This window comes from Veillonella faecalis, from assembly GCF_024677885.1.
Taxonomy (GTDB): Bacteria; Bacillota; Negativicutes; order Veillonellales; family Veillonellaceae; genus Veillonella; species Veillonella nakazawae.
The window spans coordinates 1-57,671 of record NZ_JALBWL010000004.1; the positions used below are offsets into that span (position 1 = coordinate 1).

50 protein-coding genes, 4 tRNA genes and 3 pseudogenes (1 of these 57 running past the window's edge) are annotated in these 57,671 nt (G+C 37.2%); 49 read left to right on the top strand and 8 right to left on the bottom strand.

Annotated features, from left to right (window positions below):
* Positions 1 to 243 precede the first annotated feature (243 nt).
* The 10 genes and pseudogenes from MOQ65_RS08010 to MOQ65_RS09665 form a co-directional block, all read left to right on the top strand.
* Positions 244 to 867, top strand: coding sequence for a hypothetical protein (locus MOQ65_RS08010; protein WP_257847235.1), 624 nt, complete (start codon positions 244 to 246; stop codon positions 865 to 867).
* 9 nt (positions 868 to 876) lie between these two features.
* Positions 877 to 2,769, top strand: coding sequence for a dynamin family protein (locus tag MOQ65_RS08015; protein WP_105081460.1), 1,893 nt, complete (start codon positions 877 to 879; stop codon positions 2,767 to 2,769).
* A gap of 31 nt (positions 2,770 to 2,800) precedes the next feature.
* Positions 2,801 to 4,510 (top strand): dynamin family protein, encoded by a 1,710-nt coding sequence (locus tag MOQ65_RS08020; protein ID WP_257847236.1) that lies wholly within the window; start codon positions 2,801 to 2,803, stop codon positions 4,508 to 4,510.
* Positions 4,511 to 4,588: 78 nt separating this feature from the next.
* On the top strand, positions 4,589 to 5,749 hold the full coding sequence (locus tag MOQ65_RS08025; protein WP_257847237.1) for a DUF805 domain-containing protein: 1,161 nt from the start codon (positions 4,589 to 4,591) through the stop codon (positions 5,747 to 5,749).
* 41 nt (positions 5,750 to 5,790) lie between these two features.
* Complete coding sequence (locus MOQ65_RS08030; RefSeq protein ID WP_257847238.1) at positions 5,791 to 6,489, top strand: hypothetical protein; 699 nt, start codon at positions 5,791 to 5,793, stop codon at positions 6,487 to 6,489.
* A gap of 281 nt (positions 6,490 to 6,770) precedes the next feature.
* A complete protein-coding gene (locus MOQ65_RS08035) occupies positions 6,771 to 7,556 on the top strand; it encodes a basic amino acid ABC transporter substrate-binding protein (RefSeq protein ID WP_257847239.1) in 786 nt (261 codons plus the stop codon).
* Between the two features lie 87 nt (positions 7,557 to 7,643).
* Entirely contained in the window at positions 7,644 to 8,657 is a 1,014-nt protein-coding gene (gene mmuM / locus MOQ65_RS08040) for a homocysteine S-methyltransferase (protein WP_308221113.1), read from the top strand.
* Between the two features lie 740 nt (positions 8,658 to 9,397).
* A complete protein-coding gene (locus MOQ65_RS09655) occupies positions 9,398 to 9,550 on the top strand; it encodes an IS3 family transposase (protein WP_373027852.1) in 153 nt (50 codons plus the stop codon).
* Between the two features lie 92 nt (positions 9,551 to 9,642).
* Positions 9,643 to 9,768: pseudogene (locus MOQ65_RS09690) on the top strand (hypothetical protein); the annotation flags it as partial.
* A gap of 39 nt (positions 9,769 to 9,807) precedes the next feature.
* Positions 9,808 to 10,105 (top strand): annotated as a pseudogene (locus MOQ65_RS09665) (transposase); the annotation flags it as partial.
* Positions 10,106 to 10,472: 367 nt separating this feature from the next.
* Here the strand turns inward: MOQ65_RS09665 and MOQ65_RS08045 are convergent.
* Positions 10,473 to 11,099 (bottom strand): hypothetical protein, encoded by a 627-nt coding sequence (locus MOQ65_RS08045; protein ID WP_257847241.1) that lies wholly within the window; start codon positions 11,097 to 11,099, stop codon positions 10,473 to 10,475.
* A 659-nt stretch (positions 11,100 to 11,758) separates the two neighbouring features.
* On the opposite strand from MOQ65_RS08045, the gene MOQ65_RS09670 reads away from it, so the two are divergent.
* The gene (locus MOQ65_RS09670; protein WP_373027853.1) at positions 11,759 to 11,905 is read left to right on the top strand and encodes an IS3 family transposase; all 147 of its coding nucleotides are present in this window, start codon (positions 11,759 to 11,761) and stop codon (positions 11,903 to 11,905) included.
* Positions 11,906 to 11,946: 41 nt separating this feature from the next.
* Here MOQ65_RS09670 and MOQ65_RS08050 read toward each other — a convergent pair.
* The 4 genes and pseudogenes from MOQ65_RS08050 to MOQ65_RS08065 form a co-directional block, all read right to left on the bottom strand.
* Positions 11,947 to 13,049: pseudogene (locus MOQ65_RS08050) on the bottom strand (IS1249 family transposase).
* Positions 13,050 to 13,400: 351 nt separating this feature from the next.
* Positions 13,401 to 13,491, bottom strand: a tRNA-Ser gene (locus MOQ65_RS08055).
* 147 nt (positions 13,492 to 13,638) lie between these two features.
* Positions 13,639 to 14,874 carry an FprA family A-type flavoprotein gene (locus tag MOQ65_RS08060; RefSeq protein ID WP_105094716.1) on the bottom strand — a complete coding sequence of 412 codons (1,236 nt, stop codon included), beginning with the start codon at positions 14,872 to 14,874 and terminating at the stop codon, positions 13,639 to 13,641.
* 163 nt (positions 14,875 to 15,037) lie between these two features.
* Entirely contained in the window at positions 15,038 to 18,778 is a 3,741-nt protein-coding gene (locus MOQ65_RS08065) for a phosphoribosylformylglycinamidine synthase (protein ID WP_257847242.1), read from the bottom strand.
* A 268-nt stretch (positions 18,779 to 19,046) separates the two neighbouring features.
* Here MOQ65_RS08065 and MOQ65_RS08070 point away from each other — a divergent pair, with 268 nt between their 5' ends.
* From MOQ65_RS08070 to MOQ65_RS08155, 18 genes are all read left to right on the top strand, one after another.
* Entirely contained in the window at positions 19,047 to 19,952 is a 906-nt protein-coding gene (locus MOQ65_RS08070) for a LysR family transcriptional regulator (RefSeq protein ID WP_024064082.1), read from the top strand.
* 247 nt (positions 19,953 to 20,199) lie between these two features.
* Positions 20,200 to 20,775, top strand: coding sequence for a xanthine phosphoribosyltransferase (locus MOQ65_RS08075; RefSeq protein ID WP_105085269.1), 576 nt, complete (start codon positions 20,200 to 20,202; stop codon positions 20,773 to 20,775).
* A 26-nt stretch (positions 20,776 to 20,801) separates the two neighbouring features.
* The gene (locus tag MOQ65_RS08080; protein WP_257847243.1) at positions 20,802 to 21,248 is read left to right on the top strand and encodes a hypothetical protein; all 447 of its coding nucleotides are present in this window, start codon (positions 20,802 to 20,804) and stop codon (positions 21,246 to 21,248) included.
* A gap of 11 nt (positions 21,249 to 21,259) precedes the next feature.
* Positions 21,260 to 21,700 (top strand): hypothetical protein, encoded by a 441-nt coding sequence (locus MOQ65_RS08085; protein ID WP_105094718.1) that lies wholly within the window; start codon positions 21,260 to 21,262, stop codon positions 21,698 to 21,700.
* 433 nt (positions 21,701 to 22,133) lie between these two features.
* Complete coding sequence (gene purE / locus MOQ65_RS08090) at positions 22,134 to 22,625, top strand: 5-(carboxyamino)imidazole ribonucleotide mutase (protein WP_105081468.1); 492 nt, start codon at positions 22,134 to 22,136, stop codon at positions 22,623 to 22,625.
* 66 nt (positions 22,626 to 22,691) lie between these two features.
* A complete protein-coding gene (gene purC, locus MOQ65_RS08095) occupies positions 22,692 to 23,420 on the top strand; it encodes a phosphoribosylaminoimidazolesuccinocarboxamide synthase (RefSeq protein ID WP_105085273.1) in 729 nt (242 codons plus the stop codon).
* A gap of 9 nt (positions 23,421 to 23,429) precedes the next feature.
* Complete coding sequence (purF, locus tag MOQ65_RS08100; RefSeq protein WP_213467672.1) at positions 23,430 to 24,848, top strand: amidophosphoribosyltransferase; 1,419 nt, start codon at positions 23,430 to 23,432, stop codon at positions 24,846 to 24,848.
* The gene (gene purM / locus MOQ65_RS08105; protein ID WP_213467673.1) at positions 24,835 to 25,896 is read left to right on the top strand and encodes a phosphoribosylformylglycinamidine cyclo-ligase; all 1,062 of its coding nucleotides are present in this window, start codon (positions 24,835 to 24,837) and stop codon (positions 25,894 to 25,896) included. The genes purF and purM overlap by 14 nt, the downstream gene beginning before the upstream one ends.
* On the top strand, positions 25,889 to 26,506 hold the full coding sequence (gene purN, locus MOQ65_RS08110) for a phosphoribosylglycinamide formyltransferase (protein WP_213467674.1): 618 nt from the start codon (positions 25,889 to 25,891) through the stop codon (positions 26,504 to 26,506). The genes purM and purN overlap by 8 nt, the downstream gene beginning before the upstream one ends.
* Positions 26,507 to 26,530: 24 nt before the next feature.
* Complete coding sequence (gene purH, locus MOQ65_RS08115) at positions 26,531 to 28,060, top strand: bifunctional phosphoribosylaminoimidazolecarboxamide formyltransferase/IMP cyclohydrolase (protein ID WP_213467675.1); 1,530 nt, start codon at positions 26,531 to 26,533, stop codon at positions 28,058 to 28,060.
* 131 nt (positions 28,061 to 28,191) lie between these two features.
* Complete coding sequence (purD, locus tag MOQ65_RS08120) at positions 28,192 to 29,454, top strand: phosphoribosylamine--glycine ligase (protein ID WP_213467676.1); 1,263 nt, start codon at positions 28,192 to 28,194, stop codon at positions 29,452 to 29,454.
* Positions 29,455 to 29,774: 320 nt separating this feature from the next.
* The gene (locus MOQ65_RS08125; protein ID WP_308221112.1) at positions 29,775 to 30,917 is read left to right on the top strand and encodes an isochorismate synthase; all 1,143 of its coding nucleotides are present in this window, start codon (positions 29,775 to 29,777) and stop codon (positions 30,915 to 30,917) included.
* A gap of 39 nt (positions 30,918 to 30,956) precedes the next feature.
* Complete coding sequence (menD, locus tag MOQ65_RS08130; protein WP_257847245.1) at positions 30,957 to 32,708, top strand: 2-succinyl-5-enolpyruvyl-6-hydroxy-3-cyclohexene-1-carboxylic-acid synthase; 1,752 nt, start codon at positions 30,957 to 30,959, stop codon at positions 32,706 to 32,708.
* Positions 32,705 to 33,565 (top strand): 2-succinyl-6-hydroxy-2,4-cyclohexadiene-1-carboxylate synthase, encoded by an 861-nt coding sequence (menH, locus tag MOQ65_RS08135; protein WP_257847246.1) that lies wholly within the window; start codon positions 32,705 to 32,707, stop codon positions 33,563 to 33,565. The genes menD and menH overlap by 4 nt, the downstream gene beginning before the upstream one ends.
* Positions 33,566 to 33,569: 4 nt before the next feature.
* Entirely contained in the window at positions 33,570 to 34,412 is an 843-nt protein-coding gene (gene menB, locus MOQ65_RS08140) for a 1,4-dihydroxy-2-naphthoyl-CoA synthase (RefSeq protein WP_005387880.1), read from the top strand.
* Positions 34,413 to 34,574: 162 nt separating this feature from the next.
* Positions 34,575 to 35,960, top strand: coding sequence for an o-succinylbenzoate--CoA ligase (menE, locus tag MOQ65_RS08145; protein ID WP_257847247.1), 1,386 nt, complete (start codon positions 34,575 to 34,577; stop codon positions 35,958 to 35,960).
* 7 nt (positions 35,961 to 35,967) lie between these two features.
* Positions 35,968 to 37,119 carry an o-succinylbenzoate synthase gene (menC, locus tag MOQ65_RS08150; protein ID WP_257847248.1) on the top strand — a complete coding sequence of 384 codons (1,152 nt, stop codon included), beginning with the start codon at positions 35,968 to 35,970 and terminating at the stop codon, positions 37,117 to 37,119.
* Complete coding sequence (locus MOQ65_RS08155) at positions 37,116 to 37,493, top strand: PaaI family thioesterase (protein ID WP_257847249.1); 378 nt, start codon at positions 37,116 to 37,118, stop codon at positions 37,491 to 37,493. Before menC ends, MOQ65_RS08155 begins: the two co-directional genes overlap by 4 nt.
* A 128-nt stretch (positions 37,494 to 37,621) precedes the next feature.
* Here MOQ65_RS08155 and MOQ65_RS08160 read toward each other — a convergent pair whose 3' ends face one another.
* On the bottom strand, positions 37,622 to 38,239 hold the full coding sequence (locus tag MOQ65_RS08160) for a hypothetical protein (RefSeq protein ID WP_024064969.1): 618 nt from the start codon (positions 38,237 to 38,239) through the stop codon (positions 37,622 to 37,624).
* Between the two features lie 258 nt (positions 38,240 to 38,497).
* Here MOQ65_RS08160 and MOQ65_RS08165 point away from each other — a divergent pair, with 258 nt between their 5' ends.
* From MOQ65_RS08165 to MOQ65_RS08190, 6 genes are all read left to right on the top strand, one after another.
* A complete protein-coding gene (locus MOQ65_RS08165) occupies positions 38,498 to 39,712 on the top strand; it encodes an inverse autotransporter beta domain-containing protein (RefSeq protein ID WP_257847250.1) in 1,215 nt (404 codons plus the stop codon).
* Between the two features lie 309 nt (positions 39,713 to 40,021).
* Positions 40,022 to 40,097 (top strand) — tRNA-Asp (locus tag MOQ65_RS08170).
* Between the two features lie 22 nt (positions 40,098 to 40,119).
* Positions 40,120 to 40,195, top strand: a tRNA-Phe gene (locus MOQ65_RS08175).
* A gap of 12 nt (positions 40,196 to 40,207) precedes the next feature.
* Positions 40,208 to 40,293 (top strand) — tRNA-Leu (locus MOQ65_RS08180).
* A 78-nt stretch (positions 40,294 to 40,371) separates the two neighbouring features.
* Positions 40,372 to 41,820, top strand: a complete 1,449-nt coding sequence (locus tag MOQ65_RS08185) for a hypothetical protein (protein WP_257847251.1) — start codon at positions 40,372 to 40,374, stop codon at positions 41,818 to 41,820.
* A 132-nt stretch (positions 41,821 to 41,952) separates the two neighbouring features.
* On the top strand, positions 41,953 to 42,474 hold the full coding sequence (locus tag MOQ65_RS08190; protein ID WP_024064431.1) for a DUF4178 domain-containing protein: 522 nt from the start codon (positions 41,953 to 41,955) through the stop codon (positions 42,472 to 42,474).
* Positions 42,475 to 42,527: 53 nt separating this feature from the next.
* Here MOQ65_RS08190 and pgtP read toward each other — a convergent pair whose 3' ends face one another.
* Positions 42,528 to 43,901 (bottom strand): phosphoglycerate transporter PgtP, encoded by a 1,374-nt coding sequence (pgtP, locus tag MOQ65_RS08195; RefSeq protein ID WP_156719608.1) that lies wholly within the window; start codon positions 43,899 to 43,901, stop codon positions 42,528 to 42,530.
* A gap of 306 nt (positions 43,902 to 44,207) precedes the next feature.
* On the opposite strand from pgtP, the gene MOQ65_RS08200 reads away from it, so the two are divergent.
* From MOQ65_RS08200 to MOQ65_RS08230, 7 genes are all read left to right on the top strand, one after another.
* Complete coding sequence (locus tag MOQ65_RS08200) at positions 44,208 to 45,098, top strand: phosphate ABC transporter substrate-binding protein (RefSeq protein WP_257847252.1); 891 nt, start codon at positions 44,208 to 44,210, stop codon at positions 45,096 to 45,098.
* A gap of 57 nt (positions 45,099 to 45,155) precedes the next feature.
* On the top strand, positions 45,156 to 46,037 hold the full coding sequence (gene pstC / locus MOQ65_RS08205) for a phosphate ABC transporter permease subunit PstC (RefSeq protein ID WP_257847253.1): 882 nt from the start codon (positions 45,156 to 45,158) through the stop codon (positions 46,035 to 46,037).
* Positions 46,024 to 46,842 carry a PstA family ABC transporter permease gene (locus MOQ65_RS08210; RefSeq protein ID WP_257847254.1) on the top strand — a complete coding sequence of 273 codons (819 nt, stop codon included), beginning with the start codon at positions 46,024 to 46,026 and terminating at the stop codon, positions 46,840 to 46,842. The genes pstC and MOQ65_RS08210 overlap by 14 nt, the downstream gene beginning before the upstream one ends.
* Positions 46,842 to 47,585 (top strand): phosphate ABC transporter ATP-binding protein, encoded by a 744-nt coding sequence (locus MOQ65_RS08215; protein WP_257847255.1) that lies wholly within the window; start codon positions 46,842 to 46,844, stop codon positions 47,583 to 47,585. Before MOQ65_RS08210 ends, MOQ65_RS08215 begins: the two co-directional genes overlap by 1 nt.
* Positions 47,586 to 47,967: 382 nt before the next feature.
* Positions 47,968 to 48,189, top strand: a complete 222-nt coding sequence (relB, locus tag MOQ65_RS08220; RefSeq protein WP_257847256.1) for a type II toxin-antitoxin system RelB family antitoxin — start codon at positions 47,968 to 47,970, stop codon at positions 48,187 to 48,189.
* Positions 48,179 to 48,445, top strand: coding sequence for a type II toxin-antitoxin system RelE family toxin (locus MOQ65_RS08225; RefSeq protein WP_257847257.1), 267 nt, complete (start codon positions 48,179 to 48,181; stop codon positions 48,443 to 48,445). Before relB ends, MOQ65_RS08225 begins: the two co-directional genes overlap by 11 nt.
* 10 nt (positions 48,446 to 48,455) lie before the next feature.
* A complete protein-coding gene (locus MOQ65_RS08230) occupies positions 48,456 to 48,668 on the top strand; it encodes a hypothetical protein (protein WP_009352194.1) in 213 nt (70 codons plus the stop codon).
* A 153-nt stretch (positions 48,669 to 48,821) separates the two neighbouring features.
* On the opposite strand, the gene MOQ65_RS08235 is transcribed toward MOQ65_RS08230, so the two are convergent.
* Positions 48,822 to 49,613 (bottom strand): carbon-nitrogen family hydrolase, encoded by a 792-nt coding sequence (locus MOQ65_RS08235; RefSeq protein WP_257847258.1) that lies wholly within the window; start codon positions 49,611 to 49,613, stop codon positions 48,822 to 48,824.
* A 317-nt stretch (positions 49,614 to 49,930) separates the two neighbouring features.
* Between MOQ65_RS08235 and MOQ65_RS08240 the strand changes: the two genes are divergently transcribed.
* From MOQ65_RS08240 to MOQ65_RS08270, 7 genes are all read left to right on the top strand, one after another.
* On the top strand, positions 49,931 to 50,734 hold the full coding sequence (locus MOQ65_RS08240; RefSeq protein ID WP_024066460.1) for a polysaccharide deacetylase family protein: 804 nt from the start codon (positions 49,931 to 49,933) through the stop codon (positions 50,732 to 50,734).
* An 11-nt stretch (positions 50,735 to 50,745) separates the two neighbouring features.
* Entirely contained in the window at positions 50,746 to 51,684 is a 939-nt protein-coding gene (locus MOQ65_RS08245) for a phosphodiester glycosidase family protein (protein WP_039969603.1), read from the top strand.
* Between the two features lie 8 nt (positions 51,685 to 51,692).
* Positions 51,693 to 52,634, top strand: a complete 942-nt coding sequence (locus MOQ65_RS08250) for a hypothetical protein (protein WP_005387918.1) — start codon at positions 51,693 to 51,695, stop codon at positions 52,632 to 52,634.
* Positions 52,635 to 52,703: 69 nt separating this feature from the next.
* Positions 52,704 to 53,876 (top strand): glycosyltransferase family 9 protein, encoded by a 1,173-nt coding sequence (locus tag MOQ65_RS08255; RefSeq protein ID WP_257847259.1) that lies wholly within the window; start codon positions 52,704 to 52,706, stop codon positions 53,874 to 53,876.
* Positions 53,863 to 54,189 (top strand): hypothetical protein, encoded by a 327-nt coding sequence (locus tag MOQ65_RS08260; protein WP_257847260.1) that lies wholly within the window; start codon positions 53,863 to 53,865, stop codon positions 54,187 to 54,189. Before MOQ65_RS08255 ends, MOQ65_RS08260 begins: the two co-directional genes overlap by 14 nt.
* A 529-nt stretch (positions 54,190 to 54,718) precedes the next feature.
* A complete protein-coding gene (locus MOQ65_RS08265) occupies positions 54,719 to 56,071 on the top strand; it encodes a pyruvate carboxylase subunit B (RefSeq protein ID WP_156719618.1) in 1,353 nt (450 codons plus the stop codon).
* 452 nt (positions 56,072 to 56,523) lie between these two features.
* Positions 56,524 to 57,671, top strand: partial view of a sensor histidine kinase gene (locus tag MOQ65_RS08270; protein WP_060924132.1) — the 5' portion only. 193 nt of this gene lie beyond the right edge of the window; 1,148 of the gene's 1,341 nt are visible here — the first part of the coding sequence; the start codon lies at positions 56,524 to 56,526; its stop codon lies beyond the right edge, outside the window.

Genomic DNA, 57,671 nt, shown 5'->3' on the forward strand with positions numbered 1-57,671 from the left:
GGGCAGCCAGTGGTAATAGAGTGGTTGTCAGATCATTCAATGCCCTCTTTAGAGGGCCACCACTAGAGAAAGACCCTTATAGGGTCAGAGCAAACCACCCGTTCTACGGGTGGTTATGATTTTTACAAAAATGAATATATAATGAAAATATTAATGAAAAATTAATGAAATTTTATAAGATTATATATATAAAAGTGATATGATTAGCTAAATTAGTATAGTGTATTTTTATAGGTGGATAAAATGGGGAATAATCTAAAAGAAGAATTTATTGATGTGATAAAACTTGTCACTAAAGATGTAACTAATGAAGTTATAACAAATACAACTTTAAAATCACTTGAAGCACATATTAAAAAACTTCAAGTAGCAAATGATATTATTAAAAATATTGAAACAAATTTATCAGATGGTCAAGATTTATATAGAAATATCAAGAATGAGACAAATAAAACGACAGTTGAGTTTTATAAGAACTTACATAGTTGGAATGAAGCAATTGAACAGGAAAATGCATTAATTTCTCAATTGATTGCAGAATCAAAAAAATTCAATGAAGTCTCTAATGTTCAACTTTCTAAATATCTTGCATACATAGAGAATTTGGATAAAGAATATAAAACTACGCAAACAATTATTCGTGGTATAGAGGATAGTTATAACAATTTTATTAACAAGCAGGAAACTTCTTTTGAGAAGTTTGTTTCAGAAATGAATGTATTGATTGGTAAAATTCAGGAACAATCAGAGGAGGATCGTAGCGACTACCAGAAGATGTTTAACAATTTATCTATGCGAATAAATATCGCTATAGCATTATTAATGTTACTAAATACATTGTTTGTTTTATTTTTCTTTATGAATTAAGGTGAATATATGTATAGTAACTCTGCCACTAAGTTAGAAACACTATTTTCTCATGTTGAAGATGCTTATAGAGAACGTGCACGACAGCATACTAAGCAATATATTTTAGCATTTGTAAAAAATTTTGAATATCTATTTCAATATACTAATCTTAAATATAAATATGGAGATAGTAAGATTTTCGGGCCAGAAATAAAAAGTATACAAGAAAATTTAGTTAAGATTAAATCTTTGGCCGAAGAATTAGATAATAAGTTTATGCTATTTGTTATGGGCAGCGGTAAAAATGGTAAGTCTACTCTCATTAATGCCCTTGCAGGTAAACAAGTAGCTAAGGAAAGTATAAGTCCAGAAACTTGGAAAATAGATGTTTTTACTAATTATGAAAAATCAGAATCAATTAAGTTGAAGTTTAAAGATGGTTCAGAAAAAATATATTCAAAAGAAGAAGCCTTAGAATATTTGCAAAATGAAGATTTAAAGGTTCGAGAATCTAAAAAAATAATAAGAGCTAAGCGTGATGAAGCTAGAGATAGTGGTTTGAGCATCGAGGCATTAGAAGAGAAACTTCAAGAACTTCAAAAGTATTATTTATATAGATCTGATGTAATAGAAATGGTTACACCTATTAAGAATAGTAAACTCCTAGAATCTTATAATCTAGTTGATACACCTGGATTAAATCAAGAAATTGATGGCATGGTTATTTCTAATGCAAAAGAATATTATAGTAAAGCTGATGGTATTATATGGGTATTGCCAGGTGATCGGATAGCTGGTGCTGGAGATAAAAAAGAGATCGAACGTGTATTAAAGGAGTATGGTAATCCACAAAATATTATTGCTGTAATTAATAGACTAGATAATATTATTGCTAATGGACAAACTGTTGATGGTGTTATTGCTGATGCAAAAAGGTTTTATGGTGATATTTTTAATGAATTTATTCCAATATCTGCACGACAAGCTCGACATGCTCAAGAAGTTTTAAAGAATAAACCATTATCTGATGAAGCTTATAAAAATGCTATTAGTGAATATGAGGCTAGTAGATTTGATTATTTATTAAATCATTTAAATCGAACTTTATTTTCTGATGCGTTAGCATTACAAATCAATGCAAAGATTAAAAATACCGGACTGGTATATTCAGACATCGAATCTAAAATACATGATATATATGAAACTTTATCAGAGGTTAATGATAAAAGATTAACTTTGCAAAAAGAACTTGAAGAAGATACGATGAATAGATTTATGAGGTGGGTTGATAAATTTACGGAATTTGCTAAAAAAGAAGTAAGTCGTGTTCGTATGACTTCTGATTTATATAATGATGAATTATGGAGAATGGAACCTAGGAAATTTAATAGTTTTGTAAAGGAACATATTGTTAAACCTGATGAAGTTTTAGTGGGAATTCAAAGAATTGTAAATGAGCTTTGTTTGGATTTCTCGGAGTTCCTAAACTATAAAAATTCCATTAGTTTATTTGTCGAATTTAAACATTTATATCCAGTAGAATCTAATATTAATTTTGCTGTTGAGTATAATGAATGGGATGATTTCTCAAATATAGCATCTAATTATACGGGTGGAGGTATTGTTGATACTTTCATCAGGGGCGTAGATCGAATGTTTAATGAAGAAAAAAGTAAGCGTATTACAGATCAATTTTATCAACAGTTAGAAAAGATTATTAAAAATATTATTAGTGAATTAGGCGATAAAATTGATGGATATATTACAAGTATAGAATGTAATATGGAAAACTCATTTTCAGAAATGTATGGATCGTCAGTATATGTAGAGGAATTTAAAGCTATATTAATAGAACTGATGAACTGCAAGCTGGGGGAAATGAGAGATTTATCAGTTCGAGATTTGATTTATAATTCTTAGTAAAAATCTGTGGTAATAATAAGGAGTTATTATGGAACTTTTAGCATCAATAGAATCAGCGATAAATAAAACGACAACATCACCTTTATATACTATACAAAATCCTTTAGCTTTAGAGATTAAATCATCTTTAGATATATTAGCTGATAAGGTGAATACTCCTTTAAGATTAGCAATTATTGGAGAGGTTAAATCTGGTAAATCAACGTTGCTAAACTGTTTTGCTGGTGGTGAAATTTCTCCAACGAATGTAAGTGAAGCAACGGCTTCTATTATGAAAATCTCATACTCATCAAGTGAAAGTGCAGTAATTAATTTTGTTGATGGAACTTGTAAGCCTGGTTCTGTAAGTGAAATATTTGATGAGTTAATTAAGTATCAAAATAATCAAGAGTATTTTAAAAACTGTAAGGATGTTGTCGTTAAGCGTAATATGCCAGGGTTAAAATCTTTGAATATTATTGATACGCCAGGCTTGGGGACTATCACACAACAGAATGAAGAAAGAACCATAGAATATTTCCAAGATGTAGATGTTGTCTTATGGGTATTTAATGGTAATTATTTAGGACAGACTGATGTTAATAATTATGTACGAACTGTATCTAATATGGGAAAACCAATAATCGCTATTATTAATAGAATTGATGAAGTTGATGGTGATCCTCAAGATTTAGTTGATTATCTTGATGATACTATGGGAGTATACTTTAAACGAGTTTTTCCGATAAGTGCAAAAAAAGCATACCATGGAATTGTAAATAATATTTCTGCTGAAATTGATTCATCAGGTTTTAAAACCTTATATGATTATTTACAGAATAATATAGAAAAACAGTCTGAAGTTGTACAAACAGAATCTATATTAAATTCAGTACAAGTATTAGAGAAACAGTTAAATCTTATCCACAGACAAGTATTAGATAATATAAATCTAAAGTTAGAGCTATTTGAACAGCTGGGGGCAAAGATTGATTATGCTTCTTCGTCTTTTAAGAGCGATATTAATAGTTATATTTCTAATTGGGCATATAATGAGTTTTTAGCAAATGCTGAATCTTCATTAAAGAATAAGGTCAATTCTATGGGAATGACATCAACTAATAGTACAGAAAAGGCTGTAAAAGATGAATTAGATAAGATTATTAGCAATGGTGATAATAGAGAAATCAAAGAATTTATAGATAGATTGAACATATATATAAATGAAAGTTGGCAAAGTGCTCTAGAACGTATAGATGAGGAACTTGAGGAGTCAATGTCTCTGTCTATTGAGGATAATTTTAAAACATATACAGAAAAACCCTCTTTATATAGTACAGTGGGTGAATCTTCTGGATTGCAAGATTCTATGATGACTGCTGTGGCGGCAGGGGGAGCTTTATCAGTTTATGCAGCTGTATTAGGTCCAGCTGCTGCACATGTATCTTTGGCAGGAGCATTAGGCGCATTCATGCCTCCATTAATGCTTGCTGGAGCGGCAGTGGGAGCATTAAAAATATTTACTGAAAATAAAAAGAAAAAAGACTCTTTGAACAGTCTCATTAGCTCTAGTATCTTAGCAATGAGAGAGGCTGTTTGTAATAAAATTAAAGATAATGTTTCTCCGTTCATCTCAGATATAAGAGAGAAAACTCTTAATGAAGCAAAAGATAAGTTTATTGGAAATAATTTTGATGGTATGACTACTGATGAAATTTATAAATTAAAGGCTAATGTGGAATTATTTTTAACACAATAATAGTAATATATGTTAGCTGATATTTAGAATGTTTTAAATATGAGGTGCATTATAAAGCACTAATAAGAGAATACATTAATGGAATCATTTGATCAAAATCAACGAATACAAAATAAAATGTATCCATTTGCTATGTATGAAGATAGTATATGGAATACATTTGTAAACAATTTTGCTATAAAATATTTAGAATGGAGTGGTAGGTTAAGTTTAGTAGACTATATTAAAACCTCGGTAGTATTAACAATTATTTTTAGTATAACAAGTGTGGGGCTATTTTTGATTATACCTTCAGTAAATCTATCAAAAGTATTGACTATATTTGTTACACTTTTTATTGGTGTATCAATTGTGCCATCAATTTCTTTACTGTGTCGAAGGCTTAATGATATTGGTTTGAATAAAACTAAATTATTATATTTACTTTTCCCTATTTTTGGAGCCTTATATCTTTTCTTTACTTTACTAAGAAAGAGTGAAGTAAGTATAAGCTATATTGAAATGGGAAAAAAGAACTTTTGGGGATCTAATTGGACCGTATCGACCTATAAGCTAATATATATTTTGAGCTTTTTACTTCTGTTTGTTGTTTGTAATATTGTATATAAGCCTTTAATAAATTCGACTTTATTAGTTAGTAAAGTTGAGACCATAGCATCTAATATCGCTGACGAATACACAAAATATACAACTATAGATTATATAAATCGAAATAAAGAAGATAAAAGCCTGAAGAGTAAGGCCGAACAAGAACGTGCTGAACGGGAACAAATAGAAAAGCAAAAAATTGAACAAAATCAAGAACGTATAAGACTAGAAAGTATAGAGAAGGTAAAACAAAAAAATATTGATCAGGCACAGAATGCTATAGAGAAATTTTATTTATCTATTGATCAGCAAAAATATAATGATGCATTTAATATGTTCTCTGATAATCAAAGAAATGTTATAGGTAACTTTTGGGATTGGAAGCAAGGGTATCAGAATACTATGTCAGTAGAATTGAAGCGGTTAGATTTAAAAAATTATTCTGATACAGCTATTTCTTTTGAGTATTTATTATATTCTAATGATAGAATTCCTAGTGGGGTAGAGCAAAAAGTTTTTAGAGGAAATATTATTATGCTGAAGATAAATGGAAGCTGGTATATAGACTCACAAGATGGAGAACTTTTGAGGAGTGAACTCCTTCGTGATTCATATAATTCGTATAAGGGACCTTCATATAATGGAAGATAATAACCTTTTATCATTGATGTGTTTATAAAAGAGGGCGTAGTATGAGTATCAAATATATCCTTATTATATTGCTATTTTCTTTGTTATCTTCTGGCTGCTCCTCTGAAACTAATACTAATACTAATACTAATAAGGTAGCTGATGGTAAAGCTACTGAGGCTATCAAACACAATCCGTATACTCATTCATATGATAATGAGTTACCACTTCAAAAGGAGCGGAAATTGGCATTGGAAGCATTAGAAAAGTCTGATAATATAAATGATATTAAAGAGTTATATAAAGTTTCGGTTAATCATGGAGATGGATATCACTTAGAATTAGTTAATAATAATTCTAAATTTGATTATTATTATTGGGGTGGGATAGATAAAGATCGACCAGATGGATATGGGGTTTTGATTGCTAATAATAGTAATCAGAAAGGGGCACCTCTTTTAGCTGGAGAATTTATTGATGGAATTCCATTAGGTTATATACAAGTATTTAAAAACCATAGGATATTGTACGAAGGGGTTGTAGACTCTTTTGGGCTTAAGTTTATTGAAACATCTGATAATTATGAGTTGAAACCTAAAAATCCTGATGAATATTTTGATAGACTCTATTTCAAAAAAATAATAGTACATCAAGATAATCAATACAATACATTATTTAATCAGTGTATTGTATTAGAAGATAATGCTGATAAGACTACTTTAATCAAGAAAGTAGTTACAGCTAAATCAGATGATTTATAAGCTGATATATTCTTATAGCTAGATTATTTTAGATAGAATTATTCATAATATAAAAAGAGATGCGTTAGCATCTCTTTTTTGTTATAGATTAAAGCTATGTTAATAAAATACCTATTGATATGGTCGGATTAATTGACCTCAACTATATCGAATGTTATCATAATATTATAATACCTTTAAAGGTATTATTTTTATTATGTTCATATCATGTAAGTATAGATATATTAGTTGATTAAAAAGACCGCCTATTTCTAAGTAAATAGGTTTAAGTAGGGACAATTATGAAATTTAAGAAAATAGCGGCTCTTTTGGGAGCTTTTACAATTGCTAGCAGTCTATTTATTGCGGGCTGTGGAAATACAGGTAGTAGCCAAAAGACTTGGCGCGTTGGTACTGATGCGACCTATGCACCATTTGGTTTTAAAGATAAAGATAGTGGCAAGTTAGCAGGTTTTGATATCGATATTATCAATGCTATTGCTCAAGAAGAGGGCGTTGAAGCGGATATTCAAAACTTGAACTTTGATGCACTGTTGCCTGCATTGCAAAGTAATACTATCGACATTGCTATTTCAGATATGACTATTTCTGAAGAACGAGCAAAATCTGTAGATTTTAGTAAACCATACTATATTGCAGGTAATGGTCTCGTTGTTAATATCGATAATACCAATATTAATAGCATTAAGGATCTAGAAGGCAAGCGCATTGGTGTATCTATTGGTTCTACGGGTGCTGAAATTGCCAGCAAGATTCATAATGCAGATGTACGCCAGTTCAATATTATCGTTGATGCCTTTTTAGAACTACAAAATAAAGGCGTCGATGTAGTTATCAACGATACGCCGGTAAACGAATATTACGTAAATGGGAAGGGTAAAGGTATCGCAAAAGTCACTGGAGAAGACTATGATGCGGCACCACTTGGTATTGCTGTGAAGAAGGGGAATGCAGAGCTTCTCAATAAAGTTAACGATGGTTTAGCTAAGATTAAATCAAATGGTAAATATGCAGAGATTTATAAAAAATGGTTTGGTAAGGAGCCACCAGCAGAAGATTTAAAATAGTTTGTAGATAGTACCTAAACGTATTATTTGTTATAATACGTTTAGTAAACCCCAAATGGTATGGGGAAGTATAGAGTAGGTGATATGATGGCTAAACGAAGAGCATTTTTAGATATAATTAAAAAGAAGGGCGCCCTCGTTTTAGATGGTGGGTTAGGTTCAGAATTAGAACGTTATGGCTGTGATCTTCAACATAAGTTGTGGTCTGCCAAGGTTCTTATGGATCAACCGGATGTCATTAAGAAAATACATATTTCCTACTTAGCGGCTGGTGCAGACATTATTCAAAGTTCTGGCTATCAAGCAACTGTAGCAGGTTTTAAAGGATTAGGGCTTGGTACGGAAGAGGCCATAGAACTCGTTAAACTATCTGTTCGTCTAGCAGTACAAGCTCGTAATGAGTTCGTGGAAGCCAAAGCGAGTGGGGCGCTTACACTTAGAGGTATTAAGCTGGGAGAAGAAACAGCAGATGGCGTTAAGTATTTTTCCGAAGGTGCATTACCGAAACCATTGGTAGCAGCCTCTGTAGGTCCTTATGGGGCCTTCTTGGCTGACGGATCCGAATACCGTGGATATCCTGATGTACAAACAGAATACCTTGAGGTATTCCATATCCCTCGATTAGCATTGTTTGCGGAAGAGAATCCAGATATATTATCCTTTGAGACGATACCATCTTATGATGAGGCCATTGCTATTGCTCGAGCCATGTCTGATCCATATACATCAAGGGGGATTCCTGGCTGGATTGCCTTCTCTTGTAAGGATGAACATTATGTCTCTAGTGGAGAAACCATCATTAAATGTGCGGAAATGATCGATAAGGTTCGTCCTATAACTGGCCTTGGTATCAATTGCACCAAGCCAGAATATGTAGAGTCCTTAGTTAAGGATATTCGTACAGTTACCGATAAACCAATTGCTGTATATCCAAATCTTGGTGAAAGCTATGATAGTGAAACTAAAACTTGGTATGGTGACCCTGGATCTTTTGTTGATTACGTAGATGCATGGCGCGCAGCTGGTGCTAATATTATAGGTGGGTGCTGTAGAACGACACCTGAAATCATCGGTGATATTGCAAAGAAAATCCATAGTTAATATGGTGAAATACATATAATATAAAAAGGCTATTTGGATTAATGAATTGCACCCCAAAAGTTGGACACAATTTTTGGAGGTGCAGTTTTTTTGTCTAAATACTTAAAAGATGTTAAAGAAAAATTATTAGCTTTTTGAAAAAGAAGTAGTCTTCTTTAAAATTACTAAGGAGGTTGAAATTCTAGAAAGTACTGTAAAAGGCTGGTTATACAAGTTTAATCTTAGGCATAATTTGTCCCATAAAATTAGTAAACAAGTATTTTCAGAAGATTTTAAACGTAAAGTTCTTGAAATTAGATTAAAGGATAAGTTATTTTTTTTAGAAACAGCAGAATTATTTAATTTAGATAACCCTAGTCTAACTGCAGCATGGGAAAAGCGGTATTTAAATGAAGGAGGGGCACAAGCCTAAAGGTAGGCCACTTATGAAGAATAAGAAAAATTAAAATACAAATAGATTCAGCCTCAAAAACAGATAAGGAACGCATTAAAGCACTAGAAGCTGAAAATGCTCGATTAAAGTATGAAATATCTTTTTGTGATGACTCTATGAAAGATATATGTGAAATTGCTAAACCCAATCGGGCTGTAAAAAAACACAAACAATTACCATCAAAAGATTAAGAAACATATATCCACTTCAGTTTATGCTCTAATTACTTTGGTATTAGTCGAAGTACGTATTATGCACGCCTACTAGTATAAAGAAGGGAGGTAAATATGTTGAAGAATGGGAGAATATTCGTACACTTGTAATGATGAATAAAGGTCGTTATGGATATTGCAGAATAATAATAGTATTACATAAATTAGGCTTCAATGTGAATCACAAAGTTGTGATATGTATTATGAAAGAAGAACACTTAACATGCAAGTTCCGTCTAAAGAAGTAGTGTTCATATAGGGGGACTGAAGGAAAAGTTGCCCCTAACATTATTTAGCGAAACTTTAGTGCACTAAAGCTGGATCAAAATGGACCATAGATATTACAGAATTTCACTTATTTGGTCGTAAGGTTTATTTATCGCCAATCTTAGACATGTATAACAGTGAATTTGTATCCTATGAATTGGTTGAGCGCCATGTATTAGCACAGATACTGTTAATGCTGGATAAAGCTTTTCAGGAAAGGCTAAATAGCCAAGGTTGCATACTACATTCAGATCAAGGCTGCTAGTATCAACATAGAAGATATCAAGAAATATGGAAATCACGCTGTCATCCAAAGTATGTCTCGAAAAGAAACCTGTTTGGATAATAGCGTGATAGAGAACTTCTTTGGCTTACTAAAATCAGAGTTGTTATATTTAGAGGAATTTACTTCCTATGAAGATTTTATTAACAAGTTAAGATGTTATATTGATTATTACAATACAAAACATATTAAGCTCAAATTAAAAGGAATGTGTCCGTTAGAATACCGAACTCATTCCTCAAAAGTAGTATAATTATATCTGTCCAAGAAAATGGTTGCAGATCATAAAGTCGAATACCTTTTGCATGGATATAAATAAAAGGGGCTGTAACAAAACAGCCCCTTTATACTAAAAATAGCTATTAGCTGATTATACAATCAACTAATAGCTATTTTTCTATATTTTATAAGGAAAAAGGGTCCCGAAGGACCCAATCCATTGGTATAATTAAATTATGAACAAAAACCACACCAATGAATTTAATTATACCAAACTAGTAATGCCTCGCCAACTAGTTTTACCATTGGAATATGGTCTTTTGATAAAAGAAACAGCACCTTACTATGGCGAAGATATCTAGTAAGTTAGATATAACATCACTATATATACTGTTTTATAATTAGTTATCTTCATAGGGAAACGAATTAATATAATTTTTTTCCATTTTCTTTTTAGTTTCTTCTATAAAAATCATTTCACTATCTAAATCCGCTGTTATGCCCCCTAGAAACCTCAAAGCATCTTCACTATTGTTAATGTATTTAATGTTATTGGAGTCAGTAATCACCGTTTCGAGCCTTAGTCCTGGAATGCCGCAATTGTCATTGGCTATTATATAATTGAAGCGTCTATGCTGCCGATTACAATAATAAGCAATATCCTTATACAACGGAATAGATGACTCATTTATTCTAATGAGTGCACCAACCATAAGTGCATATTTTTCTTTAAAATGTTGTGTAAATTCCTTTTGAAAATTACTTCTATGAGCTACGAAGAATATAATTTCTACGAGTTCACCATGAGGTCCATCGTCGTACAAAGTTAAATGATCACCTTTTAAAATCATAGATTCATTATCATTGGTCAGTTTTATATACTCTGAACGTGCATCTCTTAATATACGCATATATGCATCAAATAATTCTCTTGAATCAGATTCCTTATCATGGTTTACACTACTGAAGAATATTTTATAAATAATAAATGCGACAACTAAAAATACTAAAAATGCTAAAAGTACCATAATAATACGTCTCCGTTTCCTCATATAATACTCATGATATTATGTTAAGTATATCAAATTATATGAAAAATAAAAAGCTCTGGTTTTTGATATATATCTCCTCTTTTGCTGGATAACCAGTAAAGGAGGGTCTTTCATGAGATATAGATATGAATTTAAAAAGAAAGCTATTGAGTTATTCTATTAGGGGAAATGACCGAAAATACTTGCCGGTGTGTCAATACATACATTTTATAAAAAATATGAGGCTCGCTGGAAATCGACCAAAAGAAAAATATCATTCTTATAAAGGCCAAGTAGGAAAAATAGCCGATAATATTATCAATAGAGATTTTAGTACAATAGCGCTACTACAAAAATGAACTACTGATATATCTCAAGTTAAATTTTTATGGGGGAAGTGTTACTTATCTCCTTTCTTAGATATGAATACGAACGTGGCTGTTTCCTATATTGTAGCATTAAGATCTAATTTAGAGCAGATTTCTCGTATGTTAAATCGAGCACTAAAAAATACCCTAATCTTTCGGGGCTGATTCTCCGCTCTGATTAGGGATGGCAATACCAAAATAGCTATTTTAAGAACGCATTCGAGGAACATGGAAATATTCAGCCTGTGTCGAGAAAAGGACACTGTTATGATAATTCTGTGATGGAAAATTTTTTGCAGGCTAAAAACGGAAATATATTATGGCTGTGAAACAGAATGTTTATCATTTAATGCTTTTGCAGTAGCGATTGAAGAATATATTGATTGTTACAATAATAAAAGAATTCAGAAAAAAACACATGGATACTCCCTGTAAAATACAGGAAAACAGGGTTATAGGACAAAAAGTGTGTGTGACTAATCCCAATAAGTTGGAAAATCTGTAGACATATGTAGCTCATTCCAAACAGGAGCATCACCCCATTGAGGGATTGAACGATCTATTTGGCAATAATCAGATAACCGTTTGTAGATAGCAGCAATCGATTCATCTGTAGGCATACAATTTAATATATCTGAAATAGAAAGCGGTCTTGGTGAGTGCATATAGCACCACCAATAGACCGCTTTTAGTCTTCTTTCAAGTGAAAGGCCCCTATGAGCCCGTAACATACTTCTTAGTTGAGCATTTACTCCACCTTCAATACGATTATTTGTTGTAGGTACTGTAATATCAATGAATTCCAAAAATGTAAATAAAGTTTGTTGCCTAATCAGGCGCCATAATGATGATTCAGCTTTAAGCAAACGCTCATGTGTAGAGCGTTTGTTTCCAAATTCATCAATCGTCATTTCTCGTAAAAAATCAGAATATGTCATACGCCACGCTGAAAGCTCATTAATCCATATAAAGGCTTGATCCAATGTTTTCACATTAAATAAAGTTTTGGCAAGACTATAAAGGTCCTTTCCAGCTACCGTTTTAGGTCTACTTGTCGTATATCGTCTAACCTGACAAAAAATATGAAATAGGCATCTTTGGTGGCTACTATGAGGCCAAACTTTTCGTAATGCTTTAGGTAAACCATTAGCACCATCAGACACAACGATTTTAGGTTCAACAATCCGTTCCATTAAGCACTGCCAAGCTCTAGCATGCTCATAACAGCAGGCATACCAGCCTAGAACATGAGTATCATTGCAACAAATCAACACACATAAATTCCTAGATAAGTAAATTCCATCAAGATATACCACATCATGTACTTTTCCACTTTTGGTGGCAATGGCCATATGGACCAAAATTTAGCGGTTTTACGCCTAAATGTACGACCTTTACCAGGCATATCAGCTTGAATATCGGTACTAAAGAACCAATTCAAGAATAGGTTTAACTCTTTACTTAAGTTATTAATTTTAACAGTAAATGCCACCTTACAATGTTTGCAAAACCAACGCTGAGAACCAGATTTTAAAACACCATGTTTAATACATTTTTCATTACAATCAGGACATTTTATTTATCGCATAAACTCTTCCTCCATATTTGTTTATATATAGGAAGATATAATCTCATTTCAGTCAGTAATTACAAGGGTTAATTGATGTTTTCACCCACACTTTTTGTCCACCCTCAAACTTCTCCAGAAAAAGATTAAACCCTTATAACACTAGTAAATATCTAGTGTTATAAGGATTTTTACACACACTTTTTGTCCTATAAGCCGGAAAGTATAGGAATGAAATATAGAAAACTTAATAAAGTTAATACGAATATTATCGAATATATACAAACATACTAAAAAAACCAGAAGATTATATGATATCTATATTTCCATAGATTCTATAATACTTCTGGTTTTTTGATTTAGTGGCGGAGAGACAGGGATTTGAACCCTGGGTACGGGATAACCGCACACATGATTTCCAATCATGCTCCTTCAGCCGCTCGGACACCTCTCCATGTATTCTGTTGTGTAACAGGTACTTGTATAGTATATGAAAAAGTTAGATTTATGTCAAGCAAAAAATAGTGAAAATCTTAGACTTTCATAAGACTTTTAAAGTATAAGAAAAAGCCGCCTTTTCAGGCGGCTTTTAGTGTTAGTATTATAATACTTCTTTGATTTCAGCTGCATCGATGGATGCTTTGATATCGTCTGCCATTTTTTCGATTTTTGGAAGATCTTCTGGTTTTAAAGAGGATTTGATATCAAGTGGTTCGGATACGATTTCAATGTCTTTGAAGTCGTTTTCAAAGTGAGCAACCATTGTTTTCATTGCAGCAGATGCCCAAGAGTGGTTACCAATGATGGATACCTTATGGTTTTGGAAGTTAAGTGCTTTCAATTCATGAATGAAGTTTTCCATAGTAAGGTATAGGTTCAAATTGTATGTAGGTGCAATTGTTACCAAGTTAGTGTATTTCCAAGCATCAGCGATAATGTAGGACGCATTAGTTTTGGAAACATCGTAGATTTTGATATCTGTGACGCCGCGTTTGGACAATTGCTTAGCCAATTGTTGTGCGATAGCACGAGTGTTACCATACATAGAACCGAAGGCAATAACAACACCTTTTTTACAAGCTGTGTAGCTGGACCAGTGCAAGTATTTGCGCAAGATATAATCGATAGTTTCAGGTGTACGCCAGATAGGACCATGAAGTGGAGCAATACGCTTGATGTCAAGACCAGAAACTTTACGGATTGCATTTTGTACTTGAGGACCGTATTTACCAACTATATTTGTGTAGTAACGACGAGCTTCATCTTCGTAGGTAGCAACGTAATCAGTTTGGTCTGCAAAGATGTTACCGTTAACTGTACCGAATGTACCGAAAGCATCTGCAGAGAATAATGTACCAGTAGATTTTTCATATGTACAAGTTACTTCTGGCCAGTGAACCATAGGCATAGTGTAGGAAACTAGTGTATGTTTACCTAGGCAGATTTCGTCGCCTTCTTTTACTGTGTAGTATTGATCAGGTTTTGGAGAATTGTAGAATTGTTCAAACATGCGGAATGTTGTAGCGTTACCAACCATTTTACAGTTTGGATAGCGTTCCAATGTTTCCAACAATGTTTGGCAATGGTCTGGTTCCATATGATTTACGATGATGTAATCAAGGTCGCGACCATTTAATAGATGAGTCAAGTTATCAAAGTATTCTTCGCGAATTTCCGCATCTACAGAGTCAACAACACAAGTTTTTTCATCATCGATGAAATAGCTGTTATAGCTAACACCATTTGGAATAGGGAATAAGTTTTCAAAACGTTCTGTAGTCCAGTCATTACTACCAATCCAGTAGATATTATGGGTCATTTTCTGAGCACAATGCATAATAAAATCCTTTCTTAACTCACTTACGTATATATGTATCGATTTAAATGAAATTATTTTTGTAAATATGTCATCAACTTATAATACTAATATTTACGAAAAAAATCAATATGGAAAAGCCTACTCCTAGGAGTAGGCTTTCACATATAAGATTGGTAACTAATTACTTGAAGTATTTTACACCAGATGTAAAGATTGGCATTTCTAATTGGCCAGGAATGTTTTGGCTAATACCAGCACCACAGCGTTCGGAGTGGGCCATTTTACCAAATACGCGACCATCAGGACTATAAATACCTTCAATAGCAGCTACAGATTGGTTAGGATTGAAGCGGCTATCCATGGATGCAATACCATCAAAGTCTACATATTGTGTAGCGATTTGACCAGTTTTATTAAACTCTAACACTTGTTGAGGGGATGCAATGAAGCGACCTTCACCGTGAGAGATAGGTACAGTATAAATTTCACCAGCTTTAGCATCACACATCCAAGGGGATTTAGTGGAGATTACCTTTGTATTGACCATGCGAGACAAGTGACGACCAATTGTATTGTACGTCAATGTAGGGTGATCTGCAGTTAACGTTTCAATGTGCCCCCCAGGCAATAAGCCTAATTTGATAAGAGCTTGGAAACCGTTACAAATACCAAGTACAAGGCCATCTTGTTTGTACAAGAGGTTTTCTAAACCTTCTGCAAGATATGGATTGCGGAATAGGGTAGCCATGAATTTGCCAGAACCATCTGGTTCATCGCCAGCACTGAATCCACCAGGGAACATAAGAATTTGAGATTCTGCTAATTTAGCTTTAATTACGTCGATGGATTCTTTTAATTGTTCTGGTGTTTGGTTTCGAATTACTACAATATCTGTTTCGGCCCCAGCTCGTTCGAAGGCACGAGCCGCATCAAACTCGCAGTTTGTACCAGGGAATACTGGAATGAGAACTTTAGGTTTAGCACCTAAGTATGTACTGCGAGGTTTAGCGTGTTGATCATGGATGTACGCTACTGCTTCTCCAGAACCATTTGGCGCATGCATAGGGAATATATCATTGAGGGGAGCTTCATAAGCTGCCTGGATTTCCTTGAGTGATACAGAGTGATCCGCCCATTCAATAACTGGATTTGCTTGTGTTACACCGATTACTTTTAAACCTGGTAACTCTAAGAGATAGTTAACAGCTTTAATGTCTACCTCTACGATAAATGCACCAAGAGCTGGTTGGAAAATTGCACGTTCTGCATATTTATCAAATTTAACACCGATATTGTTGCCAAGAGCCATTTTTGTGACTGCTTCAGGAATACCACCTTGGTCGACTACATAAGCGGAGTAAACGCGACCTTTTTCAATTTGTTCTTGTAAGACGTCACAGTTTTCTTTAAATCGATCCCAATCAGGAGTGTCATCGTACATGCGAGGTACATCGAAGAATACGAGGCGATGGTCTACACCTTTAAGGTCTTGGCTCACAATGTTATCTACATGAGCTGTTCCCACTGCGAAAGATACGAGGGTAGGAGGAACTGTAAGATCCATAAATGTACCGCTCATAGAATCTTTGCCGCCAATTGCGCCAATTTCAAGTTCTTTTTGTGCTTTGTAAGCGCCCAGTAAAGCTGCTACAGGTTTACCCCAAGATTCTTTAGAGTTGAGGCGTTCAAAGTACTCTTGTAATGTTAAGTATGCATCTTCACGACGACCACCGAGAGCTACTAATTTAGCGACAGATAAAAGTACAGCATATTGTGCGCCATGGTATGGGCTCCAGTCGGATAACTCAGGTACAAAGCCATGTGTCATGATGCTAGCAGTTGTAGTTTCCCCATTTAATACAGGTAATTTTGCTACCATGCCTTGAGTCGGTGTTTTTTGGAATTTGCCACCAAATGGCATAAGCACTGTATTAGCACCTACCGTGCTGTCAAAGCGTTCTGCTAAGCCTTGTTGAGAGGCTGTATTTAAATCGGATACGGCTGCAAGCCATTTATCTTTGAAGTTCTCTGCACTAGAAGAACCACGTAAGAAGTAAGAACGATCCGCTGGAGCTGTTACAATAGCTTCCTGCTGTTGACTTGCACCATTTGTATTTAAGAAGTCGCGGCTGATATCTACGATTGTTTCGCCATTCCAGTTCATGATGAGGCGATTTGTATCAGTTACATCTGCAACAACTGTACATTCTAAGTTTTCTTCGTCGCAGTATGCTTTGAATGCATCTACATCAGAAGCGGAGATAACGCAGGCCATACGTTCTTGAGATTCAGAAATTGCCAATTCTGTACCATCGAGGCCAGCGTATTTTTTAGGCACTAAATCAAGATTAATAGTTACGCCATCTGTTAATTCACCGATGGCGACGGATACACCGCCAGCACCAAAGTCATTACAACGTTTGATGAGTGTAGTTACTTCACCACGACGGAAGAGACGTTGAATTTTACGTTCTGTAAGGGCGTTGCCTTTTTGAACCTCTGCACCACATGTGGAAAGGGACTCTACGGTATGTTCTTTGGAGGAACCGGTAGCGCCACCACAGCCATCGCGGCCAGTTTTGCCGCCAAGTAATACTACTACATCTCCTGCAACTGGTACTTCACGGCGTACTTGATTGCGTGGGGCTGCACCAATAACAGCGCCAATTTCCATGCGTTTTGCTATGTAGCCAGGGTGGTAATATTCTTTTACTTCACCTGTAGCAAGGCCAATTTGATTGCCGTAAGATGAATAGCCACGAGCTGCTTCTTGCGTGATTTTCTTTTGTGGTAATTTGCCTTCTAATGTATCTTCCAGGCTCGTATGTGGATCGCCAGAGCCAGTGATGCGCATTGCTTGGTATACATAGGCGCGGCCGCTCAATGGGTCGCGGATACAACCGCCTAAGCAGGTAGCAGCACCGCCGAATGGTTCGATTTCAGTAGGGTGGTTATGGGTTTCGTTTTTGAATAATAACAACCATTTTTCCGTTTTTCCGTCGACATCGACAGGAACGATGATAGTACATGCATTGATTTCATCGGATTCATCGAGATTTGTTAAACCACCAGCATGACGCAATTCTTTTGCGGCTAGTGTAGCCATATCCATGAGAGAACGAGCTTTTTTCTTCGTTGTATAGAGCTCAGCACGACCTTCCATGTATTCTTCGAGGGCTTCTTCAATAGGGCCTGTGAAGCGACTCGCTTCGATAGAGATATCCGTTAACTCTGTCATAAATGTGGTATGACGGCAGTGGTCGGACCAATATGTATCGAAGAGGCGAATTTCTGTAATCGTAGGATCCCGGTGTTCTACCTCTGCATATTGTTGTCTAATCATTTGAAGGTCCGCTAATGTCATAGCAAGACCATAGTTTTTGATAAGTCCTTCTAACTCAGCATCGCTCATTGTCGTAAAGCCATCGATAGTTGCCACTGGTTTTGGGTCCTCTAAATTGAGAGCCAAAGTGTTAGGTAATTCAAGGCTTGCTTCACGGGAATCAACAGGGTTAATGTAGTATGCTTTGATGGCATTTTCTTGTTCTTTTGTGAAAGTGCCTTCGATAGCAAATACGCGAGCACATCGAACGATGTGACCAGAAGTAAGCGTGAGCATGGAAATACACTGCTCAGCACTGTCGGCACGTTGATCATATTGACCTGGTACATATTCAACAGCAAATAGGAAACCTTGTACAGCTGGAATTTCCTCTAATACTGTATCCACAGGAGGTTCGGAGAAAATTAGATTTTTTGCAGCTTCTAAATCTTTTTTATCTAAATTTTCAATATCATATCGTTCGTAAATGGTAACACCTGTAACAGGCATAGATAATTCCTGTTGTAAGGTCAGTAACATGCGTTGTGCTTCTTGGTTGAAAGATTCTCGTTTTGTTACGAATAATCGTTGTATAGCCATTGTAGCCTCCTGTAATGTATATAAATCCCTAGGGGATATTGACAAATTAAGTATAGTCGGTCTAGACTTATAAGTAAAGATAATCTTACTTATTAAAAGATTAGAAATACTAATAAATATGAAAAATTCATGAAGGTCATAAGACCTAATATTCATGAAGTTTTCTACATATTCATTATATATTGAGAGTTCATCGTTATAATATAATAAATGATATGTATAGTTAAAAGTAAGACGTTACTATTAGTATATAACAGAGGTGAATAAAATGGCAGTATCTGCAGATTTATATAGAACCTTTTTAGGGGTAGGCTTATATTTATCCTTTTCTCGTGCCGCAAAAGAACTAGGTGTGTCTCAATCCGCCATCAGTCAAAGCATTAAACAATTAGAAGGGGAACTGAATATGCCTCTTTTCGTGCGTACTACAAAATCTGTAGGATTCACGCCGGAAGGTAAAGAATTGTTTGATACGGTAGCTAAAGCGTTCTCCATCCTTGATAATGGGGTGACTCAATTACAAGAACGTGTTAGCCAAGCTTATGAAAGTTTAAACCTTGCTGCTACAGATACATTATGTCGCCATTTCTTATTACCTTATTTCCATAAATGGCAATTGCAAGAAAGTGAAATCGGATTGCATATCATTAATCGTCCATCCCCTGATTGCGTAGAGTTGGTACTCAATAAAGAGGCTCAGTTAGCGGTGGTTAATGATTATGAAGGCTTGCGTGATAATCCTCAATTAGAGGTCACTACATTGGCTACCATTCAAGATGTATTTGTTGGTGGCCCTGACTATAAAGGGGCAGGCTTCTTTGATCAAGGTCGCTTACTTAACGAGCCTATCTTATTATTACATAAAGGCTCTGCAAGCCGTACCTTCTTTGATGAAGTAACACATGGCGCATGCCGTAAGCCTCGTTTTGAACTTGGTAGCGTCGATGTATTGCTCGATCTTGTAGAAATTAATATGGGTATTTCCATGTTGCCTAACCATGTAGTGCAACAAAAGATGCAAGAAGGCTCCATCGTGCGTATCGATACAGATATTCCTGTACCGACCCGTGATATTGTACTTGTCCGTTCTCGCTTGGTACCTCAATCTGAAGGGGCTGCGCGCTTCACATCCTTGCTTATTAATCGTGAAAGCACTCGTGATAAGGTCTTATAATTATAAGACACACTTTTTGAGAAATTTCAGAAAGTGTGTCTTTTTATATTTTAGGCTAGTCTTATCTGTGCTATATTATATTGTTATAAATCTGTTGAATTTTATAATTCACAGTTGAAAGTTTTTAAGTCTCTTTGTAAGTTATTGTATTAGTCATATTGTTAAGGCTTTTACTTGATATAGGTTGACCCTAAGGGGTTATTTACGTTAAAATTTAAAGATAGTTATATTGCGGAGGTAAGAGCACATGGAATTATTAAAACAACGCATTCGTGAAGAGGGGATTGTCCTCAATAATCGCGTGCTAAAAGTCGATGGTTTTTTAAATCATCAAATCGATCCACAATTGTTTAAAGCAATCGGTAAAGAAATTGCTGATCGTTACCGTGATGCAGGGGTACAACGTATTGTTACTATTGAGGCATCTGGCATTGCATTGGCATTGATGGCTGCTCTTGAACTTGATGTGCCATTAGTATTTGCGCGTAAGAAAAAATCTATTCTTATGGTAGACGATGTATATCATAGTGTGGTGTACTCCTACACAAAAGAAGAAAACTACGATATTACTATTTCTAAAAAATTCTTGCCAGCTGGTGAAAAAGTGTTAATCATCGATGACTTCTTGGCATCTGGTGAGGCGGCTATGGGCCTTGCTAAATTGGTAGAAGACGCAGGTGATGAAGTGGTAGGTATGGCTATTGCTATCGAAAAATCCTTCCAACCTGGTCGCGAACGCCTTGAACATGCAGGTTATCGTGTAGAGTCTTTAGTTCGTATTAAAGAATTTAAAGACAATGGTTGTGTATTTATCGAAGACTAATAGTCTGATTATTTGTAGAGGGAATTATGAATCAAAAAGCAGAAAAATTCGACTTACTCATCGCTGACCTAAACAAAGGTGGTAACTCTTGGTTTACAAAGGAAGAAATGACAGATGATCTTCATACAGTCGTTTATCACGGCCGTTTGGATGTTCATGAGCATAGCTTGCCTGTATTCATCGTTGTGGATGATTCTGCATTCTCCTATGCTCGCATAGCTATCACAACAACATCTATTGATGAAAAAGTGATTCCTGCTGTGTTAAAAGAACTTAACACATTGAATCAAGATTATAAAGTATCTAAATACTATGTAAGCAATGAAGATAATAACATCTATATGGATGTATCTGTTCCTGGTTTGACAGAACAGTTTGATCCTACAGTAGTAGTTAATTTATTGCTTGAAGTTGTTCAACCACACTTAGATGCTGTGCATAAAGGCATTCTTAAAGTAGCTGGTTTATCTTAATAGAGGTTGTTATGAATCCTAAAGCGTTATTATTTGATAAGTTTTTAAAAGACGAAGAAATCACATCCTTTGAACGTAAGGATTTTGATGATGAAGACGGTACTGTTGTATACCGTTCTTACATTAAATCCCCGTTGTGGGATATGCCGTTATTTGTCATTCTTGATAACAGTATTTACAGTGTTATTCGTTTGGTGTTGGGCCCTGAAAAGGTAACTGCACAAAATATGAATGCCTTGAATGCTTTGATTAACCGTGACAATGCGACATACAAAAACTATAAACTATATATTGATGAACAAGATTCTAGTCTATATTTGGACTGCGTATATATGTGTGGTGATGATGCGTTTGAACCTGCATTAATGTATGCATTAATGTCTTCTATTGTAGATTATGTACCTGAAGCTGTAGGTGAGTTGAAAGCTGCTTTTGAAAGTGGTACTCACTAATCAATAACAAATATATATTAATGAGCGTAATGTTCGGAAATTAAATAAAAGAGGGTATTCTATCTTTATAGATGGAATACCCTCTTTTGTTTTTGTAGAAAATATATATATGGTGTGAAATAGCGCGTTTATTGCAAGGATATTTTTGTACAAATTGAGAGGGGATTTGTAATCAACCAAGTTGAATAAAGTTGATATAATTAAAAATAATATTTTCGAATAGTTCGGAATATAACGAATAATAAAAATAATTAATTATATAATATTCGAAAATTGTGTTGATTTTGTAAATGTTAGGTGTTACAATTTGTGTACAAGAAGGAGGTAGCACCGTGAACTATGCAAATCAACAAACTCAAAGCAAGTCTACGGAGGCTATTTGTGCGCATTTGACCCAGTCTGTTTAGGCTGGGCTTTTTTATTAGGAGGATCTATGAAGGTCGGTATTATTATGGGCAGCAAGTCTGACCTAGACACAATGAAAAAGGCATCTGCCGTACTTGATGAATTTAACATTCCTTATGAAATGGTTATTGCTTCAGCTCATCGTACACCTGAAGCTGTAAAGGATTTTGTTACACGACTTGAAGATGAAGGGGCCATCGCTTTTATAGCTGGTGCTGGTGCAGCGGCCCACTTACCAGGTGTAGTAGCTAGCTTCACTACATTGCCTGTTATCGGAATTCCTCTTAATGCAACAGCTTTAAAAGGTATTGATTCCTTGCTTGCTATAGTTCAGATGCCATCTGGTATGCCTGTAGCAACTATGGCTGTAGATGGTGCTAAAAACGGAGCACTTTTTGCAGTCCAAATTGGAGCAGCTTTCAACAAAGAATTGAAAGACCGATATGTACAGTATCGCAAAGATATGGCTGAAAAAGTATTAGCGGACAATGCTGAATTACAAGGTGCCATTAAACTATAATTGTTTGAAGCGTTTACATCATCATTTATACATCTTTGAATAGATAAGAGTAAAAGGAGACACATCATGGCTAACATCGACTTGGAAACATTAACATTATTGTACGAAGGTAAAGCAAAACAAGTATATCAAACAGATAACAAAGACGAGTACATCGTTCATTATAAAGATGATGCTACTGCATTTAACGGCGAGAAACATGATACCATCCTTGGCAAAGGCGTATTGAACAATAAAATCTCTTCCTTCTTCTTTGAGTTATTAAAAAAAGAAGGCGTACCTACTCACTTCGTTCGTCGCGAAGATGATCGTAATCAAACAGTACTTACATTGAATATCATTCCTTTAGAAGTTATCGTTCGTAACATTGCAGCTGGTTCTATGGCTAAACGCTTTGGCATTGAAGAAGGTACTCCTCTTAAACATCCAATCCTTGAATTCTGCTACAAAAATGATGAATTAGGTGACCCATTTGCTAATGAATCCCAAATCACAGCACTTGGCTGGGCTACCCAAGAACAACTTGATGTAATCTCTACTATCACGTTAAAAGTAAACGATATTTTGAAAAAATTCTTGGCTACTAAAAATGTAACCCTTGTAGATTTTAAATTAGAATTTGGTACACATAATGGTGAAGTATTATTAGGCGATGAAATCTCTCCTGATACATGCCGTTTCTGGGATGCTACAACAGGTGAAAAACTCGACAAAGACCGTTTCCGTCGAGATCTTGGTAATATCGAAGAAGCGTACAAGGAAATGTTATTCCGTCTTACAGGCGAACGCGCCTAAGGGGGCACGATGAACTACGATCCAGTTTTTGATAAATGGCATGAAGAGTGTGGTGTATTCGGTGTCTATGATAGAACCGTTGATGTAGCACGCTATGTATATTGGGGACTCTTTGCGCTCCAACACCGTGGACAAGAAAGCGCGGGCATTGCCGTTACCGATGGTCATGATGTAGAACTAAAAAAAGGTATGGGCTTGTTGACTGAGGCCATTAAAGAACTACCATCCTTACCAAGCCATATGGGGACTGGTCATGTGCGGTACTCTACAACAGGTTCCAATAATCCACGCAATATCCAACCGTTAGTAATTCATTACCAAGGCGGTCAAATTGCAGTGGCTCATAACGGTAATTTAACGAATGCTTTAGCTATTCGCAAACGCCTTGAAGCAGATGGATCTATATTCCAAACGACTATGGATTCTGAGGTTATCGTAAACCTCATTGCTCGCTCTAAAGCTGAGACACAAGAGGAACGCATTGCCGATGCAGCCCGTCAAATTGAAGGAGCCTTTTCTCTTGTTATTACTACGAACGACTCCTTGGTAGGTGTGCGTGATCCCCAAGGCTTTAGACCTCTTTGTTTAGGCAAAACTGCAAATGGCTATGTCCTTTCTAGTGAAAGCTGTGCCTTAGATGCTATAAAAGCTGAGTTTATCCGTCACATCGATCCAGGCGAAATGGTAATTATCGATGACTCTGGTGTACGTAGTGTTATCTATGCAGAACCAGAGAAAATTGACAAAAAGCTTTGTGTTTTTGAATATATCTATTTTGCCCGCGGTGATAGCCATATCGATGGTCAATCGGTATATCAATCTCGTCTTAATATGGGGCGTGAATTATATAACGAAACTAAATACGATGCAGATATCGTCATGTCTATTCCTGACTCTGGCACTACAGCTGCACTAGGCTATGCTCGTGCATCGGGCATACCATTTGCAGAAGGATTGGTGAAAAACCGATATAGCGGTCGTACCTTTATCAAGCCAAATCAAGAGGAGCGGGAATTAGCTGTTCGTATGAAGCTTAATGCATTGCCTCACATTGTAGGGGGCAAACGGATTGTCCTTATCGATGATTCTATCGTACGCGGTACTACGAGTGGTATTATCGTTAAAATGCTAAAGGAAGCGGGCGCTAAAGAGGTGTACATGTGTGTAAGCTCACCAACAATTGAGTATTCCTGTCACTATGGTATTGATACGTCGGTGCGTAAAGAGCTAATCGCTGCTACACATACAGTAGATGAAATAAAAGATTATATTCATGCTGACAAATTACATTATTTGTCTCGTGAAGGCTTATGTCGTGCCGTATCTGATATAGCGCATAATGATTTATGTTTTGCTTGCTTTAATGGTGATTACAGTGTAGAGGTTCCTGCGGAACAAGAGGAAGGGGTCAAATATGTGCTCGAATAAAACTAGTTTAACCTATCGTGATGCAGGCGTTGATATTGATGCAGGTAATCGCGCAGTGGAATTGATGAAAGAATCCGTAAAACGCACCTATACACCAGGTGTTGTTGGTGATTTAGGTGGTTTTGGGGGCCTCTATTCCTTAGCTGGTCACGCTATGTCTGACCCTATGCTCGTATCTGGTACAGATGGGGTAGGTACTAAATTACGTTTAGCTATCATGATGGATAAGCATGATACAATTGGCCAGGATTGCGTAGCTATGAGTGTTAATGATATTCTTGTGCAAGGTGCAACGCCTCTATTCTTCCTCGATTACATTGCAGTTGGTAAACTTGATCCTGTGAAAGTAGCAGATATTGTGCGCGGTGTGGCAAAGGCTTGTGAAGAGTCCGGATGTGCTTTACTAGGCGGTGAAACTGCTGAAATGGCTGGGTTCTACGATAACGATGATTACGATGTGGCTGGTTTTGCCGTTGGTATCGTTGATCGTCCTAAATTGATTACTGGTGAAAGTATCAAAGCTGGCGACGTAATTTTAGGTCTGCCATCGTCTGGTGTACATTCTAATGGCTTCTCCTTGGTTCGTAAAATTGTATTCGACCATAAACAGTTATCTATGGATACAAAAATTCCAGAGTTTGGTAAAACTTTAGGCGAAGAATTATTGACGCCTACTCGTTTATATCCTAAAGCTGTATTGCCGTTAATTGAACAACAGCTTGTAAAAGGCATGGTTCATATTACCGGCGGTGGCTTCTATGAAAATATTCCACGCGTATTGCCAAAAGGCGTTACTGCAGAGGTAGATGTCACTACATGGCCACGACTTCCTGTATTTACAAAACTACAAGAATGGGGTAATGTAGCATGGCCTGAAATGTACCGTACTTTCAACATGGGCATTGGTATGATTGTTATCGTTGATCAAAAGGATGTAGAAACGGTTAAAGAAAACCTTTCTAGTCGTGGTGAAACGGTATATGAAATTGGCCGCATCGTAAGTGGTGATGGTCCTGTTGTCCTTAAAGGGGCTGAGTTTGATGCGTAATTCTAAAAAGAGATTAGCCCTCTTTGCTAGTGGTCGTGGTTCTAATGGTGAAGCACTGTATAAGGCTATGCTAGAAGGCTATATTAACGGTGAATTTGTTGTAATCATTACGGATCATGGTACAGCAGGAATTGTAGAACGCTCTAAATCTTGGAATATTCCACTTATTGTTATGGAACGTAGCAACTATGATTCTAAAGCTAGCTTCGAACAGGCTCAACTAGATGCTTTAGAGCCTTATAAGGTTGATGGTATCGTCTTGGCAGGCTATATGCGTATTGTCGGTGCTCCTTTGATAGAGCGATATGAACATCGTATATTAAATATTCATCCTGCTCTGTTACCATCATTTCCAGGCCTTCATGGTCATCAACAAGCCATTGACGGAGGCGTAAAAATTACAGGGTGTACGGTACACTTTGTTGATGCGGGAATGGATACGGGGCCTATCATTCTGCAGAATACGGTTCCTGTATTACCCGATGATACGGAGGATACCTTGAGTGATAGGTTATTACCTATCGAACATAAAACGTATAAAGAGGCGTTACGGCTGTTTTGTGATGACAAACTCACAATAAAAGGGCGTGTTGTATATATTGAAGATTGATGTGCAAGCAAAGGAAGACGTTAGATGATTAAAAATGCATTACTTAGTGTTTCTGATAAAACAGGTATTGTAGACTTTGCAAAAGGTTTAGTTGAATTAGGTGTAACCATTTATTCCACAGGTGGAACTCTTAAAGCCATAACCGATGCAGGCATTGCAGCAAAAGCGGTTGAGACGTTGACTGGTTTTCCTGAAATGATGGACGGCCGTGTAAAGACCTTGCATCCCAAGGTTCATGGTGGTATTTTGGCAATTCGCGATAATACTGAACATCAACAAGCTATGGCTGATCATGGTATTGAACCAATTGACCTTGTTGTTGTCAATCTCTATCCATTCCGTGAAACCATTGCCAAACCAAATGTATCCTTAGCGGAAGCTATTGAAAATATTGATATCGGCGGTCCTACCATGGTGCGCTCTGCTGCGAAAAACCATGCGTACGTAGGCATCGTTGTAAATCCAAACCATTATGATGAAATCTTAACGATGCTTAAAGAATATGGTGAATTGCCTAAAGAACATCGCTTTGGTCTTGCAAAGGAAGCCTTTGCTCATACTGCAGCTTATGATGTAGCCATTGCTAATTATATGAGTGGTGTCTTAAACGAAGGTCCTACACCACCTGAATATTTAAGTGCTTATGAAAAGGTAACTGACCTTCGGTATGGTGAAAATCCGCATCAAAAAGCAGCATTCTACAAAGAAATTGGCAAAGCTCATGGCATGGGGGCCTTGAAACAACTCCATGGTAAAGAGCTTTCCTATAATAACATCGTAGATATGGAAGCGGCTTGGAATATGGTGTGGGAGTTTACAGATCCTGCAGCATGTATCATTAAGCATACAAATCCATGTGGCGCAGCTACAGCGACTACATTGCATGATGCTTATGTAAATGCCTACGAAGCAGACTCTGTATCTGCCTTTGGTGGCATTGTAGCTTTAAATCGTGAAGTAGATGCAGCCACTGCAGAAGAAATGAGCAAAATTTTCTTAGAAGTCATTATGGCACCTGCTTTCACAAAAGAAGCATTAGACATTCTCGAAGCAAAGAAAAATATTCGACTCATCGAATTATCTAAACCTGAATCTGGACAAGTAACAGTGAAAAAGGTTTCTGGTGGTCTATTAGTGCAAACAGAGGATGATATCCAAGAAGACCGCGCTAACTATAAAGTTGTTACGAAGGTTCAACCAACAGAGGAACAATGGAAAGCCCTTGAATTTGCTTGGAAACTTGTAAAACATGTAAAATCCAATGCCATTTTGATTTCTAACGAAAAACGTACACTCGGTGTGGGGGCTGGTCAAATGAACCGCGTTGGTTCTGCAAAAATTGCTCTTGAACAAGCTGGTGAAGCTGCTAAAGGCGCTGTATTAGCATCTGATGCATTCTTCCCATTCGGCGACACTGTAGAAACAGCGGCAAAACATGGTATTGCAGCCATTATCCAACCAGGTGGATCCATTCGCGATGAAGAATCCATTAAAGCAGCTGACGAAGCAGGAATTGCCATGGTATTTACAAGTATTCGTCACTTTAAACATTAATTTGTTTAGTCTGATTGAGGGTTACAGTCGAGCACTAGCTCGTAATCATTGATGTGTAATGATGATTATAGAGGATATAGGTGCTTACATAAATGATGTATTGATGGCGTTTAGGCGCCGATGGAGGACTTATGAAAGTATGTGTAATCGGTAACGGCGGCCGCGAACATGCATTGGCATGGCGATTGTCCATCAGCCCTAGCGTAACAAAGGTATATGCCATTCCTGGCAGTGCGGCCATGTCAGATTGTGCAGAGCTAGTTGGCATTGATTGGCAACAAAGTGATCATTTAATTAGCTTCTTGAAAGATAATCATGTTGATTTGGTCGTTGTTGGTCCTGAGGCTCCCCTTGTGGCAGGTCTAGCAGATACACTTAATACAGCTGGAATTCCTGTATTTGGCCCATCCAAAGCAGCTGCTCAGCTAGAAGGATCCAAAGTGTTCGCCAAAGATTTAATGAAAAAATACAATATCCCAACGGCTGCTTATGGTGTGTTTCACAAGGTAGATGAAGCAAAAGAATTTATCGCTCAAACTGGTGCTCCTATTGTGGTTAAAGCTGATGGCTTGGCGGCTGGTAAGGGCGTTGTGGTGGCTATGACCATCGATGAAGCAAATGCGGCTGTAGAAGATATGCTCAGTGGAAACCGCTTTGGAGAAGCTGGTAGTACCGTTGTTATCGAAGAATTCATGGAAGGTGAAGAAGCGAGCTTGCTTGCCTTTGTAGATGGCAAGACTGTAGTTCCTATGATTGCATCTCAAGATCATAAACGCATCTTTGATGGAGATAAAGGTCCTAATACTGGTGGCATGGGTACCTATGCACCAGCGCCAGTACTTACTAATGCATTACGAGATGAGGCAATGAAGACAATTTTAGAACCTATGGTAGCTGCCATGGAGAAAGAGGGGATGCCTTATGTGGGCTGTCTCTATGCAGGTCTTATGATTACACCTCAAGGCCCTAAGGTTGTAGAATTTAATGCCCGCTTTGGCGATCCTGAAACACAAGTTGTATTGCCATTACTTGATAGTGACTTAGGTCAAATTATGATGGCTTGTGCCACAGGCACATTAACAGCTGATATGGTGAAATGGAAAGATTCCTCGGCAGCTTGTGTCATTCTTGCTTCTAAAGGATATCCTGAAACATCCTCCAAGGGTGATGTGATTCATGGTGATATTAAACAACACGATACAACCATCGTATTCCACTCTGGTACGAAACTCGTTGGAGATGAGTATGTGACCAATGGCGGCCGCGTTCTTGGCGTTGTAGGTCTTGGTAAAGACCTTAGAACGGCGCTCGATAGAGCTTATGGCCGTATAGAACACATTGATTTTGAGGGTATGCAATACCGTACAGATATTGGGGCGAAAGCTTTCAAATAAAGAAAAAGTATTTTGAATACAGTAACAGCGTTTTAAATACAGTAACAGCGTTTTAAATACAGCAAAAAAAACGTTTTGAACAGAGCAAAACCTCTACACTCATGCATATTACATGTGATGTAGAGGTTTTTATTTTCTACCTTTTAATGGTTACCTATGTTATAATAATGTAGATATAAAGAGGGCCCATCGACGTGTGATGGCGTTAGGCTCATCTCAAAATTTTGAAACCTATTGATGGCGCCTAATATGTAGAAGTACATCTTCTACATATTAGGTGTTTTTACTATAGTCTATTTTTCGTATAGCGACATACAACTATGAAATATAACAAAGAACCGTTAAAACTGAATAGTCCGGTATCATTTTGGATGAATTTCCCCAATGAAGAACGTGTGTTTTGGGTGGATCGCCAAAGTGACCGCATCGTTGTGGGCGCTAAACGTCTAGCGACGGTTAAAGATGATGACGATCGCCATAATTACGCTTATGTATTTTATGGGGATACTTTTTTTGATACTCTAAAAGACCCTAAATGGTCTAATATGGGCCATGAAATGATTGCGTTTACCCATTATTACATCGTAGAAAATGGGGAATCTTTCTATCTCCATGCTGGTGAAAGCGTACCCATCGAGGATTTTGAGGTGCCTCGCGTACGCCATAACTTCAAGGAAACCAGCGATGATAAGGCTGCTTGGGATAGCCTTATGAAAGCTATTGCTGAGGGCATCAGCAGTGGTGAGATGACTAAGGTCGTCTCCTCGCGCGAGGTGGAATTCACTAGCGAAACACCATATAATGTAGCAAGTATCTTGGCTAACTTAGTGGATAATAATCCTAATTGCTTTATCTTTGGCTATGAAAAGGATGGGCGTACCTTTGTAGGAGCATCGCCAGAAATTTTAGTTCGCCATCGTGGCAGTGAAATATTAAGCTATGCCTTAGCGGGCACTGCTCCAAAGGATGGCCCTAATGCGTGGACTGAGGAGCAATTACTAACTAATACAAAAAATATCATTGAACACAATATCGTTCGCGATCGCATCGTGAATACGATGAAACAAATTACTCCAGACGTTACGGTGGGGGAAACCGGCATTATGGAGTTGTCGCACCTCTATCATTTGCGTACCATAATTACCGCAAAGGATAGTACAAAATCTCTTGTGGAATGGGCCAAATTGTTACACCCTACACCAGCCCTTGGTGGTGAACCTCGAGAAAAGGCGCTAGCCTTATTACAAGAGTATGAATCCCATGAACGTGGCATGTACGCAGCCCCTTTTGGCTTTATGAAAGATATGGGGGACGGCATCGTTGTAGTTGCCATACGATCTGCTCTTATCATGGATAATGTATTGTATGCCTATGCAGGATGTGGTGTTGTAGCCGATTCTAATGCGGATGAAGAATATGCTGAAACTAATAATAAAATGCGCACCATCTTGGATGCTTTATAATTGTTTCCGTACCTTTAGGGGTGTTTGAAAGGGAATATAATGAATGAATATATTGCTGCCTTGGTAGACGAGTTCTACCAACTCGGCGTCCGTCATGCCGTGTTTAGCCCTGGTTCTCGTTCTACGACGATGGCCATGCTGTTCAAGGAGCATGAAGGATTTGAAACCTATATGAATATAGATGAGCGCTCTGCTAGTTTTATGGCTCTTGGCATTGCAAAGGCTCATAAAGAACCGACTGTACTCGTTTGTACCTCAGGTTCGGCTGTGGCCCATTATTTGCCAGCTATTTTAGAAGCTCAATATACTGGGATTCCACTCGTTGTACTGTCTGCTGATAGACCTCATACACTATTGCATGTAGGGGCTCCTCAGACTGTAGATCAGCACAAAATCTTTGGTACTACAGTCAATTATTTTGAAGAATTAGCTGTGCCTCAAGAATCTCATTACTATACATATCCCCGCCAAGTGGCTCGTAAGGCCTATATGAAAGCGATGGATACAAAAAAGGGACCTGTCCATATTAATGTGCCTCTCTTTGAACCATTGGTGCCAGAATTGAGCCGTAACCATTTTGAAGCTGGTCGCAGTTCCTTTAAAGTGGTTAAGCCAAACTATAGTAGTGTGTTTGGCTTTGATAATAGAAACAATTTGACTCATATTAATAATGCAATTGATATTGCTCATGGAAATGATGGTACAAACGAGATTAATGATTTACTTGAAAGATATGAGCGTATTCTTATCCTAGCAGGTCCACAAATCGATATAGATGAGGCTGAAACGATTCGTTCCTTCGGGGAGGCTTTACAAGCTCCTATTTTGGCGGATCCTCTATCGAATGTACGAGGATGCAGTACATCTAAAGTTGTAATTTCTACGTATGATGCATTATTAGCAGGGCAAGCTCTTTGGAATGAGTTAAAACCAGATTGTGTAATTCAGTTTGGTCAAATCGTTGTGTCAAAACGAGTGCAACAGATGATTGCTAGCTGGACTGATGTGGAATACATCGAGGTTAATCCTACAATGGATTCCATGAATCCTACAGGTAAAACTACGATGCATATGCAAGCTAGTATTGATGTATTTACCCATTTACATGGTAAAAACAATAACTCTGATACGTACCTAAACATATGGCGACGTTTAGAGCAAGCTGGTAAGAAGCAACTAAGCTTAGCTATCGATGAGCCTCATTGCTTTGAAGGTCGAACTATACGGGAGCTACAAAAAAAGATTCCTGAAGATGGACAAATTTTTGTTGCCAATAGTATGACCATTCGGGACTTTGATTACTTCTGGTTTAGTGGGGAATCTAAGGCGGTTCTTTACGGAAATCGAGGCGTCAATGGTATTGATGGCACTATTTCTACGGCTCTAGGGCTAGCAGCAAATGGTAAACCTACATATCTAGTAACAGGGGATTTATCCTTGTTCCATGATTTGAATGGATTGGCTGTAGCTAAAACTCATAATTTAAACTTAACCATTATTTTGCATAATAATGATGGAGGCGGTATTTTTGAATACTTACCTCAAAAGGGGACAAAGCATTTTGACTATTTGTTCTCCACATCACAAGGTTTAGATTACAGTGGGGCTGCCAAACTCTATGGCTGTGGCTACACTAAAATCTCCAGCCCCGATGAGTTGAGTTCTGTATTGGCTAAGATTGGTCAAGAATCAGGCGTTCATATCATTGAAATTCCTACAAATAGGGAATATAGCAGAGAATTGCATAAAAAATATATGAAGGTTTCGGTTGATATGGAGGCATTACTATGAGTCAGTATTTTTGCAGTATTGTAGATAATGCTTTGCGTAATCCAGCTCAACGCATGTACTTTGATTTGGGTGAATATCGCTATGGCTTGACTGTGGTAGGCGATGGGGAGCCTATCGTATGTTTTCATGGATTTTCAGAATCTAGTTATACTTGGGATTCCATTAACTTGCCAGACTATCGTTTAATCCGTATCGATTTGATTGGTCATGGTGATTCTGATATTCCTGAAGAGGGTGCGGCTTATACAGTTCCCCAAATGATAGAGGATTTGCATACTGTTATCTATCATATGGTAGGTGATAGATATTACCTCATGGGCTACTCCATGGGGGCTCGTATAGCGCTTTCCTATGCTTTGGAATATGAAAGTGAAATCAAAGGGCTCATCCTTGAAAGTGGCTCTGTAGGTATCGCCTCTGACGCTGAGCGATTAGAGCGCCGTAAGGCCGATGAAGATTTAGCGGTTCACATTGAAAATCATGATGGCGCTTGGTTTGCTACACGTTGGGCGGAGGCTCCTATTTTTGAAAGTCAAAAGCAACTTTCAGAGGGCGTAGAGGAATTAATCTATCTACGTCGTTCCAATAATAGTACGTACGCCTTAGCATGCACCCTTCGTGGGTCAGGTCAAGGTGTCATGCCTTATGTGGGGGATAAATTAGAAAAATTCTCTGTTGAAGGCTTATATGTGAGTGGCGCACTAGATACAAAATATACTACAATAGGAAGAGATGTATTTGGCAAGTTGCCAAACTTTAAACATGTCATCGTCGAAGGGGCGGGGCATAATGTACATATAGAAAAACCGCAGATGTTTGAACAAGCGGTATTAGATTTTTTACACAAGAAAGGTTAAGTCCATGAGCAAATTTGATTGGAAAGTATTGGATCGTAATTATGAAGATGTAATTTACGAAACATATAATGGCATTGCAAAGATTACTATTAATCGCCCACAGGTACGTAACGCGTTCCGTCCTAAAACTGTTATGGAGTTAATCGATGCTTTCACAGTAGCTCGTGAAGATAACGAAGTAGGCGTAATTGTATTGACTGGTGCAAACCACGGTCAAGGTGAAGATAAAGAGGCATTCTGCTCTGGTGGTGACCAAAGCGTACGCGGCCATGGTGGTTATGTAGGTGAAGATAATGTGCCTCGCTTAAATGTTCTTGATTTGCAACGTTTGATTCGCGTTATCCCAAAACCTGTTATCGCTATGGTTAACGGTTTTGCTATTGGTGGCGGTCATGTATTGCACATCGTATGTGACCTTACCATCGCTTCTGAAAATGCCAAATTTGGCCAAACTGGTCCTCGCGTAGGTTCCTTCGACGCTGGTTATGGTGCAGGTTACTTGGCTCGCATGATCGGTCATAAACGCGCTCGCGAGGTATGGTTCCTTTGCCGTCAATACACAGCTGCTCAAGCCTATGAAATGGGCATGGTTAACTGTGTTGTACCATTCGACAAATTGGAAGAAGAAACAGTTCAATGGTGTAACGAAATACTTGAATTGTCCCCAATGGCATTGCGTATGTTGAAAGGTGCATTCAATGCTGATACTGATGGTCTTGCAGGTTTACAACAATTTGCAGGCGATGCTACATTGATGTACTACACAATCGATGAAGCAAAAGAAGGCCGTGATGCGTTCAAAGAAAAACGTAAACCGAACTTCAAACAATTCCCTAAATTCCCTTAATCGGAATAGATGTACTAGTCTAGTACTAGGGATGGAATGTATTGCAAAAATGACAAGTGCGCCTCTATATGAGGCGCCTTTCTTGTAATATCTCTTTGGTATTGATATTTCGATTGTTATTTACTGGTAATTAGAAATCAGGCTTGGATATGAGGTGAGACGATGGACTGGTTACGTTATGGTGCACAGCACTATCCTGATCGCATATGTATAAATGAATATACCTATAAGGATATATATGGCGGTGTGCTTCATGTGGCTAGTGAATTGCTACCTCTTGAAAGCTCCCGTGTGGCCATTTTATCGGACAACTCTGTGATTATGGCAATCTATGTGTTGGCTGCTATGCTAGCTCATAAAGAGGTACTATTACTTAATGTACATCTTAAGCCTAATGAGATAGAAAACCAATTGAAACAATTAGGTGTTACCACCGTTTTACATAGTCAAGACCGACGGAATCAACTGCCTCATTCAATGTGTGTTATTGAGTTTGAACCTCTAGAAACTATTCTGTCTGACCGAGTTTTAGAAGATACTTTTGATTGGACATTTAATGATACAGGCATTGCAGCTATTATGAACACTAGCGCTACAACAGGTCAGTTTAAATCAGTACCCCTTCGATGGGGGCAAATTAGAGCTCATGTACAAGCGTCTCAAGAGGTGTTAGGTAAAACCGAACAAGATAATTGGCTTATGGTATTACCTCTGTTCCATGTAAGTGGTCTATCTATTTTGATGCGGTCTCTTTACAATGGAACGGCTATCACTATATTGCCTAAATACGATGAGATAAAGGTTTTAGAACTCATTGAAACTGAGAAAATCAATATGATGTCTCTGGTACCCACAATTTTGACTCAATTAGAACCGAAGATTACACATCATACATTACGTGTTATTTTACTAGGTGGCGAGTTCATTCCTATGGCTCTCATCGATGCTTGTGAAAAGAAATCGCTGCCAATTTACAAGACCTATGGCATGACTGAGACCTTTAGTCAAAGTGTGACTTTCTCTGTATTGGATTACCCTCATAAACGAGATTCCGTAGGCAGACCATTACCAGGCATGCAGGTTCGCATTGATAATCCTGATGCGGATGGAGTAGGGGAAATCCATTTGACAGGGCCCATGGTTATGACTGGGTATATTGGCAAGGAGCCGATTGATGGTGATCTTAATACCGATGATATTGGTTATGTCGATGAAGATGGGTTCGTATATATTTTGAATCGTCGCAAGGATCTCATCATTTCTGGTGGTGAAAATATTTATCCTAAGGAGCTAGAGGACCTAGTTTATACATTGCCAGAAGTGAAGGAATGTGCTGTTGTACCTGTATCTGATCCTAAATGGGGCCAAGTACCAGCACTCTTTGTGGCTTTTCACGATGGTGAAAGCATGACGTCTGATGAGATTTTATCCTTTATGACTAAATCTTTGGCGAAGTATAAAATTCCAAAATATGTAAAAATTTTACCTGCATTGCCTCGTAATGGCACAGGTAAAATTGTGCGTAATGAACTACATTTAGAAGATTGAGGCGCTTATGAATGATATTTTAAACTTTAAAAGTATAACTACATATCGCCTTAAACTACCGATGAAGTTTAATTTTAAGACTGCTAAGGGCGAGGTAAAGGAACGGGAGACCATTGTTATCCGAATCGAGGACCAACAAGGTTATGTAGGTTATGGTGAGTGTGTGGCTTTCACAGACCCATTCTATACGGCGGAAACTGTAGATACATGTTGGAAAAAATTGGTGGATGATTATATATTTAATCTCCGCTTGATGCGGCCTAAGCCGCTTATGACCTATGTACGTCAGCTGCAATTCTGGCTCAATCGAGATCATATGCCGATGACCATTGCTGCTGTAGAGAATGCCCTTATCAATCTTCATTGTGAGAGACTGGGTGTGAATTCCGTTTCTTATATTATGGGACAGCCCTTACAAGATACCATTGAAAGTGGTATTGTTATCGGGGACGTACCAATAGAACAATTATTAGATACAGTAGAAGCTCATGTGGCGAATGGTTGTAAGCGCATCAAGTTAAAGGTGAATCCTACAGATGGCTACGACCGGGCGGCCTTAGTACGTAAGCATTACCCCGATTTAGTCTTGGCAGCTGATGCTAATCAAAGCTATTCTTATGATGATATTGATAAGGTCCGTCAATTTAATGATTTGAAACTAGCCTGTATAGAAGAGCCTTTTGCTATAACAACGCTTCAATCCTATAAGGAGTGGAAGTGGGAACGCCTTAATAACGATGATTGGCATATTGAAACGCCTATCTGTTTAGATGAATCTATATTAGGCTATGATGATTTGTCCTATGCTATTGAATATGGTTTGATTGATGTACTTAATGTAAAAGTAGGCCGCATGGGTGGTCTCGTACCTACTAAGGCAGCTATTAATCTTTGTAGAGAATGCCATATTCCGTATTGGGTGGGGAGCATGGTAGAGTCGGGTATTTCGAAAATGTTGCACGCTCAACTAGCGGCTCTAGGTGATTCCTATATGGCAGGAGATTTATCTGATTCTAATAGATATTTTGAACGAGATCTCATCTATCCAGATTTAACCTTTAAGGATGGCGTTATGCACGTTCCTGATGGAGATGGACTAGGTGTAACTGTTTTTGATGATAGACTAAAAGCGTATTGTGTGGAGAAACGAACACTATGAATTTAATAGAATCCTTACAAATTGAAGCACCTCGTATGACGAGCGATACTACATGCTTTGCAAAAATGAACTTAGGAGAATTCCACAAACAGCCTCAAGGCTATTTAAACGGTGGAGCCACCTTGGCATTTGCTGAAATCATTTCCGGCATGATGAGTAACGAACTCATTGGACCGGATAAATTTGGCGTAGGTCAATCCATTACGGCTAACCACTTGCGCCCTGTACGATGTGAAGGGGCCTTAACAGCTCACGGCACATTACTGGTAAAAGGGAAAACATCCCATGTGTGGCGCTTTGATATGATGGACGATGCAGAGCGACTTATTTCCCAAGTAACCGTAACACTGGCTATTGTGGACTTTGATCGGTAATAGAATAGGTAATAAGCAATAGATAATAGGCAATGATAAAAGGACAGTACATACTATTTTAGTATCTACTGTCCTTTTTAGATTTTGTATAAATTAATAGTTACTTATTATTTATTACTTTTTATTTGCTATTTACGAGTCACTGTATATAAGTCTTCCATGTCTGGAATATCGTAAATAACCCATGTGCCATCACCTAAGTGACGCATCAAAACACGTATATCTTTTGTCATATTTCTTTTGTTGTTTTGGATTGTTACTGTTACGGTAGCTGTATCTCCATCGTCTTCAGATTTGATATTTTTAACCTCTACATCATGCGCTTTGAAGAGACGGCCATCCACAAGGCGATCGACCATGGACATGTTGTCATCACTTTGAGCCGTATTATTAGTGTCTGTTGTAGTTGGCTGAGATTTAAAGCTATCTGGATCTTCAATATATTTTCGCATCACATCTTCAATTAAAGATGGACCAAATGTTTTAGCTGCTGCAATAGTAGCTTTGCCAAATGGATTGGATGTATCTATATATTTATTGCCTTCCCGTTCTAATATATTTTTTACAATAGATTTCGTATCTATATGGCGTAAGGCTTCATCTGCATCTTTATCTTGTACGGCTTGATGGATAATTTTTAGCGTATAAGCTGGTGTGTGGGGAATGTACCACATGAAATACCACGCTGCTGCTAAGGCACCAACAATAGCAATAATTAAGATGGTTATAAGTGATTTTGATTTCATTGTATTGCTCCAAAGTATTCTATATTACATTCTTATTATTTATATAATATATATTTATTTTATCATAGTCAAAGGTCCTTCACTATAATTATTAATTAGTGATACTTAAAATAATAGAACTTTCAAATATATGCACTAATAGACTATAAAGAATATATATGCTGTAAAGTGGATAAGATATATTATTGCTTTAGCTGGATAAAGGATATATAATAAAAGTATCTTTCATGAAACTTTCATATAAAAGAGGGGTAGATTATGGTTAGTAAAAGGGTTATTATCAAATCTTTAGTATGCACGGCATTGACTTGTAGCTTTGCTACATACGCATTAGCAGCAGATAAAGATAATGGGGAAACAGTTCAATCAAGCTGGATGGATCGTACGGATATAGGTATTGGTTTCAAAGGGACTCAGGAAGATTCTTATCATGATTATGCAATGCCTAATAAACAAATGACCGATAATAATCTAAGCTATGATTCACGATTTCATTACCGGAATCATAACTCTAAGCAGAAAATGAACTCAAAGTATTTTATAGAAACATTACAACCCATAAAACAATATGGTAAAGATGGAAAATCCGTGGTGTTTGTACAAGGTCGCTTAGATGGTAATGGTGGCGAAAAAGTTTCCACTACTACATATTGGAATGGGTCGGACGCAGATTTTGGAAGAATTGTCGGTCAAGATACTTATATTGATAAAGGTGAAGTAGTAGAACATGATACGCTTGGTGTTGTCGGTACTGCTGGTGTTGGCTATCGTCGCCTTAGTACACATGAGCATGCCTACGTCGGTGCCAATGTATTCTATGACTATGCTTTTAAGAATAAATTTTCTCGTGTTAGTGCAGGCTTAGAATATGTAGCTGGTCTAAATACGATTAGTGTCAATGTATACCATGGACTATCAGAAAAAAAGGTGGGGCCTTATGACATTAACACACCTTTGCGTCAAGTACCACGGGCAATAGATTTTCATGATAGCTTAAGTTCACCACCTGATGGTATTCGAAGAACACCTCGATATTCTTATGAACATGTATTGGATGGCTTTGATATACGGTATACACGAGATTATAAGAATGCCCGTTGGCTATCTAGTTATGTGGAAGGATATCATTGGAAAACAAAAGCACCAGGAGAACATCCAGCAGAGATGTTCTATATTGACCAACATAAGTGGCAATCCATACATGGGCTAAAGGTAGGCGCTAAAATGAATGTGACGCCTCATATCTCTGTAGATTTAGGAATTGGTAAAAGCAATATTAGTTCTGTAGAACCTTATGTATCTGTTATGTATACTTTAGGTAAGTCTAGATATGCGTACTTTGGTGGTAAACATAGTGAAAATGTGATGACTTCGGCACGTTCTAAGATGTTTGATAAGGTTAAACGCAGTGATATGAAGGTTGAGTATTACTGGGAACAAGACTTGCGTGACGGTCCTTGGGATCATTTATAATTAATATCATATCTGTAGAAATACTATATAATAATTAATTTAGTATAGTTATATGTGAATCGGCACCTAAAGTTCCCTTGTAGAATTTTAGGTGCCAATTTTATTTCTGTAATTTGGGGATATAATCTGGAGTATATTGAAGTATACTAAAGTATACTGAATATAAATGGCTATTATATACGATTTTTGATGTATAATTCTTATTTCTATATATTTTGGAGAAATTCATCAAAAAATTAGAAAAAAGTACTTGCATTATATTAGTGGCTCATGTTAATATATACGAGTAGTCAACGAGAGTTGATACGCGGCCCCGTGGTGTAGCGGTTAACATGTCGCCCTGTCACGGCGAAGATCGTCAGTTCAAATCTGATCGGGGTCGCCATTTTTTTTTACAAAAAAAACGTGCCTCGGTAGCTCAGTTGGTAGAGCAACGGACTGAAAATCCGTGTGTCGACAGTTCGATTCTGTCCTGAGGCACCATTTGTATTCCATGCGGTTGTGGTGGAATGGCAGACACGCCATCTTGAGGGGGTGGTGAGCGTACGCTCGTGAGGGTTCAAGTCCCTCCAACCGCACCAAAATATAAGGACCTACAGTTTACTGTAGGTCCTTTTTGCTATAACATATAAAGTTGTAGGTGTATATAGGAGAGAGAAATGAATAAGAAATATTTTGTACTAATGCTGCTTTCACTAGCAATATCTAGTCAGTTTAGTTTAGCTGCAACAGTGGATGGGATAAACCAAAATACTAGTGCTGAACTGAAAAATAATACAAAGTCAAAACAGTCTGTACAAACTAAAGCCCCTGTGAAATTAGATTTTGTTGAGATTATTCCTGGTGCATTTAAAGCTGTTATAAGGGATAAATCTATAAATCCAAAAAAGCTTTCGATTGAAGATGAAATTACATTAGAACGGAAGGAGAAGGAGCACGCTTCTCAGCGATTAAAAATATCAGAAAAAACTGATTTTGGTAGTGAATACAAAACGTTTGATCCACTTTATAATGATAAGGATGAACAAGCACTAAAAGAAATTAAAAACTATAATACTGAATCAACACGTAATCAAGGTTATTTTATTGGTGGTCGAGATAAACCTTTACGCATCGTGAGCCCATATATGAAAAAGATTGGTCAAGGAGAGATTAAGCTAACAAATCCCATTAATACTAAAGATTATAGGACGCGTGCTGAGCGGGATAAAGCAAATGAAAAGGTAATTCGAGAGTATTTAGATAAAAATAAAGGGCATGATTTATTTACCGTTCGCTCTAAACAGGAAATAAAAGAGTCACTAGAGAGCCTTTTGAAACCTATAGAATTAATTGAGTATCCTATCAATAATCCAAAAGATTATAAAAGGATGCCTAAGATTCCAGGTTTCCCAAAAAATATGCCAAGTTTTGCAAAAAATATTCATATGCATAGTAATCCAGGCTTTTTACAAGGTAGGGCTTATGTACAATTTGCATTTGGAGGCACACCGGAACAATTAAAGCCATATATTGATGAAGCACGTTCTAACTCTAAAGTGGTTATTTTAAAATCTGATATATCCAATGTGTATGTTAAACAATTTATTGACTCTAATATGGCTTATGCAGATTCTCTATATGCATTAATTCCAAGGTCGATACTGACTGTAAAGAATACAACTGTGCCGATGGGTAAATTTATACAAGAGCGACAAGACCATCCAATTGATAAATCTGTAGATGAAATATATGAGTTGGAAAATCAAGTACTAGCAGAATTCAATAAGGTACAGATTCCAGATGAAGACAATAGTGCAAAGTATAAGAGATATTTTGAAACTCGTAAACGAATACAGGACGCTCGAGATGCATTAAAGCCTAAACAAGATTATGAAAATAAGCATTCCAAAGATAAAGTGTATCCAACTTATACTGAAAAAGAAAATCGAAAGCTTCAGCAACAATATTTGCATAGATTGTCATTTAATGAAGATTCAGTAGAAATACCTGATAATTATGTATTATATGTATTTGATTTTGGTGGCAGTTGGAATCATCCCTATTCTTTAGGCGCTGCAGTCAGTCCAGATAGAAACTATATCATTTATTTCTGCCAACAAGGTTGATTATAAAACAATAAAAGGTAGCAACATATATATTGCTACCTTTTTTGTTATATCCATCTAGGCAGAACTTTATATTATGTGTACAATCATAGTAATTAATAATATATATTGTTTTGGGAATGAGAGTGTTTTATGAAATTTAACTATGGCGATACATTGCGTATCCGAAATGAGTTATATACGATCCTAGGCAAAATTCGTTACATTGATACTCATTGGAGAATTTGGTATAAGTATAAGCTGGTTAAACATAAGAATAATGCTGAGTTTTGGATCAGTTGGAATGAAAAACATGATGTATATCAGTTTACAAAGTTATGTGGCAAAGTAATACCATCTGATATGAACGTAGTTCATCGAAGTTATCAGATGGCAATAGGTACAAGAGGGGATATAGATACAGATATAGATATTGGTGCTTTCTCTCGTTATGAAGAGTATGAAGATGATAATGGCACTCATATACTTACTATTGAAAAACGGGTTCATACGACAGAGTATTCCAAAGGCGTTTATGTTGATAAGGAATATGTGTCTCTTGAAAGCAATGCAGAGATAACTAAGCCTATTCTAGATAAAATGGATACTGTTAAGAAGGTGAGATTCATAGGGCCCATAATTTGGTTTTTGGCAAATTTCTTTAAGAATAAATAAAAGGTAGCAACAATATATGTTGCTACCTTTTGGTTTGCTCTAGAATTTAGTTGTTAGCTGTTTGCTTCAGCTGGTTGTAATTGTTCAAGTTCTGCTTCTTTAGCATCTAATTCTTTTGCGCCAAAGTGTGCAAGTACACAGAATGTAATGCAAAGAACACATGCTACTAATAAGAGGTAGAAACCTGCATTCCAACCAAATTTATCTGCTAAAACACCGAATAGCGTTGTACCAAGGTTGGCACCTACGATGTAACTCATGAAGCCACGAAGACCAACGGCAGAGCCTACAGCGAATGGAGGTACAATATCCATAGTTTGTACAGATGCTAAGAATTGAGGAATGTAGATTAAGCAACCTACGACAGCAGCAAAGAATGTAACCCACAAGAGGGATTCACTTTGCCAATAGCCAAAGATACAGAAGAAGATAATACTTACTGCAATGATTGCTGGTGGCATACGATAACCTTTAAAGAATTTATCGGAAATATAACCTGCAAAAATTGTAGAAGGAATGGCTGCCCATTCAAAGAATAAGAATGCGATAGACATTTCTGCTTTAGAGAAGCCTTTCACTTGTAATAAGTAAATAGGCAACCATGTAAGCATACCGAAACGAATCATGTAAACGAATGTATCAACTAGAGACACATACCAGGCATTTTTATTTTTTAATACATATTGTACAAAAATTTGTCTTGTGCTTAGGTGTGGTGCTTCTGCACTTCTATGTGCTTTATGAGCTGTATCGGCAATGATTTCACTAGTTGGTGGTAAGCCTTCTCGTTCTGGACTTTCTTTAATCAAGAAGCAAATAAGAATAGCTACTACAATTGCAATAATTGCAGGAATGCCATAGCTGCCTAATTGCCAGTGATCAGTAGTGGTGAAGTATAACGCAGCAGCTACGATTGGTGCTACGATACCGCCACCAAGATTATGGGAGATATTCCAAATTGCCCCAAAGCGACCACGTTCTTGTTTTGGATACCATTTAGCAAGTGTGATGAAGGATGGGCCTACACCAAAGCCTTGGAAGAAACCATTAAGAACTACTAATACTAAGAAGAAAGCGAGGCTGTCGGCAAAGCTCATAAAGATATTGATAATTGCACAGCAAATAAGACCGAAAGCCATAAATTTTGCAGGACTTGCTTTGTCAGCCAGACTACTCATGAAGCCTTTACTTAGACCGTAGGCGATAAGCATACCACTAGATAGCAAACCGATTTCCGTTTTGCTCATGTGTAAGATATCTGATAAAAAATGAGTTGATAAGGCAAAGTTGTTACGAACGATATAGTACGCAGCGTAACCAATAAATACACCGGCTAGAGATTGAAATCTATATTTGTAATATAAATTCATAATCATATTCTGAGGAACCGATGGTTTTGCCTCTTTTGGTTGTAGAAATGAAAACATAGTTATTACCTTTCTTTCATAATAACCAAATTCTAGTGCACTGCTAATAGTACCATTTATAGATGATTTATGTAAATGATTAATGCTACTAAATTAAGCGTTAAAGCCATAAAATTAATTGATATATGGTTATTTTACAGAAAAATATTATTTATATGTATATAGTAGGCTTAGGATATAGTAACATGCGGTAGATACACTACATTCTATAGGCTTTGAAATTTATTGTAATGACGATTTATATTTTGGTATAATTATACTCATGCTGAATAGTTCTTAATTATTCTTATTTTAAGGAGATTGTATATGAAAGGTTTTACTAAACGTGCTATACTCGCTGCTTGTGTTGGTGCAGCCATGCTTATTACTGTAGGTTGTGGTTCTAATCAAAGCTCTCAATCTACTCAATTGACATATAATGGTTCCTCCACATTGGCACCAGTTATTTCTAAAATCGCTACAGATTTTACAGAAAAGAATAAAACTTGGAATCATGCGGATAGCTCTTTGCCAGATAAAGATATTACTATTTATGTATCTTCTGGTGGTTCTGGCACAGGCATTAAAGCGGTTATCGATGGCACTGCGGACTTCGGTTTAGTAGCTCGTGAAGTGAAAGACAGCGAAAAAGCAAAAATCAAAGATTACAATGAAATTAAAGTAGGTATTGATGCCTTAACAATTGCCGTAAATCCTGAAAATCCTTTATATGCTATAAAAGATAATCTTACTAAAGAAGAAATTATTAAAATCTTCTCTGGTGAGTACAAAACTTGGAATCAAGTAAATCCTTCCTTGCCTAATCAAGAAATCATCGTAGTAACACGTGACCTTGGTGGCGGTGCTCATGAAGTATTCCAACAAAAAATCATGGGTTCTGTAGAAGTAACTAAAGACGCTATTCAAGCGCCATCCATGGGTGCTCTTGTAACTAAAGTTAAAGAAAATCCATATGCTATTGGTTACGCATCTTATGGCATGTTGGGTCAAAACAAAGGCCAAATCGTTGCCTTCAAAGTTAATGGTGTAGCACCAACAGATGAAACGATTACGGATGGTTCTTACATGATTCAACGTCCACTTCTTATCGTAGGTAAAGGTAATATGGGCGGTGTAGCAGACGCTTTCACAAAATACTTGAAGTCTGAAGAAGGCCGTAAAGTTATTCATAAAATGGGCTTTGTTCCTGTAAACTAATCAGATAGAATAAAAGCAAGGCTACGGCCTTGCTTTTTTCTTATGAAAGGAGAGTCTATGCATTTATCAGATCGTTTTACATCTGGCATAGTACCGATTATGGCGGTATCTGTTCTCGTCTTATATATAGGGCTTGTACTCTATATGGCGATAGAGGCGTGGCCCGCTTTGATACATATGTCTTGGACGGATATTGTAACCGGTACAGTCTGGAAGCCTATGGCACAAAGTCCTGTATTAGGTCTGGCCTATATTATTTCTGCTAGCCTCTATGTATCTCTGTTATCTTTGATATGGGCGTTGCCCTTGGGGATTGGTACCTCTGTAGGTTTGAGTCTAGGTGTATCACCACGTATTCGCCAATTTTGTTTATCCACTATAGATATGATTGCCGGTATACCTTCTGTTATTGTTGGTTTTATCGGTCTTGCCGTAGTGGTTCCGGCCATTCAATCGATGTTTTCTTTGTCTACCGGTGAGTCTATTTTATCGGCTAGTCTTGTATTAGCTTTTATGATTTTGCCTTATATTGTGACTCACTGTACGGAATCTATCGAAACCTATCGTCAGCGCTATGAAGAAACGGCTTTGGGCCTTGGTATATCGCCGTGGCATACCATGAAAGCTATCGTACTACCTAGTGCAAAAAGTTCGATCATCCTTAGTTCTGTGCTAGCCTTCTCCCGTGCTATGGGAGAGACCATGGCCGTTATGATGGTTGTCGGTAATGCTCCCATCTTGCCTAATTTGCTGGGTAAGGCTGAGCCAATTCCATCTCTTATTGCGCTTGAAATGGGTAGTGTAGAGTATAATAGCTTGCATTATAGCGGTTTATATGTAGCAGCTTTAATATTGCTAATCATTTTGATACTGACTAATGTTCTAGTCTATATGTATTCTTGGAAAACTAGAAAGGATGGTCATCATGAAGTTATCTAATCTTGCATTAGCTACTTGGGCTTATGGCAGTCTAGTCCTAGTTATGGCAATACTCATCGATGCTTGTGCCTACATTGTGTATCATGGTGGACCGTTAATAACTGTTGATTTTCTCTGGCTCTACCCAGCAGGCATGCCTCTCGGTGTAGAAGGAGGCATATTCCCTGCCATAATCGGTAGTATTTTAGAGGGCTTATTAACGGCTTATATGGCGGCTATTGTAAGTGTTCCTTGTGCCCTTTACATGGTATATGGCAATATTTCTCGTTGGAAATCAGAATGCTTTTTATTCACTCTACGCTGTATGTCCGGATTACCATCTGTATTGATTGGCTTGTTCGGTTATAGTGTGCTGATTTTATATTTAGGTATCGATAAAAGCTTATTATCTGCGTCGATTACGTTAACGGTAATGGTTATACCTTTTATTACGTTGCGCCTTGTGAAAGTATTCCACGAGTTTCCTCGTGAAACTTATGAGGCGGCTCTCAATATGGGGCTTTCACCAAGTTATATATGGATGCATATGGTCATACCGAGTGCCATGCGCGACGGATTGAGCGCTATAGCCCTTGGATCGGCCTATGCGATGGGGGCCACTGCACCGATTATGTATACTGGTGCCGTATTATATACTAGGTCTATACCGAATATAACGGATCCATTTATGGCCTTGCCATATCATTTGTACATTTTGGTAAACGAAGGTTATTCAGTAGATTTAGCCTATGCTACAGCCTTTGTATTGATGGTAATATTACTTTGTATTAATATCATTTGTCGTTGGATAGGAGGGCGGTCTTGATGAGCATCATATTAGATATTAAAGATATAGAGGTGTCCATTGGTGAGCATCCTATTTTGCAACACATAACCTTGCCTATTACAGAACATGCTATTACTGCTATTATTGGGCCGTCTGGTTGTGGTAAAAGTACATTGTTAGCTACACTTAACGGTAGCTTACAGGCACCGAAAAAAGTCACTAATGGACAAATTATTTACGATGGCCTATCGGTAGACTCAATGGATCCCCAAATGTTACGTCGCCAAATCGGTCTCATCGGACAACAACCGACCGTATTTCCTGGTACCATTGAAGATAATATGGTATTTGCTCTAAATTATTATAAAGAGTTATCCTCTGCAGACAGAAAGGCTAAAGCGGTACAATGTTTAGAGCAGGCTGGATTATATAGGGAAATTAATGGTGACATGAAGCGCTTGGCAAGTTCTTTATCTGGTGGTCAACAACAGCGACTGTGTATTGCGCGAAGCTTGACCGTAGATCCTCGAGTAATGCTCTTTGATGAGCCGTGCTCTGCCCTTGATATAAAAAACAGCGTGCATATTGAGGCATTGCTAACTGAGTTAAAAGTAAAACAAACGATTGTCATTGTTACGCATAATTTACAACAAGCTAGACGCATTGCAGACTACACTGTCTTTATGAATGATGGCCGAGTTGTAGAGTGTGGCGCTACAGCGCAAATATTCTCTGATCCACAACAAGAATTAACTCGTGATTACTTGGCTTTTGGCGGATAATCTTGAAAAGTTCACATTCATATAAATAAAGATAAAATTTTTATAAACTGTTGACATGTTTCGTTTAAAATTGTATATTATAGGTGACATACTGGCGTGTCGTTAAAGGGACTGTGAGAGAGTTTAGCCAGACTGACATACGATATAGTTCGAGAGTAACTATATACATAAAAAGGCATGCCGCTGAGAGACGAGAGAAGGGTGGTGTGTCTTTTTTGTATGTAAAATACGATGTAGCTTGCTTTTTTACAATCTAATAAGCAATGTAGATTATCAATATTATAAATATAAAATTTTATTAAAATAATAACGCTCAGGAGTTTAAAATATAGACTAAGACCTCCTTATGTAATACAATGTATTACATAAGGAGGTGCTTTATATGGCAAATATTTCAGTCCGTCTAAATGAACAAGAAGAAGAGTTATTTAAAACCTATGCTGAGTTTATGGATGAAACACTTTCTACCCTCTTTAAGAAGGCTTTACTAGAAAAGATTGAAGACGAATTTGATCTTAAGGTAGGACAAAAAGCATTAGTAGAATACGAGCAAGATCCAGTTACCTATTCTGTAGCGGAAATGCGTGCAAAATATGGCTTATAAACTTGAGTTTTCTAAACGGTTTGACAAGCAATTTTCTGAATTAGATAAATCAACGCAACGTTATCTTTTTAATTGGCTCATAAAGAATGTAGATAATGTAGAGAACCCTAGGTACTCAGGAAAATCATTGACAGGTAATAAGACAGGGCTTTGGCGTTATCGCATTGGTAATTATAGAGTGATAGCTGATATTAATGACGGTAGATGTGTTATTTTAGCCTTAGAAGTGGGGCACCGAAAAGACATTTACAAATAGAGGATATATTATGAAATACTTACGTCGTGAACTTAATCAAGTGGAAAAAGAATACTTAAAACAATTTGGACAAGACTCGTTGAACCGTGTTGTTCTACACGATCCAGATACGAAGGATAAACAAGAAGTACAAGATACCATTGATATCCTAAAAGAAGCTATGGCAAAAAATAAACCTCTAGAACAAGTTCCAGAGGATATGTGGAAACTTATTGAGTTTTAAAGTATGGCCGTTAATCCAGAGCAAACTAGAGTAATTTATTTCCTCCATACAGTACAATAAAAATAAAACAAAACAAAACTAAACTAAAGGCACATTGTTAAATGAATACTTTTCCTAATATAAGGAGAAATTCAATAACAATGTGCCTTTATGTTATAGGTTATAGAGTTCCGGTTTGCGATCTCTAAAGATATTAATTTTGTTACGGATATCTTCGACTACAGCGAGGTCGATGTCTATGGAAGCAATGCCTTCGTTAGTGTCCATTTCGAGTAAGTTGGTACCCCATGGATCATAGACGGCAGAGTGTCCTGTACTTTGAACGCGACCTACTGTGCCACAGCCGTTTACGGCACAGACAAAGAATTGGTTTTCTATGGCTCGTACTTCATTAAGCACTTGCCAATGACGTAAACGCATCGTAGGCCATTGAGCAGGCACAAATAATAATTCCGTGTCTGGTAATGCAGCCATTCTTACCAGCTCAGGGAAGCGGATGTCGTAACAGATAACAGTGCTACAAGGAATTCCATCTAATTCAAAATGAGTTGTATGAGTACCACTAGCAAAGTATTTGTCTTCTTTTGCAGGGCTAAAGCCGTGCATTTTGGAATATTCACCTACGAGGTCACCTTCACGGTTGTATGCATAAGATGTATTGAATACTAGATTATCTTTCGCTACAGCGACAGAGCCGCCTACGATATTCACGTTGTGCTCTTTTGCAAAGGTGGTGAGCAATGATTTTGTTCTTTCTCCATTTCTGTCGGCAATCGTAATTAAATCATCTGATGGGTGAAAGCCTGTGTTCCAAGTTTCAGGTAAAACAATAATATCAGGATTTTCTGTAAGTGATTGAGTGAGTAACTCTTGAACGCGATTGTAGTTATATTCTACGTCGTTTACGTGGACATCCATTTGTATGAGAGTAAGACGTTTTTTCATGGTAAATCCTCTGTATATTTAAATAGTATAGTTTACGCTATATAGTATATAATTAAAATATTAAAGCATTATTGAGAGTATTACAATATGACAATGATAATAGTTTAAATACTATTCTTTTGTAGGAATGGATAGAATGGATTTAGATAGTACTAGATGTACAGGAAATCATTGGCATAGGTATTCTAGATGAGCCTATGTATCCTAGACCTAGAAAATCGATTGATGAGGTACTAGTAAAGCGTTAGTTTTTTACTATTCTTCATAGAAATGTTATAATATTCTGTATATAATTGTGTTCTGATAGAGGAGGACCTATGAAACGGATTCCGTTAGTAACACTATTGGTTGTGGCCTTGGCAATGCTTGTAGCAGGTTGTGGATTGCTTTCACAAAAAACAGAGCCCACTAGTTCAGCGCCACCAGTAAAAGAAGTTAAGATGGTACATCCATCGGGTATTCCTGTTCTTATGTATCATAAAATTGGCGACGATAAAGATAATGATGCGGTTATTCGTGAGGATTTATTCAGAGAACAAATGAAGTTCCTCAAAGATAATGGCTATAATCCACTAACGATGGATCAACTATATGACTATGTCGTAAATGGTGCAGCAGTACCTGAAAAACCAGTTGTATTAACCTTCGATGATGGCTATGCAGATACGTATTCTATCGTGTATCCAATCATGAAAGAGTATGGTTTTGCAGCCACTGTGTTTATCAATCCTGGCGATGTAGGCACTCGGTTAACTTGGGATCAAATTCGTGAAATGCATAAGAATGGTATCACTATTTCTAATCATGGGTTCCAACATATCGAAATGGGCCAATTGTCTGAAGCTAAACAAATAGAAAATATTACAAAGGCTCAAGAAGCCCTCGCGAAAGAAGTAGGTATCAAGGATAATCCTTGGTTCTGCTATCCTTATGGAGATAAAAATGAATTCACCGATGCTGCCACTAAAAAAGCGGGCATTAAAATGAGTATGGCCATGAAATCTGGCTGGGCTCATACAGGTGATAATCCATATAACATTTTGCGTGTTTGGGTTGGTAATGCTGTTGATATCAAACATTTTGAAGAACGCATTAGCACCGAACATTTCACTGATTTATAAGGAGAAATACATTGTTCAAAAAGAATTGGGTAAAGTTCATCATCATGGTGTTCCTATTTACCGTCGTAACCTCACCATTCGTGGTGCTCTTTGGACCGTTTAATAATGTAAAGCGCGCCGTTATTGGTGCCATATTGCAATCTCGCCATCCTCATTACATTACATGGCTATTCAGTGAAGATGAATTGCAATCTATTTTGGGCACTGTTGGTGTTGTTAAAAGCCAAGATCTATTCAAGTTTAATGCTCGTGAAGATAAGAGTTTAAACCTTGAAAAAATTCAGTCTGCTCGTTATGTAGGCTATATTCTTGAAATTCCAGATCCTCGTCGTATTGAAGTCGGTACAGCTGCTAATATTCAAGAAAAAGGCGATACTACAAGTAATATTGCGAAGATGAATAATGCGGTAGCTGCTATCAATGGCGGTGGTTTCCACGATCCTAATGGTACTGGTACAGGCCGTTTGCCATATGGCTTTATCTTGCATGATGGTGAATATGTCATCGGTAAAGATGTAGGACCTGAGGAAGCGGTAGACTTTGTAGGCTTCTCTAAATCTGGTAACCTTATTGCAGGTAACTATGACAAAACACAACTTGGTGATATGAAAGCCATGGAAGGTATTACCTTTGGCCCACCTCTTATCGTAGATGGTAAGAAGATGATTACTGAAGGCGATGGCGGCTGGGGCGTAGGTCCACGTACTGCTATCGGTCAAAAGAAAGATGGTACAGTACTATTCCTCGTAATTGATGGTCGTCAACCAGGTTATTCTCTTGGCGCTACATTACGTGACGTACAAGATATTCTCTATGAAAAAGGTTGCTATATTGCAGCGAATTTAGATGGTGGTTCTAGTTCTACACTATACCTCAATGGTAAAGTAGTAAACAAACCAGCCGATTTGTTAGGGGAACGCATGATCCCAACGGCGTTTATCGTGAAATAGGAGGACACATGAAACCTTTTACGCGTGTACTGAGCGCCTTTGCGGTAGGTATTCTTCTGCAAGGTGGGGTGTACCTATACCTTGATCAATATATGTTTGCACCGACTACGGATTTTAATGTGGCTGGTGCTTCAAAGGATGATACTAAGAACTTTCCTGATGTAAAGGAAGGAACTAAATATGTATCTTATGACCGTCAGTTCATGGCGGTTGTTACTGAAAGCTCTTTAAAAATTTATAAGGCTAATGAAAGCAAGCCTACAACGATTGATTTGAAGGGCCGTTCTATTAGTTACTTTAGTTGGATGCCTGACCGTAACTATGCCATCATGGGGCTATATGATTCTAGAGAGGTTGTTATGGCTCGTCTCAATGCGGATGATCCTGAACATGAAGTAGATACTAAACTTGAAGATTTGCCTCGTAACAGTAAAATCGTAGATGCTGCGTATTCTGAAGCGACAAACGTTGTTTACATGAAGGTAAAGGTTCAAGAACACGCATATCGCATTTATCGTACTGATGCTAACTATGATACGCGTCGCGTTTATATGCAAGCTACAGATATTGGTCATATTGGCGTATTCTATGATGAAGATAGATTCTTCTATGATAATGCCAAGACTGGGGATATCTTCATGTTTAATGGTATTGAAGGTGGTTGGCGTGTTATCAACCCACCAGGACGATTCCGCTTAATCGGTGTTGATATGGATAAAACTATCTATATTGCTCGTGTTGATGAGGATAATAATGCCTTAACTGTTTACACTGGTAAACTCGGTGTAGGCTTCAAACCAGTTTATAAATACAATCATCCAACAACATTCAATGAATTAACATTGTCTGATGTAAAAACTATCATTAAAGATGGTAGTGACGAAACTACGAAGGTAACAGAAGATGATACATCTTCTAAATCTTCTAGTGATAGCAAAAAGAAATCTTAAGAAAAAGCCTTTATAATGATTCATTATAAAGGCTTTATTCCTATACTAGTTTGTACTAAAAGGATATATATGAATATATTATTTGTACGACTCAGCTACATAGGCGATATACTACATGCTACACCTGCAGCACGCTGGATTAAAGAGCACTATCCAGAGGCAAAGCTCCATTGGATTGTAACACCTAGTATGGTAGAACTTTTAAAGAACAATCCCTATGTAGATGAAATCATTCCATGGGAACGGGATGAATACGAAGCACATTCTAAAAAACTACATATTCCAACGATGTGGCGCATGTGGTGGGAGCTTAGAGATAAGTTGAAACCATATAAATTTGATGTGGCTGTCGATGTACAAGGGCGACTCATAACAGGGCTCGTTTTATTAGCATCAGGTGCACCTATTCGCCTTGGCCTTGGTGGTACAAAAGAATTAAACTGGCTGTTTACCAACTACAAAGCAAAGCCAAGTACGGATCATGTTATCAAGCGATATATAGAGGTAGCAGAATTACTGAATACTGCCGTTACAGAGCATAGTGACCTAAATGTATCCAGTGCTGTTTCTGAGGATAATGTAAAACCTTGTATAGCAAATGGGGTAACTGGTAAAAAGCTATACCACATGGACTTTTTTGTGCCACCTAATTTGCATATTTGGGCAGCAGAACAGTGGAAATCAATTAGTTATGACACATCTTTGGATCGTAGCAAAGTAGAAAAGCCACTACGTGTAGGTCTTGTGCTAGGCACGTCCTGGGCGACGAAAGAGTGGCCTCAAGAGAAATGGTATTCTCTTATTAAATCCCTTCAGTATAGAGCTAATTTTGTTTGTCTAGGTGGTCCAAAGGAGGCTACTCAATACAAACCATTGATGGATTCCTTAACAGCTGGTGGCCTTGATAAAATTATGCTAAATATGCTGGGGAAAACCACACTTCAAGAGGTAGGGGCTTTAATTGAAAGTTGCGATGTAGTAGTGACTGCTGATACAGGATCATTACATATTGCATTGGCTTTAAATAAACCAGTAGTAGCATTATTTGGCCCTACGGATCCTAAACTGTGGGGTCCATTAACGGGAAACTTTAAGGTTCTTGTTAATGATGAGTTAGATTGCTTAGGTTGTCGTAAACGACGTTGTCCTAAGCCTGATCAATATTGTATGTCTGGTATTGACTCAGTACGCGTGAAAAAGGCGATTTTCGAATTGATAGGAGATAAACATGGCAAAGTTTAAAATTCAAAAAGGTTTATCCGATGTGGATATGATGAAAAACTTTAAAGATACTGAAAATTTTGAAGATACTATGCTAGATATGGAACGTTCTGCAAAGAAACCTGTAGTACATCAAAGTCCAAAACAAAAGGAAGATGCATTTTATCGTGAATTCCTTACAGATAAGGTAGAAACATTAATTGGTAAAATGTTGCTCGACATTAAGATGGAATACTTTAAAGAAGGGGAAGGAGACTTCTCTATCCAAGTCAAAAGAGATGGTAAAAATATTGTTCTTGAAACAGCACCTAAAAAGGTAAAATCTGAAAAATAATATGATAAAGAGCATTTAGTAAAAGAATCTACCTATAAAAGGTAGGTTCTTTTGTATATTTATAAAATGTAGAAATACGGGGGTTATTATCAATAAAATTGATAAGGTTATAAGTGTACCGATGATTGTCGAATTACTAGATTTATAAATACCGATATACTTTGAAAGCTGATAAATAATAACTAAAAATTATTACGAAATAAATTTTTGTTTCTCATTAAAAAGAGCAATTAATAAGAAGAGGATTTGATTAAAAATACACGTTAAATTCTAGCTTTTTAGCACTTTATTGTGAGTTCCATCACGAAAAAATCATAAAAGAATACATGAAATCATGAGTAAATTGCATAATGTGGTTGTTGACAAAGAATTCTATAAGTAGTCTAATATAAGTATGTCTTAACGATTTGTAGAGTATTTGCCTGTGTGAGCAAGTTCTACAAAAATCGTAAAAAAATAGGTATGAGATAGTTGTGTGGTGGATGTATAAAATTACATACACAAAACTATTTCGATTTGGAGGATTAACATGGCTAAAAAATTAAGAATCTGCGAAACCGTTCTTCGTGACGGTCATCAATCTATTTTGGCAACACGCATGCGTTATGAACAAATGGAACCAGTGCTTGGCCTTTTAGATGAAATTGGTTATGAAGCTCTTGAATGTTGGGGCGGCGCTACTTATGATAGCTGTCTTCGTTTCTTGAATGAAGATCCATGGGAACGCCTTCGCAAATTAAAAGCTAATGTAAAAAATACACCACTACAAATGTTACTTCGTGGCCAAAACTTGTTGGGCTACAAACATTACTCTGATGATGTAGTGGAAGCATTCTGTAAAGCTGCTGTAAAAAATGGTATTGACCGTATCCGTATTTTCGACGCATTGAACGACCCTCGTAACATGGAAGCTGCTATTAAATATTCCAAAAAAGCAGGCGCACACGTTCAATCCGCAATGGTATACACTATTTCTCCAGTTCATACAACTGAAAGCTTCTTGAAAGTAGCTGAAACATTGGTAGAAATGGGTACTGATTCCCTTTGTATCAAAGATATGTCCGGTTTGTTAGGACCTGCTGATGCATATGATTTGGTTTCCACATTCAAAAAACGTTTTGGTGAATTGCCAATCGACTTGCACAGCCATTTCACTTGCGGTCTTGCAAGCACTACATACTGGGAAGCTGCTAAAGCTGGCGTAGATATCATCGATACTGCTATCTCTCCATTCGCTCATGCAACTAGCCAACCAGCTACTGAAACTATGATCGAAATGTTCAAAGGTACTGAATGGGATCTTGGTCTTGACCTTGATAAATACATTCCATTAGTTGACCACTTCCGTAAAGTAAAACAACAAATCGCTGAAGAATTCAACTTGAAACCAGCTAGCGATGTAATCCCAGCTGTTCGTCGTTACCAAATTCCTGGCGGTATGTTGTCTAATACTCAAAATCAATTGAACGAAATGGGTATGGGCGATCGCTTCTTCGACGTTATGGATGAAATGCCACGCGTTCGTGAAGACTTGGGTTACCCTCCATTGGTAACTCCAACATCCCAAATCGTTGGTACAATGGCTATGATGAACGTTATGATGGGTGACCGTTACAAAATGGTTCCTAACGAAGTTAAAGACCTTGTACGCGGTAAATATGGTGCGTTGCCTGGTAAAATTTCTGACGAAATTCGTCACACTATCATTGGTGATGAAGAACCTATCACTTGCCGTCCAGCAGATCTTATCGAACCTGAATTGGATGGTTACCGTCAAGATTTAGCTTCCAAAGGCTACAATGGTATCACTGACGAAGACGTATTGACTTACGCTATGTTCCCAGAAGTTGCTATTAACTTCTTCGATGCAAATCGTCGTTAATCCAAATATTAAAAGAGGATTCCTATGGAATCCTCTTTTTTTATGTATAAATAAGGCAATTGAATTATATATGAGTAGAGAAATATTTTGATAATGATAATATAAGGTAAAAGAATTTATTTTTACAGATATAGCATTTTTATATTTAGAGATTTTATAAAAAATATAGAGGCTATTAAATAAGACGTTATAGAACATTATGTTTGATGTCCTAAAAATTACTTGTGGTATGTTGATGTAGGTTGCCCGGATGCGTGTAATATATATTAAAAACTTCAAAATAGTAGATAATAAAAGGCATATTGACCATATGTAATAACTGCCAATTATAAACTAACAATGAAGAAAATATGAAAGTTAAATCACTTTTTTACGCTTTTTACTTGCTTTAAGTATTAAAAATAGCGTAAACTATAAGAAGTATCTAATATTTATGATATTGAGGTAACCCTGTGAATTTACAAATACGGATTTGGATATCCAATGTTGTGCTCTTTGTAGTGCCTATTTTGATAGCAATTATCTTATTTTTGCTATACTTTACAGGTCTGCGCATATTGGCTAATGCCGGTTACTATTTGCGTATTGAGCAGGAACAACAGTTTAAAAGTGTCAGTCGAATCACTGAAACAATTACCTTTTATGGTTTAGAAAACAACTTAATAGATAGCTTAGTAAAGCCTAGCTATAGTCTACTTGATCCAAAGGAAGTATATGTAGAGGTACTAGATCAAGGTAATATGGTGTACAGCTATGGTAATCCTCAAATCTATAGCGCTTCTGCTATTGTTGGTCTTATTGATGTAAACCCCGAATTACAAGGTATTGTATATCAGTCCAATAATACGTTCGTCTATGAAATGCGGAAATACGATGGGCGTCATGCTTACGTATATCATATTGCTATAAAGCGCGCTACTCATGGTAGTGATAGCTTAATGGAATCTGTATCCTTCTACATAATCATAGTTGCTATATTGCTGTTTATTGTTACATTCTTTGCTATTAACCGATTTGTTACACGCTTTATCATGATTCATGTTAAGAATATGACAAAATCCTTAGAAATGGCCAATCGTCAGATTGAAATGGAACAGGAGCAACAAAAAGAGTTACTAGCAGGGATATCCCATGATATCCGAACGCCGTTAACAGCGATTAAAGCGTATGCAGAAGGCGTTCGCGATGGTATTGCACCAACCGAAGAGCAACAAAAACGCTATATGGGAATCATTTTGAAACGTGCTAATGATTTAGATTCGATGTTAGAGGAGTTATTCCTCATTACCACATTGAATTACAAGAAAGAATCTCGTCCATCTGAACGAATTGAACTCGGTCAATATGTACGTGATTTTGTAGAAGATCATTTGGCTCCTTATCAAACAAGAGGTCTAGAAATTAAATTCCGTATAGCAGCGGAAAATGCTTTCATTAATGCAAACCCACAATTGTTACAGCGTGTTTTACAAAATGTGTTGAACAATAGTGCTAAGTATAAAATGGCCGATGTTGGTCATTGTGTTATTGATGTAACTAGTGATGATGATTTTGTATACTGTGTTATCAGTGATGATGGCCCAGGGGTACCACCAGAATC

Excerpts from the sequence above, each read along its gene's own strand:
- menD (WP_257847245.1), top strand. The coding sequence starts at position 30,957 with ATGAATGAATATATTGCTGCCTTGGTAGACGAGTTCTACCAACTCGGC.
- purM (WP_213467673.1), top strand. The coding sequence starts at position 24,835 with ATGTGCTCGAATAAAACTAGTTTAACCTATCGTGATGCAGGCGTTGAT.
- purE (WP_105081468.1), top strand. The coding sequence starts at position 22,134 with ATGAAGGTCGGTATTATTATGGGCAGCAAGTCTGACCTAGACACAATG.
- purC (WP_105085273.1), top strand. The coding sequence starts at position 22,692 with ATGGCTAACATCGACTTGGAAACATTAACATTATTGTACGAAGGTAAA.
- MOQ65_RS08240 (WP_024066460.1), top strand. The coding sequence starts at position 49,931 with ATGAAACGGATTCCGTTAGTAACACTATTGGTTGTGGCCTTGGCAATG.
- purN (WP_213467674.1), top strand. The coding sequence starts at position 25,889 with ATGCGTAATTCTAAAAAGAGATTAGCCCTCTTTGCTAGTGGTCGTGGT.
- MOQ65_RS08020 (WP_257847236.1), top strand. The coding sequence starts at position 2,801 with ATGGAACTTTTAGCATCAATAGAATCAGCGATAAATAAAACGACAACA.
- menC (WP_257847248.1), top strand. The coding sequence starts at position 35,968 with ATGAATGATATTTTAAACTTTAAAAGTATAACTACATATCGCCTTAAA.
- purD (WP_213467676.1), top strand. The coding sequence starts at position 28,192 with ATGAAAGTATGTGTAATCGGTAACGGCGGCCGCGAACATGCATTGGCA.
- MOQ65_RS08210 (WP_257847254.1), top strand. The coding sequence starts at position 46,024 with ATGAAGTTATCTAATCTTGCATTAGCTACTTGGGCTTATGGCAGTCTA.
- MOQ65_RS08035 (WP_257847239.1), top strand. The coding sequence starts at position 6,771 with ATGAAATTTAAGAAAATAGCGGCTCTTTTGGGAGCTTTTACAATTGCT.
- purF (WP_213467672.1), top strand. The coding sequence starts at position 23,430 with ATGAACTACGATCCAGTTTTTGATAAATGGCATGAAGAGTGTGGTGTA.
- menE (WP_257847247.1), top strand. The coding sequence starts at position 34,575 with ATGGACTGGTTACGTTATGGTGCACAGCACTATCCTGATCGCATATGT.
- MOQ65_RS08265 (WP_156719618.1), top strand. The coding sequence starts at position 54,719 with ATGGCTAAAAAATTAAGAATCTGCGAAACCGTTCTTCGTGACGGTCAT.
- MOQ65_RS08010 (WP_257847235.1), top strand. The coding sequence starts at position 244 with ATGGGGAATAATCTAAAAGAAGAATTTATTGATGTGATAAAACTTGTC.
- MOQ65_RS08255 (WP_257847259.1), top strand. The coding sequence starts at position 52,704 with ATGAATATATTATTTGTACGACTCAGCTACATAGGCGATATACTACAT.
- MOQ65_RS08030 (WP_257847238.1), top strand. The coding sequence starts at position 5,791 with ATGAGTATCAAATATATCCTTATTATATTGCTATTTTCTTTGTTATCT.
- relB (WP_257847256.1), top strand. The coding sequence starts at position 47,968 with ATGGCAAATATTTCAGTCCGTCTAAATGAACAAGAAGAAGAGTTATTT.
- MOQ65_RS08230 (WP_009352194.1), top strand. The coding sequence starts at position 48,456 with ATGAAATACTTACGTCGTGAACTTAATCAAGTGGAAAAAGAATACTTA.
- MOQ65_RS08250 (WP_005387918.1), top strand. The coding sequence starts at position 51,693 with ATGAAACCTTTTACGCGTGTACTGAGCGCCTTTGCGGTAGGTATTCTT.
- MOQ65_RS08080 (WP_257847243.1), top strand. The coding sequence starts at position 20,802 with ATGAATCAAAAAGCAGAAAAATTCGACTTACTCATCGCTGACCTAAAC.
- MOQ65_RS08070 (WP_024064082.1), top strand. The coding sequence starts at position 19,047 with ATGGCAGTATCTGCAGATTTATATAGAACCTTTTTAGGGGTAGGCTTA.
- MOQ65_RS08015 (WP_105081460.1), top strand. The coding sequence starts at position 877 with ATGTATAGTAACTCTGCCACTAAGTTAGAAACACTATTTTCTCATGTT.
- MOQ65_RS08215 (WP_257847255.1), top strand. The coding sequence starts at position 46,842 with ATGAGCATCATATTAGATATTAAAGATATAGAGGTGTCCATTGGTGAG.
- MOQ65_RS08065 (WP_257847242.1), bottom strand. The coding sequence starts at position 18,778 with ATGGCTATACAACGATTATTCGTAACAAAACGAGAATCTTTCAACCAA.
- MOQ65_RS08165 (WP_257847250.1), top strand. The coding sequence starts at position 38,498 with ATGGTTAGTAAAAGGGTTATTATCAAATCTTTAGTATGCACGGCATTG.
- MOQ65_RS08060 (WP_105094716.1), bottom strand. The coding sequence starts at position 14,874 with ATGCATTGTGCTCAGAAAATGACCCATAATATCTACTGGATTGGTAGT.
- MOQ65_RS08225 (WP_257847257.1), top strand. The coding sequence starts at position 48,179 with ATGGCTTATAAACTTGAGTTTTCTAAACGGTTTGACAAGCAATTTTCT.
- MOQ65_RS08075 (WP_105085269.1), top strand. The coding sequence starts at position 20,200 with ATGGAATTATTAAAACAACGCATTCGTGAAGAGGGGATTGTCCTCAAT.
- MOQ65_RS08085 (WP_105094718.1), top strand. The coding sequence starts at position 21,260 with ATGAATCCTAAAGCGTTATTATTTGATAAGTTTTTAAAAGACGAAGAA.
- MOQ65_RS08190 (WP_024064431.1), top strand. The coding sequence starts at position 41,953 with ATGAAATTTAACTATGGCGATACATTGCGTATCCGAAATGAGTTATAT.
- pstC (WP_257847253.1), top strand. The coding sequence starts at position 45,156 with ATGCATTTATCAGATCGTTTTACATCTGGCATAGTACCGATTATGGCG.
- menH (WP_257847246.1), top strand. The coding sequence starts at position 32,705 with ATGAGTCAGTATTTTTGCAGTATTGTAGATAATGCTTTGCGTAATCCA.
- MOQ65_RS08125 (WP_308221112.1), top strand. The coding sequence starts at position 29,775 with ATGAAATATAACAAAGAACCGTTAAAACTGAATAGTCCGGTATCATTT.
- MOQ65_RS08045 (WP_257847241.1), bottom strand. The coding sequence starts at position 11,099 with ATGGTACTTTTAGCATTTTTAGTATTTTTAGTTGTCGCATTTATTATT.
- MOQ65_RS08200 (WP_257847252.1), top strand. The coding sequence starts at position 44,208 with ATGAAAGGTTTTACTAAACGTGCTATACTCGCTGCTTGTGTTGGTGCA.
- MOQ65_RS08260 (WP_257847260.1), top strand. The coding sequence starts at position 53,863 with ATGGCAAAGTTTAAAATTCAAAAAGGTTTATCCGATGTGGATATGATG.
- mmuM (WP_308221113.1), top strand. The coding sequence starts at position 7,644 with ATGGCTAAACGAAGAGCATTTTTAGATATAATTAAAAAGAAGGGCGCC.
- MOQ65_RS08160 (WP_024064969.1), bottom strand. The coding sequence starts at position 38,239 with ATGAAATCAAAATCACTTATAACCATCTTAATTATTGCTATTGTTGGT.
- MOQ65_RS08235 (WP_257847258.1), bottom strand. The coding sequence starts at position 49,613 with ATGAAAAAACGTCTTACTCTCATACAAATGGATGTCCACGTAAACGAC.
- MOQ65_RS08155 (WP_257847249.1), top strand. The coding sequence starts at position 37,116 with ATGAATTTAATAGAATCCTTACAAATTGAAGCACCTCGTATGACGAGC.
- pgtP (WP_156719608.1), bottom strand. The coding sequence starts at position 43,901 with ATGTTTTCATTTCTACAACCAAAAGAGGCAAAACCATCGGTTCCTCAG.
- purH (WP_213467675.1), top strand. The coding sequence starts at position 26,531 with ATGATTAAAAATGCATTACTTAGTGTTTCTGATAAAACAGGTATTGTA.
- MOQ65_RS08025 (WP_257847237.1), top strand. The coding sequence starts at position 4,589 with ATGGAATCATTTGATCAAAATCAACGAATACAAAATAAAATGTATCCA.
- MOQ65_RS08185 (WP_257847251.1), top strand. The coding sequence starts at position 40,372 with ATGAATAAGAAATATTTTGTACTAATGCTGCTTTCACTAGCAATATCT.
- menB (WP_005387880.1), top strand. The coding sequence starts at position 33,570 with ATGAGCAAATTTGATTGGAAAGTATTGGATCGTAATTATGAAGATGTA.